Here is a 55806-nt window from a genome sequence, read left to right as displayed (position 1 = left end):
GGGTGCTTGTTCACTCCTGGTGCAGCGGCACGCTGACCAGGGTTTCGAACCATTGCTGGCGGAGACCTCGGTGTGAGCCGAGTAGGATTGCCAGGTAGGGCTGCAGCGGGTGGGCGGCGGGGAGTGCGTTGCGGTGGCGCTCCAGCGCGGGGTGGTATTTTAGTTGCTTTGGCGGGTCGTGGAAGCCGGTGGCGTGGTGCTGCAGCCATTGTAGCGGTGGCACCAAAAGCGCGGTGGCGTTGCTGGAAAGCGCGATGCTGACGCCTTTTACGTCAAAATCTCCGACGTAGTAATGTGCCTTACGGGTTTTCCGCCAGGCTTCAGCCAGGGGCCGGAAGGCCCCGCCGTACTGGCTGTCGCCTCGGTAAACTATCAAGGGTTTATGGCAATGCTCCAGCGTCAGCCGCGTGGGGTCGAAATGGTAGAAGCAGTCGAGGTTTTCCACCTGAATCAGCGTATCGCAGGCGTCCAGCCGGATGCCGCGCCAATCCACATCGTGAATTGCTCGCGATGCCTTACCCAGCCATTCAGGCTGGTCAGCAGGTGCGTTGACCAGCACCCGTTGGGCTCTCGGGCCTTCACGGTTGCCCTTGTCTTCGTCAAACCCTTCCTTGGCCTGTTCCAGGCTGGTCAGGCCACTAAGTGAGCGCCCAACCGGCGGCTGCCCCTGGCTGAGCAGGGTGGTGTTGATCTGCTTGATCAGCTCGCGGTCAAAATGCAGCTCCCGGCCATTCAGACGCAGGCCGGGGTCGATATGGTTTTCATGGCACCAGGCCACCACATCATCCACCCACTGGCGGCGCGGTTTGACCACTTCTGGATGACGGCGCAGTAGATGATCCACTTCATTCAGGTTCTTGCGCGCCCGACCGGACAGTTTCATACCCTTTCCTTTCCTTATGCAATTCCTGCAAAGCGCAGCGCCACATCATGAATCAGGCGCACATCGTTAAAGGGGCTGGCTTTGCTCTCTTTCGGCTGCCAATCAAACGCCTGCTGCTCGTGCTGCCCCAACCCCTGAAACTCGGCAATCACCTGATACAGCCAGATTTCCTCGGGCCAGGTCAGCTCGCTTGCCTGCAGGTAGGCCAGGGCGCTGAGGGGTTCATCGGCACTGCTATCGACCACATGCAGGTAGAAATTTTCAACATCCTGCTTCAGGGCCTGCTGCCGAGCAGCCACCATGGCACTTTCTGCCATCACCGTGGGGCCAGCGGCGGCTGTTACCTCAGGAGAGTGCGTTACGCTGGGCAGGTTTTTCAACAGACTGCCCAGCAGGGCCATATCGTGATGGTGATCCAGCGCCGCAGACCCAGCCGCTGACAGCGGTGCCGCACGGTTGCAAAGCTCTGGCACCTCGCTGCGGCGGGCGTAGTTGCCCGGCGTGAAGCCGGGATGTTCGCGCAGAAAGGCGGCCATACCCGACACCAGACGGCTACGTGCCTGCATGCGCCGAAAGCGCGCCATCAGCTCGGTCAATCGGCTTTGCACTTCGCGCAGGCTGGTGAAGTGCTGGCTAAGCTGCTGCTGAAGCTGGCTGATCAGCAGCTTGCGCAGGGTGCCATCGCTACCCACCAGATCAATCAGCTCGTCGAAATCGATCAGCGCCAGGCCATCCAGCAGGCGCACTACCTGCTTCTGGGCGCGTTCGTTCTCGCGCACCTTGTCATTCAAGCGGCTGACAAAGCCGAAATCGCTGTTAAGCCGCTGCCACAGGCTGTCGATGGCATCGGCAAAGCGGCCGTTCAGGTCATCCACCGTCTGGCGCAGGCGCAACAGCTGCTGTTCCTGCTGCCAGTAATCGCCCAACTGGCTGGATTCACGGTAACTGGCGACCTGGGTGCGAATCTGCTCCAGGGTGTCAGCCACATCGGCGTTCACCTGACGACGCGATTCATCCGCCACCATATCGGCAATCAGTTCGCGCATCTTGGGCGTCAGCTTGACGCCGCTATGCTCGTCCGGGCGCCACAGGAGTCGCGCGGCAAGCAACTTGCGCAGGGCGTTACTGCTCAGCCCTTCCAGGGGCACTTCATCCTGAGTGTAGCCTTGCATCAGAACGTCGGCATGGCGCCCAATCAGCGCCAGCCGTTCAACGCCGGTGGTCAGCAAACGGCTTTCCAGCGGCGCATTCTGGGCATCGTTGAGCTGGCTCACAGCAGCGTCTCCTGGCTGGCCTCGCCCTGTGTATCAATCGGCAGTTGCTCTTCATCGCGAATAAAGCGCACCCAGTCAATCAGGTAGTCGATCTTGCCGGTGACCCGATAGACCTGGCGGTCGCTGTGGGGCTGCAACAAGTAGCCGTGCTCTTTCAGGCGCTTGAACACCTGCTTGACCTGGGCATCAAGCTGTTCGCTCTGGGAGCCAAAAAAGCTGTCGGTGGCCAGCCGTTCGATGCGCTCACGCAGGCTGGGGTTGTCTTCGCTTCTGGCCTGCAGTTCGCCGGGTTTGAGCACATCTCCTGGCGCCAGCACCGCATCACGCCCCAGCGCTTCCTGCACCAGCTGCAGCCATTCCAGCAGCGGCAGCAGATGATTGACCGTGTCATTAAGCTGGCGGGAAAGCTGTTCGCGGGCGGCATCATCCACCTGCCGCCAGGCCAGGAAATACACGCTGCCTTCGTCGTTGCTGGCCAGCCGCCGGTTGAGCGGGCGCAGATAAGCATCCAGCGCTTCACGCAGGCTGTCGTCCTGAAGCTGGCGAAACGCGCTTTCATCGCTTACCGCGCAGACAAATTCGCCGGCCAGCAGGCGTTCCAGCAGAGGCCCATGGCTGAGCATCCTGGCAAGGTTGATCTCGCTCATGCGGTTACCTCCTCGCTGCGCGCCTTGATGCGGGCGGCCAACGGGCTCAGGCGCGGCTCAATGCGTTTCAGGCGGCGGATATCCTTATCATCGGCGTCGCGCTCAATCAGGTAGCGGTGGTGGAACAGCATCAGCACGTCCGACTCCGGGTTGGGGAAGGCACCGACAATATGGATGCGGTTGCTGTCGCAGGCCTCAAACAGTTTCTCGACGTTGTGGTAGGCCAGGGTGCCAATTTCATCAATCGGCCAGTGGATGGCGATCTCGGCCTTGCCGCGCAGCAGCCGGGTGAAGGCCAGCAGAAACTTGCACAGAATCAGGTAGGCCATGCCGTGGCTGGAGGATTCCAGCAGCTGGCGATCATTACGGATAATCAGATCCGCACCGCCTTCGTTGAGGTGCAGTTCCAGGCGCAGCAGGCTTTCAAAGCTGTATTGCTGATCATGGCGCAGCAGATCGACCACATCCGCCAGGGCATCCAGATAGTCATCGCTGGGCAGGGTATAGCCCGCCTGCATCCAGTGCTGATAGCGCTGGGCGAAGTCCTTGAGTGGTTCCCAAAATCCCAGCTCGTCGATGGTTGACTGGATCTGCACTTCGGCCTTGGTGATGCCTTCCAGGCGCAGATCGTCCGCCACTTCGTCGGAAAGCCGACGGCTCTGGGCGCTGATGCGGCGGTTAAGATCACGGAAGACGGTAAAGAACTTGACCAGATCATCGCCGATATTGCGCCCCTGCTGCACCAGCTGCTGTTGCTGGTCTTCAAGCAGTTTGAGCATATCAGCGAGCAGGGGCAGCACCCGGCGTGGGTCTTCGCGATCAGGCAGTTTTTCGCGTTCGCCTTCCAGCATTTCGACAAACCCGCTGCTGGCGCCCTTGATCAGTTGGCTTTCCACCTCCTGACAGCCCTTGCGCAGTGTATCGCGGGCCTCGGCGCGCTGTTTGAGGGCTTGGCGCGCGCGTGCCAGGCGTTCACTGACATCTCCCGGCGCGCCCTGTTGGGGCGTGGCATCCGCGCTCAAGGCCAGCTCATCCAACTGTTTTAGCAGCGGTTTAAGCTCTTCGAGCAGCGCTTCGGCCTGCTGGTAGGTTTCCTGCAATTGGTTGAGGGTTTGGCGATAACTCACCTGGGCCGCCTTGAAGGCCAGCTGCTGGTTTTTCTGCTCGCGCTTGAGTTCATCGCAGCTGCGGGTCAGTTCACTCAGCTGCTCAATCAGTTCCGGTTTTTGCTGCCCCCACTCCACCCGCATAAAGCGTTGATAGTTTTCCAGTTCCTCCTGACGAGCCGCCGTTTCACGAATATGCGTTTCCAGCTGCTGCAGCCGCTGACGGGTATCGCGCAGGGTGACCGGGTCGACGCCACTGGCCTGAAGCTCCTGATCAAAGGCCTGCTCCAGCTCCTTGCACTGGCGCTGGTGTTCACTTTTAAGTTCGTTCAGCTGCTGTTTATGCTGCTGCAAACGCGCGGCCAGACTGTCCTGCTGGCTTTGGGCATCGGCCTTGAGCTCGATAAGCTCGGCTTGATGAGTGGCCTCCAGCTGCGCCTGGGCTTCCTGCTGTTCTTCTTGCAGGGCCTGTTGCACCGCTTCTTGCTCGGCCAGGGCTGTTTCCTGTTCGCCACGACGCTGCTTCTGGGCGTTGGCGTGGCGTTCCTGTAGCTGGTGGCGGGCTTGCTGGGCGTACTCAAGCTCTTCTTCAGCGCTGGTCACCGCCAGGCGAGCCTTACTTAGCGCCTGCTCGGCCAGGGTGACCTGCTCGCTGTGGCGACGCAGAGTTTTCTGCTTGGCTTCAACGTCTGCTTCTGCCTGCAGAACATCGGCCTCGGCGGCCTCGATGGCGGCTAGCAGGCTGGCTTCATCCTGGGCGTAATCCGGCAGTGCAATGGCATTGAGATTGACCTGCAGGCCATACAGGCTGTCGCTCTCAGGCGTGCGGATGGAGGCGTTTTCCTCCTCCAACATGGCGGGTGCCAAATCGCGGCGCTCCAGCAGTTCCGGTGCCAGCACTTTACCCAGAGACTGCTCCCAACCGGGGCGATGAAAGCGCAGGAAGTGGCGCAGGCTGCCCTGTTCCGGATCTTTCTGGCGATGCAGTTCGCGGCTGTGCTGCTGGGCAAGCGCCAGCTGCTGGCGGGCGGCATTGAAGGCGCTGTCGGCCTGTTCACGCTGGCGTTTGTGGGTATCCAGTTCAAGGCGCAAGCTGTTGTGATGCTCACGCGCCGCATTGAGCGCACCTTGCGCCTGATCCAGCCGCGCCTGGGCCAGTTCGGCCTCGGCGCTTTCTTCGCGGCTGGGGCCTTGATGCTCCAATGCCGCCTTGAGCATGGCCAGACGCTGCACGCCTTCCGACAAACGCCCCTGAAAACTGGCATCCAGCGTCTGGCGCTGGTGCTGATAGCGTTCGGTCAGGCGCTGCTGGTCATTCCAGTGGGCTTCACGGCGTTGCGCCTGCTCTTCACCAACGGCGTCCATCTGGGCCTGAATTTCTTCGCTCTGGCGGGCCAGGGTTTCCCCAGCTCGCGCAGGCGTTCTTCCTTGCGCGCCTGGCTGGCCTCGGCGGCTTCCTGCATCAACGCCAGATGTTCTTTCAGCTGCTGGTGCTTTTCGCGCTGTTGCGGCAGCGCCTGCAGGTCGCGCTCAAGCGCAGGCATGTCGGCGTCTGCATAGGCTTCATAGCGTTGTTGAAGGTCTTCCAGGCTGCGCTCGGCCTGCTTACGCTCACTTTCACGGGCGCTGAGCTGGTCGTTTAACGCATCGCGTGCGGTTTCGTAGTCTTCCTGCTGGGCCTTGAAGGCCGCCTTGTGTTCCTTGATCGCGGCGTCGGTATCTGCGGCATCGCCTTCGGTGCGGTGGCGGTCGGCGTCCAACTGGGGCTTGAGCTGCCACAGCAGGGCCTCGAGTCGGGCCAGTTCCGCATCGGTATCGCGCAGCTCGGCCAGTGCCTGCTGCAAGGGCGCCAGACGCATCGACTGGCGCATCTGGCCGATCCAGTCCCGCGCCTTGTTGCTACGAATCCGGGTGACCGGCAGCTCCACGCCGTCTTCCTCGAAAATCGCCGCCAGCATGGTTTTGAGGGTATCCATTTTGCCCTCTTTGGCATGCACCGCCGAGACCAGCTTTTCCATATGGCGGATGCGGTGTTCCGGCTTGACCAGGCTGAACTGGGCAGCCATCTGGCGCAGCCTGAGCGCTTCTTTACGGTTGCCATGAGAGGCCATACCGGGGATCGGAGTGAAGTCGTTCTGAATCACCGCGCGGTATTCCGAGGTGGCCGTGAGCTTGCTGGAGGTAGCAATGCCGTTATGGCGCAGGCCATTCAGCCATTGCGGATAATCGCGGGCGACCACCCTGCCCTGGCTTTCCAGCAGGTAATCTTGAGGTTGGTAAGGGGCCGCCACAAAACGGTATTCCACGCCGCCATTCGTCCCACGGGTCAATACCACCTGACACAGGCTACCCGCTTCACGGCGATATTCGTAGACAAGGTAACTGTTGCTGTTGGGCAGATAGAACGCATCGAATTTCATGCGCGTTTTGGGCACCACCCGATTAGGCAGTTCGCCATAGAACACCGGCACCAGACGCTGCAGGGTCGTCTTGCCGGAGGCGTTGGTGCCGCAGATATTGGTGTGACCATCCAGACTTAACTCGACCACGCCGTCGAGGTGGCCGTGAATCATCACGATACGCAGTAAGTGAGCCATGCCGCATCCCTGGTCATGTCGTTATCTGATAAATCGATTTATTGGCCCGACAGTTTACGTCATCACACAAGGGAGCAACATGCCCTGCCTGGATTGAACCGTTCAGGGCATCTTGCTATCAGGTCATGCGGGCATCAACCAATGCTTGAACGCGGGCAGTTCGCCGCGGACGGCGTGCTGGTAGGTTTGCTGTAGCCGGGCGGTGACGCTGTCGTCAGGGATAGGGGCATCTACGGCGGGGGCGCCTGCCCTGAAGCCGATTTTGCGTCCGTCCAGTTCACGCAACGGGAGGATTTCTGCGGCGGTGCCGGTCAGGAAGGCTTCATCGGCGGTGTAGAGTTCGTCGCGGGTGATGCGTCGCTCGCGCACCTCGATGCCCAGTGCGTCGCGGGCAAGCTGAATCACGCTGTCGCGGGTGATGCCCTGCAGGCAGGAGGTGACTTCCGGGGTGTGCAGCACGCCATCGCGCAGCAGGAAGACATTGGCCGCCGAGGCTTCGGCTACGTAGCCTTCCGGGTCGAGCATGATGGTTTCATCAAACCCAGCCTTGACGGCGGTATTCAGCGCCAGCATGGAGTTGACGTAGTGGCCGCTGGTCTTGGCCCGGCACAGGCTGATATTGACGTGGTGGCGCGCCCAGGAGGAGGTCAGCGCGCGCAGCCCGCAACGCTTGGCCTCCGGCGATAGATAAGGCCCCAGATCCCAGGCGGCAATCATCACATGGGTGCTTAACCCTTTGGCGCGCAGGCCCAGGCCTTCTGCACCGAGAAACACCGTTGGCTTGAGGTAGGCGTTGGTGAGCTTGTTTTTCGCAGGCATTCCTGCTGGGCATCAATCAGCGCGGCTTCGCTGAAATCCATCGGGATATCCAGCGCATGGGCGCTTTCTGCCAGTCGGCGGGTGTGTTCAGCGACCCGAAAAAGCGCCGTGCCCTGCTCGCCTGCATAGGCGCGCACACCTTCAAAACAGCCCATGCCGTAATGCAGGGTGTGGGTGAATACGTGCACCTTGGCTTCTCGCCATTCCAGCCATTCGCCGTCCTGCCAGATCCAGCCATCGCGATCATAAAGCGGTGTCATGCATTGTGCTCCCACTGTTGGCGCCAGCCATCGATCAGGCCGCTAACTTCAAGAATATTCTTCAGCCGCCGCTTGCTCTCGGGGCTTTCCGAGGCAGCCTGCGGTTGCAGAAACTCCCCTGGCGCGGAAAACACCCCAATAGCGCCCTGATCATGCCAGAAGCAGCGTTCATGCCAGTAAAAGCCTGTCTTTATCAACCCTGCCTCACTCATTCAGCCTCGCAGATAACCGCGCATAAAGGCGGTCAGGTTAGCGCTTAGATGCTCGGTCGGATAGCCACCTTCCTGAATCACCACGGTAGGCGGTGAAAGTGCGCTCAGCTGCTCGCCCAGGGCCACAAACTCCTCGGTTTCCACGCTTAACCCGGCCAGCGGGTCGTCCTTGTGGATATCCAACCCCAACGACACCACCACAGCCTCTGGCTGGAAGTGGTTGAGCTGCTCAATCAGGGTCGCCACCGCATCCAGATAGGTCTCGCCATCGCTGCCCAACGGCAGTGGCAGATTAACGTTGGCCCCTTTCCCTTCGCCAGTGCCGGTTTCATCGGCGCCTCCCCAGAAGAAGGGATAGAAATCCGTGGGATCAACGTGCACCGAGCCCGTCCAGATATCACCCCGTGTGTAGAAGATATCCTGGGTGCCGTTGCCGTGGTGCAGGTCAACATCAATGATAGCGACTTTAGAGACTTTCTCACGCAGCACGCTGGCGGCCAGCGCTGCATTGTTGATCAGACAAAAGCCACCGGCGTTATCCGGCCCGGCGTGATGGCCAGGGGGCGGCACAAGGCATAGGAACGGGCAGCCCCACGCAGCACATCTTCGACAGCAGCGACCGCCGTTGATGCCGACGCGAGCGCCCCCTGAAAGCTGGTGGCACTCAGCGGGCAGGCCATATCATGCAGATGCAAGCCTGCCTGCCCGATGGGGTGGCGCGGATAATGGCGCGCACCGCCACAGGGGTGAACGTTGGGCGCGACTAGCTCAGACGCCCCCGGCATGGCATGCCAGCGCTCATGAATGGTTTCCAGAAACTGCAAATAGCGCGGGGTGTGAATCTGCTCCAGACGCTTACGCAGCGTCGGTGAATCCGTTTCCATCGGGGCCGTCAGGCTCAAGCCCGCTGCCGCCAGACCTTCGCTGAGCAATTCAGCGCGCACCGGCCCTTCCGGGGAGGGCGCCGGCTGGCCACGTAATAGAAAGGTAGGCGGCGCATGCCGTGCCTGATCTGGATGGTAAAAACATTTCATCAATCGTTCACCCTGTCAGGCGTTAGCCATGTTTTCCCAGGTTTCAATAGCAGCGGCCAGGTCTTCAAGCGAGGCGCCGACTGACTTGAATAACGTTATCGCTTCATCGTCAGTGCGCCCCGGCTTGTCGCCTTTAAGCACTTCGGCCAGGTCGCCTTTGATATCATCAAACGCGAAACAGCCTTCCTCGATTGCCTGGTGAATATCCCCGGCTTCGCCTTTGGCGCCTGCGTAAGTATCGACGAAGACATCGGCACGCCGCAGGCATTCGCCATCGGTTTCGCGCATGGTCGGGCGGAAGGCGCCAATCAGATCCAGATGGGTGCCTGGGGTCAGCCACTCGCCCTTGATCAGTGGCTCAGTAGAGAGCGTGACGCAGCTGACGATATCGGCCTCACCCACCGCTGAGGCCAGATCGGTGACGCCTTCGGTGATGAAACGGTCGGCATACTCGGCGGCCACTGCATTCGCCTTGGCCTGGCTGCGCCCCCACACCAGCACCCGCTTGATCGGGCGTACGCTGGCGTAAGCCTCAATCACCATAGGGGCTAGCTTGCCGGTGCCGACGACCAGCAGCGTGTCAGCATCTTCTTTGGCCAGCACATCCCCTGCCAGCGCAGAGGCTGCCGCCGTGCGGCGACGGGTCAGCTCGCTGCCATCAATACAGGCCAGCGGTTGGCCGTGTTTGCCTTCGCTTAACAGGTAAAGGCCGGAAATCGCCGGGATACCGTGATCAGCATTCTGCGGAAAGGCATTGACGATCTTGACGCCAATGTAGCCGGCTTCTTCCCAGGCGGGCATTAGCAGCATGGTGGCTTCACCATCCGGGCGATGCATGGCGTGGTGATGGCGCGGTGGCGATTCCACCCCATCCACAAAAGTGGATTTCAGGCGCTGGATCAGCCCTTCCCAACCCAGATGACGTTCGACATCGGCAGCAGAGATGACCTGCATATCACGCCTCCGGCAACGCGGCCACGACCATGATTTCCACTTTCCATTCCGGCTTGGCGAGCTTGGCTTCCACTGCCGCACGCACGGGCGGGCGCCCCGGCACGACCCAGGCATCCCAGGCGGCGTTCATCTGAGTAAACTCATCCATGCTGGTGACCCAGATCTGCGCGGAGACGAGGTGCTCTTTGGAGGTACCGGCCTGGGCCAGCAGGTGATCAATACGTGCCAGTACCTGCTCGGTCTGGCCCTGCATATCCGCTGAAGCGTCCGTGGGCACTTGGCCTGCCAGGTAAACCGTGCCGTTGTGAACGGCAATCTGGCTCATGCGGGCGTTGCTGTCGTGGTAAGTCACACTCATGGCGTCTTCTCTCAAAATAGGGTGAATAGCAATAACACTTTGAGAGTACGAAGTTGCTGGCCATAGCGCTTGCCCCAGACTCAGAATATTTTGCCCGCAAATCCGCTGATACCTGCCAACGGGCCAAAGCGGCAAGCACTGAACCATCAGCGATCCGAGGAAGGCGCAATCTCATAATAGCGGCGATAGGCCCGCGAGAAACTGCCCTGATCGCGAAAGCCCACCAGCATGGCAATATGTCCGAGACTCAGGGCGCTGTGGCGCACCAGGGTGCGCGCATGTTCCAGGCGGCGGCGCTGCACATAGGCCAACGGCGTGACGCCGGTCAGCTCACGAAAACAGGCATGAAAATGTCCAGGGCTAAGGGCACACAGGGCCGCCAGCTGCTCGACGCGAATATCATCGGCCAGGTGCTGGTCGATCCAGTCATCCAGGCGCTTAAGATCCAGGCGCTCGCTGATGCAGTGTTTTCCACTCAGCTTGAGCCTGCTCGGCGCACCTAATTGGCTGACAGACGCTTGCGGCACATCCTGTAAATACATGGTCAGGGCGCGCAGCAGCAGAACGGCAATCTCGTTTTGCAGACCGGGGCACTGCTCCAGCTGCTGTGCCAGCGCATGGGTGAGCTGGTTAAGCCTGGTCGGGACGTTGAAAAAGCGCGGTTTATCGAACAGCCGGGCAATCTCGTCGCCTTTTTCCAGTGTCGCCAGATAGGTAATGGGAATATCCAGCACCAAGGTACGGTTGCAGCCATCGCCCTGGAATTCATGATGTCGGGTACACGGAATCAGACATCCCCGCCGGGCGGTCACCCGCTCTTCTCGGCCTTCCATGGCAAGCTCGGTGGTACCGCTGGTGGCCAGTATCAGCTGATGGAATTCATGGCTGTGAGCCACATACTCAGGCGTCAGGTTACGGCTATGGAGTTCAAAGTGCTGCGTTTTGATCGCGTCCTCGTCAGTCATGGCCGTTACTCAGCGCAATTGATGCACTTGAGCACCAGCGGGTCCCACTCAAGCCGTTTAGCCCCAATCCACTCGCCACATTCGATGCATTCGCCGAACTCTTCGTTATCGATACGCACCAGGGCTCCACCAATCAGCTTGAGGCGCCGCTGGCGACGCTCTTCTTCTGCCTTGGCCATGGCTTGCCCTTGCATGGCATCCATACGTGACAAACGCCCCACCGAGGTCTGATCCAGCACCACCGTATCGCGGGAGGATTCGCTGCTCGCACTCTCGGCCTGCAGCTCTTCGCGCAGCGCCAGCAGTTTGCGCTGGATCGCCGCCATATCCAGTTCCGGATGGTTCATTGGAGCCTCCTTTTATGTTGTATCTATCTGCCACAGCCCAGCCTGCTACACTAACGGCTTTTCGCGCGTTTGTTGAGATTGTGTCATGGGATATCGAACGCTATTACGCGAGCACCGAACGCTACTGAGCATCGCTTTTCTAGCCATGTTCACCTCCAGCCTGGGGCAAAGCTTTTTTATCGGCCTGTTCCAGGCACCGATTTCCAACCACTTGAACCTGAGCATTAGCCAGTTCGGTACCGGTTATGCGCTGATCACCCTGAGCGCTGGTTTTATCATGCTGCACTTTGGCCCCAGCATTGACTGGGTGGCTCCGCGCCGCTTTGCCACTATCGTACTCCTGCTGCTAGTAGCTGGCATCATGCTGCTGACATTTTCTCCCTGGTGGGGCCTTGGCCTCTTGGGCCTAGGCCTGGTGCGCCTATGCGGCCAGGGGCTGCTGACCCACTTGGGCAACACCTTGGCCGCTCGCGAGTTTACCCACCTGCGCGGGCGTGCCATGGGGCTGGTCGGTCTTGGCATTCCCCTCGGCGAAGCCCTGCTGCCTCCTCTGGTGGCCGCCGGATTGATATGGCTTACCTGGCAAGGTTTCTGGTGGCTACTCGCCGCTGCCATTGCCCTGCCCTGGCTGTGGTTACTCATTAAGGGCACTTGGCCACCAGCACCAGGCAAGAAGCCTTCACAGCGTGATACCCGTGGGCCAAAACCCTTCCGCGAGCGTTCCTTCTGGCTATTGCTACCGCTGCTGATGGCACTGCCAATCACCATGACAGGCCTGTTTATCTATCAGGCTCAGCTTACCGAAGCGTTAGACAGCTCACTGGCCGTTTATGCCCTTGCCCTGACCGGCATGGGGCTGGCCAAACTGCCGGGTTCCCTGCTAGGAGGACGCTGGGTAGATAAAATCGGGCCGGTAAAACTGGCCCGCTACTATCTGCTGCCTTACGCTCTGGCCATGCTCGTCGCCATGCTGATCGGTGGCAATATCAGCGTCTGGGCCTTGATGATTGGCGGCGGGCTAGCCACCGGCGCACAGGAAATGGTCGCCTCGGGTTTGTTGATCAAGCTATGGGGCGCTGAGCACCTTGGTCAGGCACGCTCAGCGCTGAGTGCTTCCATGGTATTTTCCACCGGCATCGCCCCGGCGATTCTCGGCTGGATACTGGGTGCGGGCATCACCTTCGAGATGATTATTGCGGGTATGCTGGCGTTTATCATCGCCGGCTGGCTGCTTGCCCAGCCGGTATTGAAAGCCGTGCAAAAGGGGTGAAGCTTGCTATAAAAACTGACGCTGCGGTTGTTCATCAACGCAGAAATCCTCTTCAGCGCAAGGTCTCTTGCAGCGGCGCTGTGAGGATCAGACCCTGACCAAATACAAAGTCATTATCGACCTTTACATGACGTGATGGGGAGTCAAGCCCTACCGGAGTGAGTGTGTAATCACCCGGTGGCACACCATCGATACGGTAGTAGCCAAACTGGTTTGTCCAGGCAGATCGGTAAAAATCAGACTGAGTTGATGCCAGTTCGACCTGTATTGCCTGAGCATCTTGACCACCTGACAGGCTGACCTGCCCTGCCACTCCATATTCAATCGCGACATCGAAATTCAGCGCAGTGGTGGCGCCCTGTTCCACTTCAACCCAATAAGCACCGCCTTTTGGTGAGTATTCAATAGGTAGTGATGAAGGGTCCAAGCGCACCTTGTAGGTGCCGGGAGTGATATTGTCCATGGCGAAGCGGCCAGGCGCACCGCCTGCTCTGCGAGGCTGTTCATCCAGCAGAAGCCGTAAGTTATCCAGCGGTGCAAGGCTTCCATCCGGCAGCCGCACAGTGCCATAAAGACTGCCGCGCAGGTTCTGGCTACCGCTTAGCGCCCTGGCGGGATACAAACGACCACCGCTAACACCAAAATCTGCGCTGAGTTCCAGAAACACCAAGGTATCCGAGTTTTCAACCTGCTCGAAACCGGGTAACTCGGGTAAAGCACGCTGTGTGACGTTCAGGTTTGCATAAAGACCAGGCAGCAGGCGATGGCGCAGATTAACCCGATAGCCGAATCCATCTTGTTCATCAATCAGGGCGCCTTGCACATAGAGCCCTTCACGCTGGGGAGAGAACCAGCCAAAGCCGGCTTCATCGCGCGTCTGTGTTTCGCGCCATTGACGTGACACATAGACCTGCCAGGCCTGAGAAACGTTGTAGTCCACACGCACTGTGTCGTCAGATGCTTCATTCAGGTATTGGAAGTGCCAGGGCCGCGATGGCCGATAATGAACTTCGCTGCGATAGTCTCCGTTGAAATTCGGTTTTGAACTCAGACGTAAAGAAGCCGTTGGGGAAGAATGGAAATAAGGCAGTGCAAAGGACGCTTCTTCAGTGTCATTAACTCGCCGACGCGCCAGCCACCCCAGACGCGTTGAGCCAAGTGTAAACTGCCGTGACGCATCCAGTTGCCCACTGACTCGGCGCTGATCATCGACAAAACCATGCTTACGTTCGTTCCAGTAGCCCTGCAACTGGTGGCGGCCCCACTGCCCCTGCAGGGAAAGATTACCTGCCGTATTGCCGGATTCATTCTGGTAGAGCCCTAGATGACCTTGTAGACCATCAAAGGGAAAAAAGCTGGCGCCGGTGCCAAAATATTGGCGCCCCTGCTGATCACGCAGCGTGGTGCCTTCAAGGGTAAGCCGGTTAGTAATGCCGTACCGTGCATTTGTAAAGATAGCCCCGCCGCTGCCGTCGGATTGCGTATCAAACACATTCCCACTGGCTCCACCCCCACCCTGAACGGTCCATTGCCCCTGGTTAAGAAGCTGGCTATTGGACAAGTAATTAACATCTTCCCGGCGAATTGGCTCACCGCTTGGATCAAACTCATAGATCCATACTTCCAGAGAGCCAAACCGCCCCACTTCGGTAGGCACTTCCAGGCGGTAGCGGCCTTCAAAGTCGATACGGCTGCGTACAATAGGGCGTCCATCCAGGCGTAGTTCAGCAGTGCCACCCAAGGGGCCAACGCCTTCAATAATGCGCTGATCAGGGCCGAAGCTGGGTTGCAGCGATGCATTAGAAAGGCTGCTGATGTCAGGTAGCGCAAAGTTGGCATACTGTAGCTGTAAGCCGGTGAACTCTGTCACAGGCAGCACCGAGCCATACTGAACGGACTGAATGCCGAACAGGCTCCGGTAATTGTCTTGGTCATTTAACCAGAATAATTCACTAAGCCCTTCACGGCCGGCGCTGGTACGGTAAGCACTGGCCCTCCATGGCCCTCGCTTGAAACGTCCTTTAAGGGTAACTTCATGCTCCTGGCCTATCTCACCATTGGCACCATCCGCACCACTGATGCGGTAGTCATAGCGCAAGCCGTTCAAGCTGTAAGACGGTGACCGAAAATCGGGTTCTGGCAAATCCCCCGCCGAGCCGGTGTTGTTCATACTGACAGGCCAGGGAGGGCTGACTTCCAGGGCAACGGTTTGCGGGTTCCAGCTGCCTCTTAGTCCCAGGTATGTTTTCAGCGCGCTGAGCGCTATATACCCCTGCGGGCCCTTGGCCTGAGTCAGACGAGCCAGGGGAGTTCGCCCCAGCGGTGTGATGAGTTCCCGGCTGGATTGATCCAGGCTAATCCCTGGCACCAGTAAAAGATCATCTTCAGAAATCCATACTTCATCATCACCTATCAGGGGCATGATGGCAGCAATTTCATCACCGCGAACAATCAGGGCGCCCAGCACAGGAGGCCCGGGGTGGCTGCCAGTGCACTGTTTGCCATCACGCCAAGCAATAACAGCCACTTTCCAACCATCCTTAGCAACCTGCACATTAGGGAACCCTGAACTCCATCTGCTGCTGGAAGACGCGTTGACGGTCATAGAAGTGACCTTCCAACGTCAGCATGTAGGTACCCGTTGGCAGCGTGGGCAGCAAGACGTATTGCGACGCCTTCTTGCCAGGCAATATCGGGCGCTTGGGCAATGATAGGCTAATGGGCGCTTGCTGTTGGTTGTTACGGTTTTCCAGCGTCACAGTTCCAGAGGGTCGGTCATGGGCATTACCCTGGTTGGAGAACTCCAGCCTCAGCCGATTTTTATCTGGCTCAATATGGGCGGCGATAAACTGCCCTGCCCGCTCCACCGGATTTTTATCTGCATAAATAGCCACGCCAATACGAAAACGTGCCTTCACCATTGGCGAGGGGGTCGCAGCATGCTTTTCCTGTATCCATAGCATGGCGCTATGCTCACTGAGGTGGACCCAATCAGTTGGACAACCTGATGGTATCCCTAAGCTATAATCCGGTTGTTTCCCTGACTCAGGCTGCCAGAGATATGGGTTGCCCGTAGTACACCTCATCGGGCGTTTGGTAATCAAGGGTTTGGTGGTACCGGGTCTGATTGTAATGCCAGAAGTACCGGTGGAGCGCCTGCTTCAAGTGTTGTCCATCCTCGAAAGCGGCAAGGTAAACACACTCGTATTTGACGCTGCGCCAGAGCCGTTCCACGAATATATTGTCATGGTAGCAGCCCTTGCCGTCCATGCTGATCCGGATGCCATGATCTTTGAGAACGTTTGTGAAGGCCTCACTGGTGAACTGGACACCCTGATCGGTATTGAAGATCTCCGGCGCTCCATGGCGCTGTAGAGCCTCCTCCAGGACATCGACACAAAAGTCTGTGTCCATGGTGTTGGAGACCCGCCAGGACAGCACCTTGCGGCTGTACCAGTCGATGATGGCGACCAGATACATGAAGCCCCGGGCCAGCGGAATATAGCTGATATCTGTTGCCCACACCTGGTTGGGGCGGTCGATTTTCAGCCCTTTGAGCAGGTACGGATAAACCTTGTGCCCGTCGCCCGGAATGCTGGTTCTGGGGCGTGGATACACCGCCTGAATGCCCATGGTGCGCATCAGCCTCTGCACCCGCTTCCGATTGACCCGATAGCCCTGGTGCTGCAAATGGGCACGCATCTTGCGAGAGCCATAGTACGGCGTTTCCAGGTGTTGCTGATCAATCAGATACATCAGGTCCAGATCCTCCTGACATGGCTCACGAGGGACGTAGTACACCGATGAGCGGCTCAGCTTGAGCAGCTCGCACTGGCGTGAAAGACTGATTTGGGGATGACCACGCTCGATCATTGCCAACCGCTGTTGGCGGCTTACTGATCGAGCTTGCGCGACAAAAATCGCGTTCCACCGTCAGTCGACCAATCTCACGGTACAGCTCGTCTGTGCTGGGCTCATCGGATTGCTTGCCGACCTTCTTCTTGCCTTCGAAGAGGTCGGTAGCGTTCTCCAGCAAGTCGCGCTTCCAGGTGCTGACCATGGTGGGGTGGATCTGAAAACGAGCAGCAATTTCGGATGTGGTCTGGTCGCCCTTGATGGCGGCCAGAGCGACTTTGGACTTGAATGATGCGCTGTATTGTTTGCGTTTCTTGCTCATGATTCTCCTCCTTGTGGAGATGATGAATCATAGCTTAGGCACCTGTCCAAATTTTGGGGTCCACTTCACACCCCTTTTAGGCTCGGAAGAAGGACGGATAGCAAAGCGCACGACCTGACTTTCGCCCGGGGCAATTTTCATATCAACCGGATTGAGTATGATCCATTGATCCAGGCTTGCGGGCGTGGGCGGCGTCGGAACCACCCGATCATTTTCCAGCGTCCAGCCTGATACGCTGGTGGTGGCCTCAATAGTTCTGTCCGACAGATTCATCACCGTCAGAGAATGGGGCTGGTTGTCATCTATATCGATCCGGAAAACATCTGGGGAAACTGAAATCTGAGCGGGCGCTTGGGCCATCGCCTGGCCAGCTAAGCAGGCGAGCAGGATACCCAGGAAGATAAGAAGCTTCATTGTTCGTAGACCTCAATCTGTAGCGTTCCTTGTGCATCACCGGCCACAGTCAGATCTGATAGATCCGGATAAGCGCGAATGCGTCCTATCACCTCAACAAATTGAGGATTAAATGGAGTAACAGAAATATCTGTTTCCAGAGTCACTGGTATAAATTGCCCACCAATACTTAAACCACCACTTTGCCCGGATGCCGCGTTCAGTTGGTAATTCACCACTATATTGTTGCCATTGACCGGTCTTCTCATACGGCAGCGCCAGTCCCAGTCATTGATAGATACAAGTTCTGGCGTCAGCCATACAGGCATGCCTGAATAGGCTGCCCCATACAGCAATATCTCGATTTGCCTGGGGCCACTGACCTGAGTGGGCCCTGTTGGTGATGCACCCAGCGCCATATCATAGGAAGAAAGCCCAAGCTGCCCAGGGGATATTTGTCCGAAATCCAGGCCATTGCCATTGATGTTGAGTTTCTTTCCTTGGCAATCCTGTGCCGCTGAGGCACTGGATGACCACAAGCTGAGCACCACACCACAAAAAAGCCACGCTGCGCTAAGGCACAGGTGGCTTGGTTTTCTGGCGCTTTTTGTCAGTGACAGAAGAGGCATTGCCCGCTCATCAATCAGATATTGGTGGCTTCGATGGTGTACTGAGCGCCCGTATACTCACCTGCGGAGGTCGCGCTGCTCATATCAAGTTCGAGGCTGACATCACCATACTCAGCGTTAATTCTGCTCATACCAGGAGAATCAAAAGTCGTTGTAGCACCAAAGGCGGTACCGTCCGCACTGACCTGAGCGTTGCTAAGCCCGATACTACCTGCCGAAGCATGAGTTGCCGTGGCTGTATCAAGAGTAATTCCAATCTGAGACTCACCAGTGGCGGAAATTGAGCGTACCGCCCAGGCATTGCGAATGTAGGCGGTAACTGCGTCAATGCTGGCATCTAACGGGCCACCTGATATATCTACGCTAGCATCGTCATCAAAACCGGATAGAGTCTTGGCTACGCTGTCATCAAAAGCCTGATCAGCACCACCAAAGTAGCTGGCGGGCACATCAAAGGTCACGTCGCTGACATAATGAAGAATGATGATACCCGGAAGATTGAAAGAAACACTGGTTTGACCGGTTGCCGCCTGGCCAGCCAGGGGAGCACTTAGAAGCGCCGCAGCAATAGCAGAAGCCGTATAGAGTTTTTTCATGGATTTCTCCTTGCTGGTTAGCCGACTGATTGCTTTTCACCAGCTTTTTATGACATTAGACACGTTTGATTAAAGTGTTCTAGTGCATTTTATGTCGTTTAATTAGAAAAAACTGAATACAATTATTAATAAGAGGGATTTGAGGTGAGAGATAACAGTGCCGCCTAGAGGCACCATTGAATGGAAAGCAGTCCAGCAAGGGCAAAGCAGGAAAGGAACAAGCAAAAATTCACCAGCCCTTAATCATAGGACTGGTGAACACAGGAAATTTCCCAGGTGAATCCATTAATATCAGCGCAGAATCAGCACCGGGATATGGCTGTTGCGCAGCATTTCAGTGGTGGTGCTGCCGATCAGCAGGTGGCGGATGCGTGAATGTCCGTAGGCGCCCATCACCATCATGTCGATGGCGTTTTCCTGCTCGTAGGCGTGCAGGGTGGCTTCGACATCACCGGCGCGGATGGCGCCTTCGGCGTCATGCCCAGCGTCGCGCAAGGTGCTCAGCGCCCATTCCAGCTGGGAGCGGTTTTCAGCGGTATCCGCGCCGATAATCACCACATGGCAAACGGCTTTATTGAACAGCGGGCTTTTGGCCAGCATCTCAACGCCTTTGCGGGCGGTCTTGCTGCCATCAAAGGCCATCATCACGCTTTCTGGCATTTTGAACTTGGCACTCGGCACCATCAGGATGGGGCGGTGCATTTCACGCACCACGCGTTCCAGGTTGGAGCCCAGGTGGCCGGTGGCCTGATCCGCCTTTTCACCACGCTTGCCGACGACTAAAAGGCGCACGTCCTTTTCCAGCTCGACCAGGGTTTCCACCAGGGTGCCGTTACGCTGACGGGTCTGGGGGTCGCTGACGCCATCCTCAATCGCCCGCTCGCGGGCGGCATCCAGCATCAGCTTGCCCTGCTCACGGTTGATCTTGGCGCGCTTTTCGTCAAGATCGGAAAGCTCTTTCATCAGGCGTTCACGGGCGCCAAAGCGCAGGTTACCGGAAAGATTCGCGTCATCCGGCACGTCCGAGTGGTTATCCACCACGTGTACAAACACCAGGGGGCATCCAGCGCCAGGCTGGCCCAGGCGGCGTAATCACAGACGTTTTCTGAAAAACTGGAACCGTCAATGGCGGCCATTACATGATCTGACATCTCACACTCCTCGGCTGCAGGATGGCTTAGTGGCCACCCATCAGTTTTTCGACGGCTTCAGGATCATCGTGCACCGCGTAGCGGTCAACAATGGTGGCACTGGCTTCGTTCAGGCCGATCATCTCAACTTCGGTACCTTCACGGCGGAACTTGATCACCACCCTGTCCAGCGCTTGCACGGCGGTAATATCCCAGAAGTGGGCGCGGGTCAGGTTAATGGTGACCTTATCAATGCTCTCTTTGAAATCAAAGGCGCCAATAAAGGTTTCAGAGGATGCAAAGAATACCTGGCCAACGATCTCGTATTCACGCTCAACGCCCGGCTGGATTTCTTTCGAGCCGATGTAGAGAATGTTACCTACCTTGTTGGCAAAGTTCATCGCTGCCAGCAGCACACCCACAAAGACACCAATCGCCAGGTTATGAGTACCCACGGTGACTAGTACCGTCGCTACCATCACCATGTTAGTGCTCATTGGATGCTTTTTCAGATCGCGGATTGATTCCCAGCTGAAAGTACCGATTGCCACCATGATCATCACCGCTACCAGAGCGGCCATAGGAATCTGCGAGACCCAGTCTGCCAAAAACACCACCATCATCAGCAGGGCAATACCGGCAATCAGAGTGGACGTACGCCGACGACCGCCGGATTTGATATTGATCACCGACTGGCCAATCATCGCGCAACCAGCCATACCGCCGATCAGGCCGGAACCGATATTGGCAATCCCCTGGCCTTTACACTCGCGGTTCTTATCGCTTTTAGTGTCAGTCAGGTCATCAATAATGGTGGCTGTCATCATCGATTCAAGCAGACCCACCACGGCCAACATGACCGAATAAGGCAAGATGATCATCAGGGTTTCAAGGTTCAGCGGCACGTCTGGCCACAGGAAGACCGGCAGCGTATCCGGCAGATCGCCCATATCGCCCACGCTACGGATTTCCATGCCGGTGAGCATATAAACCGCTGTCAACACAACGATGCACACTAAAGGGGAAGGAATCGCCTTGCCCACCACCGGCACATAGGGAAAGCCGTAGATAATCGCCAAGCCAGCCAGCGTCATGGCATAGACATGCCAGGTGACGCCGGTCAATTCAGGCAGCTGGGCCATAAAGATCAGGATCGCCAGAGCGTTGACAAAACCGGTGACCACCGAGCGGGAGACAAAGCGCATGACATCAGCCAACTTCAGGTAGCCAGCGATAATCTGTAGCACACCCGTCAGCAAAGTGGCCGCCAGCAGGTATTCAAGCCCGTGCTCCTTAACCAGGGTGATCATCAACAGCGCCATGGCACCGGTGGCTGCAGAGATCATGCCTGAGCGGCCACCCGTGAAGGCGATAATCACACAGATGGCAAAAGAGGCATAAAGGCCGACCTTGGGGTCAACGCCAGCAATAATTGAGAAGGCAATCGCCTCCGGAATCAGCGCTAGCGCAACGACGATGCCCGCCAGGGCGTCGCCCTTGAGATTGGAGAGCCAAGAAAGTTTGAATTTTTCGTACATCAGGGGGTCCAGGGTTATCGAACGGTGATTGAGTCGACCGATGACACTGCCTTGGCAAAGACGTATCAAGGCCGCATTAAACGGCTTAACAAAAAGCACACAGGATGAAGACAAGCCAACGGATTGGGCGAATGCCAGACGTTCGGGCAGAAGCCAATTTTTTGGCGCAAGCCTGGCATACCGCCGTGACAGCGCAGTGAACGCCAGGCAGAAATTGCTTGCAAAGGAAGGAAAGCGCTAGGGTGGAGTCATCAACCCTGAAAGCGCTGTCTTGAAAAAAGCTGTCTTAAAAAAAAACAGTATCGCGAAAAGCAGGTGCCATCATGGATGCCATTTGTGCCGAATGAAGCCAACGCTGAGCAAGGGTTACCAACAGCGCCGACGAAAGGCGCAAGAGTTTAGCAGCAAATAGCCGTCACTGCACCCTGCTGCGCTGCCGCATCTCAATTCGGCGTTCCATCAGCCCCTTAGCCACCAAAGTGCCAATCACGATAGCACCGCCCACCAGGGCCACGGGCGCCGGGCGTTCGTTGAGAATCAACCACACCCAGATCGTGCCCACGACCACCTCAGAGAGCATCAAGAGCCCAACGTCAGCGGCAGGCAAATACAGCGGCCCACGCTGTATCAGAGTAAACCCCAACGGCAAAAGGATCAGACAAAGCACCACCAGCCAGACAACGCTCATGGCGGGCACAGCCGAAAGCCCTGCTCCAAAGCCACTGGCCACAAAAGCCACCAGAGCGACGATCAGACCTGCCAGGGTCAGCATGGGGCTCATATCCACACCGGGGCGTGCTCGGCACAGAGTAAAATTGGCCGCCAGGGCGGTGGCGGCCAACAGGGCAAAGGCATTGCCCTTCCAGGAGCCTGCGCCTGCATCATCCAGCACAATCAAGGAGGTGCCCAACAGGCACAGGCCAATCGCGACCCAGGTGCGTAGCGGCAGGCGCTCATGCAGAAAGACGCGCGATAGCGCGGCAGCAATCAAGGGCGCACCGGCCAGTATCATCAGCACATTACCACCCTTGGTGTACTGGTTACCCAGCACAAAGCCAAAGGTCGACAGGCTGAACAGCACCGCCACGCCTACCCCCACCCCGCCGCAGCGGTAGTACGCATTAACAAAGCCACGCCCCTGGCGCAGCGCGACAATCAAGGCAAAGCCCAGCGCCGTCAAAAGCCCCCGCCACAGCAGTATGTCGCTGTCCGGCAGGTTGATCAGTTTGATCAGCAGTGCATCAGGGGAAATGATCAGGGCGCCGCCAGCGGTCATCAAAAGACCTTGCTGGCGGCGCGATAGGCTAGAATGAGCGGTCATTGATTACCGCTATCAGATTGGGATGCCTCGGGTGCATGCTTTGCTTTCATCTGTTTGAACGCCTCCATGATGTCCATCGGCAAGGGGAAAACGATGGTTGATGCGTTCTTGTTACTCATATCGCTCATGGTTTGCAAGTAGCGCAGCTGCAAGGCGGCAGAATTTTCCTGCATGACGTTAGCGGCTTCCACCAGTTTGCGCGAGGCCTGCAGTTCACCTTCCGCGTGAATCACCTTGGCGCGCCGTTCACGCTCGGCCTCGGCCTGGCGGGCAATGGCGCGGATCATGCTCTCATCCAGGTCAACGTGTTTGATCTCGACATTAGCTACCTTGATGCCCCATTCCTCGGTCTGGGAATCAATGATTTCCTGGATATCATCGTTGAGTTTGTCACGCTCGGACAGCATCTCGTCCAGGTCATGCTTACCCAGCACCGAACGTAGCGTGGTCTGCGCCAGCTGGCTGGTTGCCTGGGTAAAATTCTCCACCTGGATGATGGCCTTTTCCGGATCAACTACTCGAAAGTAGAGCACGGCATTGACCTTCACCGTGACGTTATCCTGGGAAATCACATCCTGCTCAGGAACGTCCATGGTGATCACACGCAGATCGACCACTTCCATTTTCTGGATGCCGGGAATAATGATGATCAGGCCCGGCCCCTTGACCTTCTGATAACGCCCCAGGAAGAACACCACCCCGCGTTTGTATTCAGGCAGAATGCGAATGGACGCTGCCAGCAGCATCACCAGCAGCACAACAGGAACAAGATAGGAAAGAATCATCGGGCACCTCGTCTGTGTTTTGCGTTTTCTATCAGTAAAAGCTTAGCTCAGGGCATCACTTTACAGGCAACGGCGCTGGCGATACCTGTACGGTCAACCCTTCAAAGCGAATGACCTTTAATCGCTGCCCTGCTACCACAGGCACCTCGGTGACCGCATTCCAACGCTCACCGTGCAGGCGCACATGGCCTTTATGTTCAAAGTCTTCCAGCGCCACGGCTTCTTCATACAGCATTTCCTCTTCACCCCCAGCGCTGGTTTGCGACGCAGACGCATCAGGTTAAGCAGTGTCCACAGCATAAATCCAGCCGCCAGGGCGGCGATACCGCCAATCAGGGGCAGCGATACGGCCAGATATTCAGCGTCCATCAGCATTACTGAGCCAAACACAAAAGCGGCTATACCGCCCACGCCCAGCACGCCAAAGCTGGGAACTAACGCTTCACCCACCATCAGGGCAATACCCACCAGAATCAGCGCCAGCCCCGCGTAGTTGATCGGCAGCACCTGAAAGGCAAACAGGGCCAACAGAAGGGAAATGACGCCAATGGTACCGGGGAAGAGGCTACCGGGGCTTGAGAGCTCAAAGATAATGCCGTAGAAACCGATCAGCATCAGAAAGTAGGCCACGTTAGGGTTGGTAATCACTGACAGCAGCTGGGTACGCCAGTCAGGATCAAAGCGTTCAACCTGAAGGTCAGCGGTCTCCAACACCTGTTCGCCACTTTCCATAACCACGCTGCGCCCATCAATCTGCGCCAGCAGATCGTCAATATCCGAGGCCACCACGTCGATGACGTTCTTTTCCAGCGCTTCAGGAGCGGTCAGATTAACCGCGTCACGCACCGCCTCTTCCGCCCAGTCGGCATTGCGGCCATGGCGCTCAGCCAGGCCACGGATAAAGCTCACCGCATCTTCCAGCACCTTGCGCTCCATGGCATTTTCCCCACGGCGCACCTCGTCTTCAGACCCAGACTGGTCGTCGGACGCCGCTTCGCCCTGCGCGGCGTCATCACCTGCGGACTCCTCACTGGTATCAGAGTCAGAAGGCGGCTCATCTTCGGGCGCCATACCCGGCAAACCGCCGCCGCCCATCTGCACCGGGGTGGCTGACCCCAGATGGGTGGCCGAGGCCATCGCCGCCACATGGCTACCGTAGAGCAGGTAGGTACCGGCACTGGCCGCCCGCGCGCCGCTGGGTGACACATACATCACGACTGGGATATCCGCGTTGAGCATTTCGCTGATCATATCCCGGGTGGTTTCCACCAACCCGCCAGGGGTATCCAGCTGGACGATCACTACGGCATGATTTTCGTCACTTGCCTGGCGCAGGCCGCGCTCTCAAAATAATCCTTGGTGGCCGGGCCAATGGCGCCCTCAATGGTCATCACCAGGGCGCTGTCTTGACTGGTTTGAGATTGACTGTTCTGGGCAAGCGCCTGCCACCCCAGCATCAGCAACCCCAGTAACATACATAAAACAAAAGCCATTTTTCGGTATGGACGTGCAGGAAGTGTCGGCATGCTTGCCTCCCGAATAACCCTCAGCGAATCGCGTAACGCATGATTTTATGACTTCAATTCACGCTATCAGGTTCAACGCTTATGACACAATGTATAACTATTGAAAAACTTTTGAATAACTCTCGAAGCCTCCCAAACCCTCTTCCCAAGAACTCTGCCTACGGCTTTTGCAGGATGACGTTTTGCCTCACTTTGGCGTACCATTGCCTCGCCTATCAACTGCACCGTCAACCCACGGCGAAAACATCTATCCGCGTTTCATTCAATCTAGTTCGCATAGCTGTCGCTCGCCGTCATCAACAGGAGAATGAAATGAGCCAGTCTATTGCAGTCATCAAGGGCGACGGCATCGGCCCAGAGATCATGGAGGCAACTCTGCGCGTTCTGGACGCGCTGGACTGCGGTCTGGACTACCACTTTATTGATGCTGGCCTGAGCGCGCTGGAAAATCACGGCACCCTGATCCCCAAGGAATCCCTGGAGACCATCGAGCGTTTCGGCATTGCCCTGAAAGGTCCGCTGACCACACCAATCGGTAAGGGTTTTTCATCAATCAACGTGCAGATGCGTCGCCATTTCGACCTCTACGCTAACGTACGCCCGGCCGTCAGCTTCCCCGGTACCCGTTCACGCTACGATGATATTGATATGATCACAGTGCGCGAGAATACCGAAGGCGCCTACCTGTCCGATGGCCAGGAATTTATTGATGACGGCAATACCGGCATTTCAGTGATCAAGGTCACCCGCAAGGGCTCCGAGCGTATTGTCCGCTATGCCTTTGAACTGGCCAAGAACAATGGCCGCAAGAAAGTCACCGCTGTGCACAAGGCCAACATCATCAAGACCAGTTCCGGCCTGTTTCTGGATGTTGCCCGGGAAGTGGCCAAGGAATATCCCGAGATTGAATTTCAGGAAATGATCGTTGATAACGCCTGCATGCAGCTGGTGATGAACCCGCACCAGTTTGATGTGGTGGTCACTACCAACCTGTTCGGCGATATCCTGTCGGATCTGTGTGCGGGTCTGGTCGGCGGCCTTGGCCTGGCCCCGGGTGCCAACATTGGCGAAAGCGCGGCTATTTTCGAAGCGGTTCACGGCTCAGCGCCAGATATCGCCGGTAAGAAGCTCGCCAACCCCTGCGCCCTGCTGCTGGCAGCCGCGCAGATGCTTGATCACTTGGGTATGGTCGAGAAAGGCACTGCCATTCGTCAAGGCATCCGCACCGTACTGGAAACCCGCCGTGACATGGTCACCCCGGATATGGGCGGCACCGGCAACACGGACACCTTTGCCGATGCATTGGTCGAGCTGTTCAACGCCTGATCAGCGCAAGCCTCTAAGCATGTAGGCCACCACTTCTTCAGCCTCAGCCTGGCGGATGCCGCTTTTCAGCAGCATCCGCAAGCCCGCAATTGACTGCGCTAAAAACGCGCGGCGCTTTGCGGGCTATGCTCAGCCGGAAGCGCTCCTTCGTGCTGAGCCTGCTCCATCACCTGGGTAAAAAAGCCGGTAATCGCCTCAAGGCTTGCCTGCGCGGCCTGGGCGGGTAGTGTCTGTTCGCTGCCCAGCTCAGTGGCGGAATTGAAGATCAGGCAGCCAAGATGTGCCCGATCGCTTTCCGCGTCCCGCGCGGTGTCATAGAGCAGTTGCTCGATAAAAGCCCAGGCGCTGGGGGCTTCGGCCAGTCGGTCAGCCAAGTGGGCCAACTGGCGCTCACGGTAATGATCAAGGGCGGCCAGGAACAGGGCCTCCTTGTTACCAAAGGAATGGTAGAGGGTACTACGCGATACCTGCATGGCAGCAAGTAGATCACGCAATGAGGCATGGTGATAGCCCAGCTGCCAAAAGGTCTGCATGGCGGCTGCCAAGGCAGCCTCGGGATGATGGGAAAGCGGGCGTCCGGAAGTCATTCCGGCATTCTAGGTATCTGCGCGTCCCTGCGCAATTGTGGCTGAATTAATTAACCTGTTCGCCTACCGTGGTCACGCTACCACCCGCTACCTGCAACGGCAGCTCGTTCTGACGTGTCCACTCAGCCATGGAACCATCGTACATGGAGGTATTTTCGAACCCGGCGACCTCCTGAAGCATGAACCAGCCAATCGCCGCCCAATGACCGGTATTGCAGAAAGCGATGGTGGGCGTTTCTGCGTCCAACCCCAGTTCATCGATCCGCGACATCAGCGGCGCTTCGTCCAGGTAATAGGCACCATCACGCTCAGTGATATATTTCTGGTGTTCAAGATTCACAGAGGTAGGAATGGTACCCGCGGCCAGCGTGGCTGATGATTGCGTATCCGCGGTATAAAAGCCTGCTGGGCGCGCATCGACTAGCTGGGCTGAGGAATCAATCGCTGCCGTTGTCTCCTCGGTGGTTGCCAACAAAGCATCCTGCAGGGAGGCGCTGAAATCCACTTCCTCAGGTGCAGCTACTCGGCCACTTGCCACTTCAAAGCCCTGCTGCTGCCAACCAGCAAAGCCGCCGTCCAGAATGGCGACGTCGTCATGGCCCAACACCTTGAAGGTCCAGTACACGCGAGCTGCACTGCCAAAGTCGGTTGCTCCAGTACCGGCAGGCACAATCACCACTTGGCTGTCGTTACCAATACCCAGGCCACCAATCAGGCTTTCCAGCTCATCTACCGAGGGCATGACGCCGGGAACGTCATTCCGAGTTTCCCGCCAGCCTGCATCGGTATAGCTGGAATAGCGGCTACCGGGAATGCGCGCTTGGCTGAAGCTTCTGGCATCGCCACCGTTGTCGATGGATGAACGCACATCCAGCACCACCAGGTTGTCGGATTCCAGGTGCTGATCCAGCCAGTTGGCGTCAACCAGGGGCATCATCTCAAGGGCATGGGCCTGGGTGGCAAAACCAAACAGAACGGCCAAACTGATAACAGTACGCGACATATGTCCTCCGGACACCCACAAGGCGTGGCTTGTGGGGTAGATGGCGAGTTAACGATTGCTTTATATTTGATAGAATATTGTGGTATATAAAAACAATGTTAAAGTTATTTTTTGGAATATAAATATAGCCATCCTATGCTGACTGCTCTCAATGCCTTCGAGCATGGGAGCCTTGCTGTGCAATAGAAAGGTGGTTGTGAAATAGAAAGGTGATCGTGAAAAAAACTGTAAGGAATCACCCGCACTGACCACTCAACCATTACCCAGCCGCTTTCAGGAGTTATACGATGACCTTTTCACGCACCCCCAAAAAGTTCTGGTTGAGCGGGCAGTGCCACGCGGAGCAGGATCATTTTTTTTCGCAAAACGCTTGAAGCTAGCGGCTGGCAGCAAGGCGATGACAGCGACTGGCAAGCGGCCTGGGTTACCGGCATGCCACCCAAGGCGGCGTTTCAGGCCACCTCGCCCCAGCATAAAATGAACCATATTCCCGGCAATGCAGCGCTGACCATCAAAAGCCGCCTGCATGACAGCCTCAAGCGGATGCGTGAACGCATCCTCGCCCAGTACGGGGAAGCCCATCCTTATACTCAGCGGCTGGCGTTTTTCCCGCGCGCCTATGAAATGCCCCGCGACTACCCGGCCCTGGTGGAAGACGCGGCGGCCAACCCGCACAAGGGCTGGATTCTCAAGCCGACCAATGCGTCCAAAGGCCAAGGGGTCAGGGTGATTGGCGACCCTAGCGAGGCACCGCTGGCGCCGAACTGGCTGGTACAGGAATATATCGGCAACCCCCACACCATCCGCGGCCACAAATATGTGCTGCGCCTTTATATGCTGATCGCCGGTATCGAGCCCGTACGGATCTATCTCTACCGCCAGGGCTTTGCCAAGCTGGCCTCCGCCCCCTGGGATCCGGATGATATTGATAACGTCTACAGCCAGTTAACCAACCCGGATATCAACGCCCTGAATGAAGACGCTGACGTTCCGGTTGAGTTCATCGACCTTGAGCGCTACCGCCAGTGGTTAAGGGAGCAGGGCCATGACGATGCGGCACTGTTTGCGCAGATCCACGATCTGGCCACCCTGACCGCCCTGAGCGGTATTGACGCCATGCGTACGCGCAGCCGTGAAAGCGGCGCCGACCCCTTGGGCTGCTATGAGCTGATCGGCCTGGATTGTCTGGTGGATGATCAGCTCAAGCCGTGGATTCTGGAATGCAACCTCAGCCCCTCGCTGGGCATCTGCGCTCGCCCTGAACACGGCGGAATAGTGGAAGAAGAGGTCAAGGCCAGCCTGGTCAGCGATATGATCAGCCTGACCGGGCTGGATCGCCCCGAGCAGGCGCCTCGCCAGCTTGATGCCGCCGCGCTTACCGCCGAACATCAGCGTGCGGGGAATTTCGCCACGCTTTACCCGAACGCGGCCATTGACTATACCCCTTTTGCCGGGCTGCCCAGCCTGGCCGATAGTCGGCTCACCCCCGAGCGCCCTCTGGCGCTGCGCGCCCATAAGGTCAGCGAACTGTTCGATAACGACCAACTGGCGCTTTACCAGCATGACAGCGGCCAGTTTATCCAGCTCAACGACAGCGCAGCGCTGATCTGGCTGCTGCTGGGCGAAGGCCAAGCTGTCAATGAGATTGTGGAGCAGCTGCAGGCCATGAGCGACGCCACCCGCCAACAGATTGAACAGGATCTATGGGCCACGCTGGAAACCTGGCAGCAATATGGCCTGCTGGCACCCGCCGATAGTACATCGCCGGCCATGCAGCGCACGGGGAGCCAGCGCCTAGTATCAAGCCAGGCAATGACGCTAACCTTTGCCGGGCAACGGTGGCGGCTGAGCGCGCCGGAAGAGCCAGTGGCAGATTGCCTGCAAGCCCATTTCCGGCCCTTGCTGGCAGGCCATGCCGCGCAGGATGCCGACACCTCCTTATGCTTGGCCGTGCTGGAAAGTACCAACGGCTACTGCCTGACCGATGGCGCCAGGATTCTGCGCTCACGCCTGCACCTGAATGAGATTTCCCCTGCGATTGAACACGCCCTGCTCAATCATGCGGCAGGAGAAAATACCTGCGTGATAGATCTGGTGCTGCTGAATACCGATCAACAACAGCTTGCTTTGCTAGCCCCCTTGAATGACACCGATTGTCTGGCATCACTGGGTACAGTTGCTGACCAACTGAGCGCCACCCTGACCCATGGCGCGCGCCTTGCATCATCCGCCACAGCGGCGCTGACCCCACTGAATCTGCCAGTGGCAGGCATGCCTTTCGCCGCTGAAAACCATTGCCAGCCGCTGGCCCTGCTGGCGCTGATACCTAAAGAAGCCGCAGCAGAAAAAGGGCCACTGGCGGCCATGAGCCTACTGCTACCCTATGCCTTTCAGGGTCAGCGCAGCACCCTGGACGAACAGACACTCAGCACGTTGTACACCTTCTGCCAGCAAGTGCCTTTACATCTCAGCCCCCGCGACCCGGCCAGCCTTGAAAAAGCCTGCCGGGAAGCCCTGGCGATAGCACCGACTTTCCCCACCACGCCAGCGTGGAAGGAAATGACGCCCACGGGCGTTTAACCGTGCCATGACGTCTTGTGGCACAGCACGACCCTGATCGACATCTGATCCGACAATAAAGAGGAAAAGTTATGCCTAACAAAACCATGTCTCAACAAGAAAGCAAACGTCGCCTGCTCAGCCGTCTTGGCCGCCAGTTCGCCTACACCGCTCCGGCACTGGCACTGGCTGCCAGCGGTCTGGCCATGCAGGCGCAGGCTGACGACACCCAAGGTGGCTACAGCCAGTTCGAGGATGCCCCTCATATGTTGGCCGAAGCCCATAGCGCCGAAGGCGGTGCGGAAGGCGAGGGTGAACATGAAGGAGAAGGTGAAGGCGAGGGAGAAGGCGAAGGCAGCGCAGAAGGCAGCCCAGAAGCAGGTTAAACCCCTCCTTTCATCACCCAAACCACATTGTGCCAGCCCTGGCGCTGGCACAGTGATTTCAGGACGAGGTTGAACGTCATGATGGCAGCAAGATTACTCTCATACACGGGCGCGCTGGCCGAGGAAAACCGCCAGGCCCTCAATCAGTTGGCCGCGCTGCTTGAGCATATTTCGCCTGCCAGCTACCAGCACCTGCAAGCGCCACAGGCCACCCAGTCGGTAGGCAAGCATGTGCGGCATATTCTTGAACATTATCAGACACTGCTTGATCACCTGAACGCCATCGCCAGCCTGGATTACGAAGGACGCAAGCGTGACACCTGGCTTGAAACCTGCCCTCAGACAGCATTGCAACATCTGCACGCCATCGATAACGCCCTGACCAGAGTGGCCACACTGCCAGCCGATACGGCGCTGACACTTGGCTATCCGCTTGACGCCAATGAGATGCACACAACAGCCTACCTACCCAGCAGCCTGGGGCGCGAACTGGCCTTTCTGACCAGCCACAGCATTCATCATATGGCGCTGATCAGCCTGCTCTGCGCCGAGCAGGACATTGCCCTACCCGAACACTTTGGCGTTCACCCCTCAACGCTACGCCATTGGAAAGCCCAGCTAGCCTCATAAATATGCCTTATGCGCGCTCTACCGGCAGGCCAGCCGCTTTCCATTCGGGAAAGCCCTCTTCAAATCGGCGCACCCGGTAACCACGTTCGCGCAGGCATTGCACTGCTTCATGAGAAAGCGCGCAGTAAGGGCCTCGGCAGTAGGCAACAATTTCCCGATCCTGTGGCAGGGTCTCCAGCAATAATTCCAGCGTATCCAGCGGGATGTTGATCGCTTCCGGCAAGTGCCCAACCGCAAACTCTTCCTGCGGACGCACATCCAACAGCAATACCTCACCCCGAGTAAGGCTTGCCAGCAATTCCTGGTGCGAAACAGCCTGCAGTTCGCCATCGCGTCTTGATCCGTAAATAGCTGCCCCACCAAGCGCTCCATTTCTGCCAGATTGGTTTCTGCCACCTCTCGTAACAGGTTCATTAGCAAAGGTATCCGCTCATCGGTGAGCTGGTAGATCATCTGCTTGCCACAACGCCGGGCAGTCACCAGACCTGCCCGGCGTAGATGCTGTAAATGCTGGGACGTGTTGGCAACTGCAAGATCTGCCTTACCTGCCAGAGTTTCAACCGAGGCTGGCGCCTGAGCCAGGTGCTCCAGCAAGGCCAGGCGATGACCATTCCCCAGTGCCCGGGCGACCTGTGCCAGGGTATTCAGCACATCCTGTTGCGAAGACATAACGGTTTTCCTCATTGATGAGACGCTTGACAACGGTGGCGTCTTCTACTCAAACTAATAATATTCTATTGATTAATTGAATGAAATCCAAGTGCCTGTTAGATAGAAGTACACACTAAAGCACCCGCAAAAAGAGGCAAACAACTATGCATACTTTGATCATCGTTAATGATCCTCCCTATGGAACCGAGCGCTTATATAACGGCTTACGTCTTGCCCATGCACTGATCAAACAGGAAACAGACGTAACGGTTTTCCTGATGGGGGATGCTGTATCAGGTGCTAAAAGTGGCCAGAAAACGCCTGATGGCTACTACAATGCCGAAAGAATGCTGAAACGTGTCACCAACAAGGGGCAAGTGCTACTTTGCGGCACTTGTCTGGATGCTCGTGGTATCAGCGACGAAGAGGTTGTCAAAGGCGCGCAACGCAGCACTATGGATGAATTGGCTGAGACCACTGTCCGAGCAGACAAAGTGCTGATTTTCTAACTTTTAACCTCTTCAGGAAAACATCCGAATGGTTGTAGATAAACAATCCCGCAACAATCAACAGGCCAACAGCGCGGATAGCGCCAAGCCCCGTGAGAAGCTCAACGTGGCCATTCTGGTGGTCAGTCAGATGCTGTTCATGGTCGCGACCATCACCGTTATGACGCTCAGCGGCGTGGTTGGCCAGCAGCTCAGCCCCAATCCGGCCTATGCGACTCTGCCGATTGCCATCATGATGATTGGCACTGTGACTTCTACCCTGCCCGCGTCACTGTTCATGAAACGCGTGGGCCGCCGTATGGGGTTTATCCTCGGCGCTGGCCTAGGCGGTGTTGGCGGTGGCCTGGTAAGCCTTGGCGGTATTGCGGCAGGTTCCTTCTGGCTGTTCTGCGCCGGTAACCTGCTGATTGGCCTGTATCAGGGCTTTGCCATGTATTACCGTTTCGCAGCCGTTGACGTGGCAAGCCCTGGGTTTCGCAGCAAGGCTATTTCGCTGGTCATGGCGGGCGGCGTCGTAGCCGCTTTCCTTGGCCCCTGGAATGCCAGCGCTACCCTGGATTGGGTGCCGGGCGTTCCTTCGGGCGGCCCCTATCTGATCATTGCACTGCTGGCGCTTTTCGCCATCGGCCTGCTCAGCCAGCTCAAGGTGCCCGCCAGCGGCGAACCTCAACCCGGTGAAGTCACTCGCCCCATGGCGAGCATTGCCCGCCAGCCACGCTTCAGGGTCGCCGTGATTGCCGGGGCGATCGGCTACGGGGTGATGGTGCTGGTCATGACCGCCACACCGCTGGCCATGCGCGGCCAGGGGTTCGAGATGTCTCAGGTGGTCTTCATCATGCAATGGCATGTGCTGGGCATGTATGCGCCGTCGTTTTTTACCGGCAGCCTGATCAGCCGGTTTGGCGTTGAACGCATTCTGACCGCCGGGGTGGTGATTCTGCTCGGTACCGTGCTGTTCAGCAATCTTGGCACCTCCATGGCGCATTTCTGGGTTGCCCTGGTGCTGCTGGGCATCGGCTGGAACTTCCTGTTTATCGGCGGCAGCGCCCTTCTGGCCGCGACCCACAGCGAGGCAGAACGCGGCAAGGTACAGGGCGTCAATGATCTGATCATCTTCTCCCTGGTGGCGGTTGGCTCGCTGATGTCCGGTCAACTCTTGCACCATCTCGGCTGGGAAACCCTTAACCTTGCCATGCTGTTGCCCATTCTGATCATCGCCATAGCGCTGATCGGGTGGCAGCAAAATAACCACCAGAAAGCCAGCGCCAGCACTTGAAAAGCCCGAAAAATTAGCCGCATGGAGAGCGTAAAGATGAAACTAAACATCACAATGCAACTGATCCAACGCCTCACCCGCAACCTGCTGGTGGCCATTCCTGTCACCATGCTGCTCGGCCTGGTAGCAGGCGCCCTGCTGCCGGTGAGCGGGCTGAGTGTCCTGGTGATTCCGCTGACGCTATTGATGATCTATCCCATGATGGTCAATCTGCGTCTGCATGAGTTATTCAACGGCGGCGACCTGCGCGCCCAGGGGCTGGCCCAGCTGCTCAACTTTGCGGTCATCCCTTTTATTGCCTTTGGCATCGGGCTGTGGTGGTTTGCCGACCAGCCCTATCTGGCGCTTGGCCTGCTGCTTTCCGCCTTGCTGCCCACCAGCGGGATGACCATTTCCTGGACGGGCTTTGCCAAGGGTAACCTGCCTGCCGCGGTCAAGATGACCGTGATTGGCCTCTTGCTGGGGTCACTGGCAACGCCTTTTTACGTGCAGTGGTTGATGGGCGCCAATATCCCGGTGGATCTGGTGGCGGTCTTCCGGCAGATCCTGCTGGTGATCGGCCTGCCGCTGGTGGCCGGACAGCTGACCCGCAAATGGCTGGTCAAGCGCCATGGCCAACGCCATTACCGCCAGCATATCGGCCCGAAGTTTCCGCCTTTTGCGACGCTGGGGGTACTGGGGATCGTATTTGTTGCCATGGCGCTGAAAGCTGATGATCTGCTGAGCCAGCCCATGCTACTGCTGGATATCCTCTTACCGCTCGCGCTGTTGTATGCCATCAACTATGCACTGAGCACCTGGGTTGCGCGCACCTGGCTTTCCCGTGGCGATGGGATTGCCCTGGTCTACGGCACCGTGATGCGCAACCTATCGATTGCCCTGGCGCTGGCCATGAACGCCTTCGGTGAGGCCGGTGCCGATGCGGCCCTGTTAATCGCCCTGGCCTACATCATCCAGGTGCAATCTGCCGCCTGGTACGTCAAGTTCACCCCGCGCCTGTTCGGCCCTGCGGAGTAAGTTCACCGCGGTTATTTGCCATCATCGGCGACCAGAACCCAGCGGGATAAATGATGTAAGGTATGGCTGATTGCCTGCACCAAGTCTCTTGTTAGCTTTCGGCGGCGCTTTGTCGCCTTCACCACAACAGGAGACATTAGATGTCTTTTTGCATACGCCACGCTTTCATCACACCACGTCTGTTAGCCCCGCTGTTGCTTGGCGCGGGCCTGGCATTATCCACTCAGGCCATGGCCGATAACTGGCCCGATGAGGGCTGGGAAGTGATACCCACCGAACAGGGCTATACCGCCTTGCTGGAAGCCTTGCACAGCGCCATCAGTGAGGCGGACATGTTCGTGGTGACCGAGGCGGGACCGACACAAGCCGCCGCCCAGCGCGGTATTGAGATTCCCGGTAATCGGGTAGTGGGTGTTTTTCGCAATGATTTTGCGGTGCGCATCCTGCGCCAAAGCGTTCCGGCCATGATCGAAGCGCCGCTGCGTTTTTACGTCACCGAAAATGAAGATGGCAGCGCCACTCTGGCATGGAAGGTACCCAGCGCGGTTTTTTCACCTTATAGCGAAGGTAAGGACGACGAGCTTGCCCGGATTGCCGCTGAACTTGACGCCCTATTTGCAGACATTGGCGCAGACACCACCGCGCCATAGCCACCAATAAAGGCCGCCTCTCCGACAACGGTGATGCGGCCTTATCGATAAAAAAAAAAGCGGCATTAATTTTCTTCGTTGTAACGGGCTTGGGCATCCACTACAAAAGCAGATAGAGACGCGATTTCGTCAGAATCCCAGGCTAATGGCTCTGCCGCCATCGGCGCTACCATACAGATCTGCACCATTTCATCGGCGTAAACAGTCTCCATGCCAAACTGCTGCACCCCCATGTTAACGCTATGCGGAAACGCCTGATCAAAGGTTCCCTGATAACCCGATTGCCCATCGCTACCGTGGCAGGTGGCACAGGAAAGCTTATAGCTACTCAGTGAAGGCGTCAGACGATTCCTTACATCCTGCCTCTACTTTCTAAGCATTGGATGACGATTTGCCATTTTTGTACTGATTGTTCCATAATCAATCTTACGCTGACGATGCATCTGTAGAATGCCCATACAGCCTCCAGCCACTGAAGTACGCTTTTGCTATCGGTACACATCGCCCTTTTAAGGGCTTTCCATGCGGCAAGTCAGACAGGGAGTTAAATCACGATGACTGAGGTCACAGGATCACCGATGGATCACCTTGCCGCGATGCGGCCAAGGCTTGTGACCTTTGCCAGGCTGCAACTGCGCGACGCCGCTGCCGCTGAAGATGTGGTGCAGGATACCTATGTCGTGGCGCTCGAAAAGCATGCCAGTTTCGAGGGCCGCTCAGCCTTTGAAACCTGGGTGTTCGGTATCCTCAAAAACAAGATGCTTGAACGCATGCGCCAACAGAAGCGTTTTGCCAGCTGGCAGTTTGATGACAGCCTGAGCCAGGATGACGCCCTCGATGCGCTGTTTCAGGAAGCTCCTTTCCAGGCCAGTGGCCGTTGGCAGGCGGCGTCGCGCCCTCAACCCTGGGGTGAGCCGGATAAGGTGTTGGAGAACCGCCAGTTCTGGCAAGCTCTCGACGCCTGCATGATTGCCCTGCCAGAAAATATTGCCCGCGTGTTCACGCTGCGCGAATTTATGGGCCTTTCTACACAGGCGATCTGTAAGGAAATCGGCGTCACGGAAACCAATTGCTGGGTCATCCTGCATCGTGCGCGCCTGAAACTGCGTCAATGTATTGAAAAAGGTTGGCTTGCCCATTAACTGCCGGTAGATCACCCAAGGGGGCCGATCATGATCATGTGCCGCGAAGCGACCAAGCTGATGTCGCTGAAGCTCGACCGCCCACTAACGCGCCGGGAACAGCTGCAATTGCGCCTGCATACCTTAATGTGCAGCGCCTGCCGACGCTGTGAATCACAGTTTGAGCTACTTCACGGCCTCGGTGATAAACTGCCGGATACCGACGACACCTCATCACGGAGCTAACCATGCCAGCCTCAAGCACGTTAGTGTCTTCCGCGCTACGCTGGTTATTGCTGACCTGGCTGGCAGTGGTGATCACTCCCGCCATCGGCAGCGACGATCAGCGCTTTTCTCCCTACCATATGGAAAACTGGCCGACCCGCAGTTTTGAAGGCGAAACCGATTACCAGATCATCGAGGAAGACGGGCAGGCAGCGCTTCAGGCCAGGGCCAACGGCCAGGCCTCGGCGCTATACCTGGAGCGCGAGATTGATCTTGATAAAACGCCTTACCTGAAATGGTGCTGGCAGGTCGATTCGCTCTACCCTGGCCTGGATGAGACCACCAAGGCGGGCGATGACTACCCCGCGCGGGTCTATGTGGCGCGCAAGACAGGCCTGTTACCCTGGCAAATTGAATCCGTGAATTACGTCTGGTCATCCAACCAACCGGCAGGCAGCGCCTGGCCCAATGCCTTTACCGACCGCGCCCAGCTTCTGGCCCTGCAGAGCGGTGAACAGAAACAGAGCCAATGGGTTGCCGAGGTGCGCAATGTACAAGCCGACTATCAACGTCTGTTTGGTGAACGCCCGGCAAGCATTGATGGCGTTGCGCTGATGACCGATGGTGATAACGCCGGTGGCGATGCCTCCGCCCGTTACAGCACTCTGGTCTTCTCCGCCGACTCAAACCCGCCGGACTGCCCCACTCTGTAAACTTCTCGCCCTATTAACCTTAGTCCTACACACATGCTGCCAAGCAGGTTAAATGCTATGTTAGACACTTAACCTGCTAAAGAAGTATTCACGGGAGCATTGCCATGTCACGCCGAAGGCTGAGGTTTCACCTTCCCGCCGTTACCACCGGGCTGCGTTCCGCCTGGCAGGCGGGCTACGGGCTCGCCGATTTACGTCAGGACGTCATGGCCGGGCTGACCGTTGGCACGGTGGCGGTACCTTTGTCCATGGCGCTGGCAATTGCCACCGGGGTGCCGCCTCAGCATGGCCTGTATACCGCTATTGTTGCCGGGGCGATTATTGCCCTCACCGGTGGCGCCCGCTTCAACGTCTCCGGCCCCACCGCTGCCTTTGTAGTCATCCTGTTTCCTATCGTCCAGCAGTTTGGCCTGGGCGGCCTGCTGATTGCTTCCATGATGGCGGGCGTTATCCTTATTGTGCTGGGCCTCACCCACATGGGGCGGCTGATCCAGTTTGTGCCCTACCCTGTCGTGCTGGGGTTTACCGTCGGTATCGCCGTGGTGATTGCGGTCTTGCAGATTCCCGATTTTCTGGGGCTGCAGACGGGTGAATTGGGTGAACACTTTATCGCCAACCTGGCCATCATCGCTCAATCCCTTCCAAGCCTTGACCCATGGGAGTTGGGCGTGGGCGTCTTCGCGCTGGCCGTCATGCTCTACTGGCCACGGCTTAATCTGCCGATTCCCGCCCCACTGATTGGCCTGGTGGTCGGCGCCCTGGCGGCCTATGGTCTGAACCTGTGGCTGGGCGGCGGCAGCATAGAAACTATTGCCTCGCGTTTTAGCTGGGAAATCAACGGTGAAACCGGCAGCGGCATTCCGCCGGTAGCACCGGTGCTGATGGCTCCCTGGCATCTGCCAGGGCCAGATGGCGTGCCTCTGGAGGTCAATTTCGAGCTGATTCGCGCCTTGATTGGCCCTGCCTTTGCGATTGCCATGTTGGGAGCAATCGAGTCATTACTGTGCGCCGTCGTCGCCGACGGCCTGACCAAGACCCGCCACGACCCGGATGCTGAACTGGTAGGCCAGGGGCTGGGTAACCTTGTCGCGCCGCTATTTGGGGGTATCACCGCCACCGCCGCCATTGCCCGCACCGCCACCAATATCCGCAGCGGCGCCGCTCGCCGCTGGCGGCAGTAGTTCATGCGCTGGTGGTATTGCTCGCCGTGATTGCCCTGGCCGGCGTACTGGGGCTGGTGCCCATGGCCGCACTTGCCGCGCTGTTGTTCATCATCGCCTGGAACATGAGCGAAGCGCGCCATTTCGTGCGTACCCTGCGTTCTGCCCCTTTTGATGACGTGGCTATTCTGGTGACCTGCTTCGGGCTGACCGTTATCTTCGATATGGTATTAGCGGTGGGCGTCGGGATTGCCCTGGCAGCGGCGCTGTTTATCCGCCGAATGGCGCTGCTGACCCAGAGTGACCGAGTCGATACTCGCCGGGATATCAGCCTGGTGACCCTGCCTGACGGGGTGGCGGTGTACAACATTGATGGCCCGCTGTTTTTTGGTGCCGCTGAAAAGGCGCTTGCGTCATTGCGCGTGGCAGACCCGACGATTAAAACGCTGATTCTCGATATGCACGATGTGCCCAGCATGGATGTTACCGGCATCATGGCGCTGGAGGCGCTGCTGGATGATATGGCGCGGGATAACGTCAGGGTGATTCTGGTCGGCCTGAAGGCGCGCATGATCCTCAAGCTGCGCCGCGCAGGTATTCATAAAGTGCCCGGCCAACGCCTGTATTGCCAGCACATGACCCAAGCCATCAAGGTCGCCAGGCGCTGGCAAGGCTGAATACGAAAACCGCCGCTACCTGAGGCAGATAGCAGCGGGAAAGCCTGTGATGGGAGAACAGGCTTTTGGGTTACTCGACCAGTGTCCGAGCCGCTTCCAGATACTCTGCGCCGTTCTCGGCCACGCGCTGCTGATCAAGCGATTCAGAACCGAGATGCACCTCTTCCAGCGTCACGGCCATGGCATCAACCTCAGCATCGATCTTCTGCAGGGCGTTTTCCAGGGTATAGGTGAGCATATGCAGCTCGCCCATCTGCTGGTTACTTAATTCATCAGAGGCCAACAGCTCAGCCAGCTGCTGATTGCCTTCAGAGAAGTTGGTGACCGCTTCCTGTAAGGTTTCCGACGACTTGCCTTCAAAATGATCGGCACGCTCATGATCATCGTGGTTGTCGGCCATTGCCATACCACCTGTCATCAGGGCAGCGAGCAGGAAACCGTTAATGAAAAACGCAATTGTACGCTTCATGACATGCTTCTCCTTTGGTTTGCGGGCAGGCCAACCGCTGACCTGCTTTTGATAACGATTATCGTTAGCAAACCATAGCACCTATTTATTTAAATGAGAAGCATTACTGAATGCGACTGCGTCAATTTGTCATTTGCCTATTAGCACTCACGCCTTTGCTGTAGAGGCGAAGCCGCAATGAAAAAGCTGTCGATGTACTTAGCCTTGTTAGGGTGATCACGCAACAATCGTACGGTATTTCCGTACATAAAGGGGAGTTATGGATATCATCAGCGTAAACAAGTTCAGAGACAACCTGAAAAGCGTTGTAGAGCAGGTGATCAGTAGGCACGACCCCCTCAAGGTGACGCGTCGTGCCGGAGAAGCTTTCGTGATTATAAGCGCTGAGGACTGGGAAAGAGAGCAAGAAACCCTTCACGTTCTCCAGAACCGAGACCTGATGCAACAGATTGCGACTTCCCTCGATACTCACAACCGTGGCCAAGGATATACACCTGATGATGAGCAGATGAATGAGACCACTGGTCTTTGAGGGCAACACCCGGGAAGCCTATGAGAGGATGCGCGAGAAAGACAAAAAGCTGCACAAGGCTCTGTGTAAACTGTTGAAAGAAATGCTCCGGTCTCAAGATCCATCCACTGGCACCGGCAAACCTGAACCGCTTAAACACAACTTATCAGACTTGTGGTCAAGACGAATCTCACAAAAGGACAGGCTGATCTACCGGTTCGATGACCAGCTCATTTATATTTTCGCCCTTGGAGGACACTACGATCAGCAGTGACTGCTCACCGCCTTGGCGGAGCGCCAGCGCAGGCACCTCCGACGACAGCCATTGGTAAATGCTTTCATGCGCACAGCCATGCACATAAGGTTAAACTGTATATTCAAGATCTTTTCGGAGACCCGCATGGCCGAACTCTATAATTCAGCCGCCCCCAAAAAAACAGCGAACCTCTCAATCAACAGCGATCTGCTGCGTAAAACCCGGGAACTGAACATTAATTTGTCTGCCACCCTGGAGCAAGCTCTAAAAGAAGAACTTTCAAAACGCGAAGCCACACAATGGGTTGAAGAAAATCGCGCTGCGATAAAAGTTACAACGATTTCGTCGAACAACATGGATGCTTCGGCGACGAATTCAGAGAGTTCTGATGGCACAGTTCGATGTATACCCAACCCGAGCAAAGCCAGTAAGGCTCACTACCCTTATCTGGTGGATATTCAGAGCAGTCTCCTGAGCGATTTGGCAACTCGCATTGTTATCCCCTTGGGTAAAGGTTCTGCCTTCGGTGGCGAAACCATGCAGGGGCTGACTCCAGAAATCAGCTTTGCCGATCAGAAGCTGTTGCTGTTAACGCCGCAAATTTCCGCTGTGCCCAAAAAACACCTCAAGAGCCCCATTGGATCCCTGTCACACTTCAGAAACCAGGTTATTGGGGCTCTGGACCTGGCTATCACCGGCATTTAACAGTGATTGAACCGCACGTCCTGATATTGGATGAACACTCTGCGCGTTCAACAATATTAGCCGACGCGACGCCACCCAGCTGCGCAATGTTCCAGGAGTGCTGGGTGGCCAAGGCCAACGCTGCCATCAGTCCCCTGGGCCACATTCCATGCAGCGCTCCGTTACGGCCGGGCCTAGCTGAAGATTGGCATTCAGATCACGCAGGCCGGAGCGCAGGCCTTCTTCCAATACCGGGTGATAAAACGGCATTGCCAGCATGTCGCTGACGGTCATTTTCTGCTCCAGCGCCCAGGCCAATAAATGCGCCATATGCTCAACCCTTGGCCCGAGCATCTCAGCGCCCAGAAACTGCCCGCTGCCGTGTTCGGCGTAGAGTGCCAGATAGCCGTGGTTCTCCCCCATCACCACGGCTCGGCCCTGGTCATCAAAAGATACGCCGCCTTCGGCAATACAATCGCAGCCGCCGAAACGTGCTTCCAGGCTTGCGCGGCTATCCCCGACGCTGGCCATTTGCGGTTCAGTAAACACAATTGCCAGGGGGACATTGCGCCGCCCTGCCTTGATGTCATTCAAGTTGGCGGCATTGCGTGCGGCTATCTGGCCTTCGGTTATCGCTTCGTGCAGCAGCGGCACGGCCTGGTTGGCATCACCGGCAATAAAGATATGGCTGGCGCTGCCATCTGTGTTGGCACACTGCATGGTAAAGCGGTTAAAGCTCGGCACGCCGCGCTCACTCAGTTCAATCCCAGCATTTTCCAGCGCCAGCTTATCCACATTGGGCTGCCGCCCAGTGGCTGCCAGCAGGTAATCAAAGGTTTCGGTCAACACCTTGCCGGTGGTGCGCTCAACGAACGTCAAGGTGACGCCCTCGGTGCTGCGCTCGATCTTCTGTACGTCAGCATCCGGGTCCAGGTAGAACTCGGCGTTAAACAGCTCATCGGCTATCTCGCGCACCTTGTCTGACTGCAAGGGCCCAATCGCCCCGCCTACCCCAAACGTGCGGGTGCGCACGCCCAAACGGCTCAGTGCCTGCCCCAGTTCCAGGCCAATCACCCCTGGGCCGAAAACGGCCACCGATTCAGGCAGGGTCTCCCACTCAAAGACGTCATCATTGATAATCAGGCGATCTTCCGCCGCTTCAAAAAAGCCCGGCCAGGTGGCGCGCGAGCCGGTGGCAATCACGATGGCATTGGCAGTGACCTGGGTGTGGTCACCTACCTGCAGGGTGTGGGGCTGAATAAAGCGGGCATGGCCACGCAGGCGCTGATCTTCTGGAATGCGCTTCATTGACTTGAGAACGTTACCGACAAAGCGGTCGCGTTCGCCTTTGACCCGCGCCATCACCGCCTCACCGTCAATGTCGACCTCGGCCACCTTGACGCCGAAGGTGCCCGCCTGGCGCGCGCGATGGGCCGCATCAGCGGCGGCAATCAATAGCTTGGAAGGCATACAGCCGACCCGTGCGCAGGTAGTACCGTACTCACCGGCTTCGATCAACAGCACATCATCGGCGCTCTTGCGTGCCATATGCCAGGCGCTCAGCCCGGCACTGCCCGCCCCGATCACCGCAACATCAACATGACGCTTCTGCATGGCAAACCTCCTTTCAGGAAACCCTTGGCAACATTAAGCTAGCCCAAGGATGACATACATACTCATAACCTTATACCTGAAAAGCTGCAGGGTGGTCATGCTGCATTTGTCGTTGCTTTGGGCAATCGCACCGGACAGGGTCACTATATTGGCTGCTGCACACTGCATTGCTCAAGCGCATCGGCCAACTGGCGCAGCAACTGATCGTACAACGTTGGCCCAAGCGGCAGCTCAACGCCCAGAGGGTCGATCACGCCCATCACGGCGGGGGTATCAGCGAAGACATTTTCCACCATGGCGGCGTTGAACTGCGGCTCACTGAACACGCACTGAATAGCATTTTCGCGCACATGTTGCTGAAGCGCTTCAATGCGTGCGGGGCTTGGATCAGAAGCATCCCCCAGGGAAATGGCGCCTTCCGAGGGCACCTCAAAACGCTGCTCAAAATACTGATAGGCATCATGGAAAACCACAAAGCGCGGCGTGGGCTGTTCAGCAAACTGCTCTTCCAGCGCCATCTGCAAGCCTAGCAGGTCAGCTTTTGCCTGAGTGGCGTTGGTTTGATAGGTCTCAGCATTTTCCGGGTCCAGCGTGCTTAGACGGCGGGCAATGGCATTCAGCCAGAGGCGGGCATTTTCTGGGTCAAGCCAGCCATGAGGATCCTGACCTTCGCGGCTGTGGCCGTGATGGTCGTGGCCGTGGTTCTCATGATCGTGTTCTTCATGACCGTGATGGTCGTGGTCGTCCTGCGCTGCCATAAGCGCTACTGACCGGTCGCGGTAGTTCAGCACCTGGGTCTCGTCCAGAGCCATCAGTTCCAGATGCGCAGCTTCAGAGGCCAAGGATGCCAGCGGGCTTGTAAGCCAGGGTGTCAGATCATTGCTGACCCAGACCACAAGTTCAGCGTTATCCAGCGTTTGTGCTTCCGAAGGGCGCAGCGAATAGCCATGCGGCGACGCCCCCTGCTGCATGAATAGCTCAGGCTCGCCCAGCTCCCCCATCACCTTGCTGACCAGCGAATGTACCGGCGGAATATCTACGGCAACGTTTGGCACATCGGCCAACGCCGTCAATGGAAGCCCCAACACCAGCGGCAATGCCACACGGGCAAACGGTTTATTCATTCAAAGCACTCCTTTCAGGTTGATTCGTTTAGCTGTTTTATTTAGCTGCATCGGTTAACGCTTGGCACCTACATAACATATGTTATAACATAACAATAAATCAACTCGGAGTCTGTTATGTTTTCGCGTCCATCCGCAACAGGTGATGCCCTGCTGACAACCGAGCAGCTAACCGTTCGGTTTGGCCAACAGCCTGTTCTGGATAATATCAACCTGGTGCTGCGGCCTGGGCGGATTTTGACCCTGATTGGCCCCAACGGCTCCGGTAAGTCCACCTTGGTCAAGACGCTGATAGGTGCCATCAAACCGTCTGCTGGTCGCATTATCCGCTCACCCGACCTGAGCGTTGGCTATGTGCCCCAACGCCTGCACCTGGACCCCACCTTCCCGATGACGGTGCGCCGCTTCATCAACCTGCCTAAGCGGCATGCCAGCCATGAGATTGGCGAGGCGCTGGAACAGGCGGGGGCCGAACATCTGCTCAATGCGGCCATGAATCATCTTTCCGGCGGCCAGCTGCAGCGGGTGTTACTGGCGCGTGCCCTGCTGTCACGCCCATCGCTTTTATTGCTGGATGAAGCCACTCAGGGGCTGGATCACAGAGGCGTTGCCGAGTTCTATCAGCGTATTGAGCAGATCCGCCAGCGCTCCCAATGCGCAGTCTTGATGGTCAGTCATGATCTGCATGTGGTGATGCGCACGGCGGACCACGTGATCTGCCTGAACGGGCATATCTGCTGTGAGGGTCAGCCGGAAAGAGTGGCCTCGTCACCCCAATACCAGGCGCTTTTCGGCGACCAAACGGCCAGCACTCTGGCCTTCTATCGTCATCAACACACGAGCCATCACGATGAGGAGACACTGCGCCATGCTGGATGATTTTATGTGGCGTGCGGCCCTGGCAGGGCTTGGCGTCGGGTTAGCCGCCGCGCCGCTAGGGTGTTTTGTGGTCTGGCGGCGGATGGCCTATTTCGGCGATGCCACCGCCCATGCCGCCATTCTGGGGGTCGCCCTGGCCCTGCTGTGGAATATCTCCATTTTTGTCGGTGTGATTGGCATTGCCCTGCTCATGGCATTCTGTGTCTCCACCTTAAGCGGCAAAGGCTATGCCATGGATACCCTGCTGGGGGTAATGGCGCATTCCGCCCTGGCCATCGGGCTGGTCGCCGTCTCCTTTGTTTCCGGCGTGCGCATTGACCTGCACGCCTATCTGTTTGGCGACATTCTCGCGGTGGGGAAAAGCGATCTTGCGATTATCTGGTCCGGAGCCGTTCTGGTCATCGGCCTGATGCTATGGCGCTGGCAGGCGCTGTTAACCGCCACGTTGAATGAAGAACTTGCCCATGCCAGCCATATCAACCCGCGCCGCGAGCAGCTGGTGCTGACCGTGGCGCTGGCCATCGTGGTGGCCGTTGCCCTCAAGGTTGTCGGGGCGCTGTTAATAGCCGCCCTGCTGATTATTCCCGCGGCAACAGCGCGGCCTTTCAGCCGCACCCCGGAACAGATGGCGCTGCTTGCCGCCCTGGTGGCCATGGCCGCGACCACTGGCGGGCTAGGCGCGGCCTATACCTTTGATACCCCGACAGGGCCGACCATAGTGTCGCTGGCCGCCGCGTTTTTTGTGATCAGTACCCTGGCATCCCAAGGCTGGCAGCGCTTGGCTCGCCGCTGAACACGCTCAGCACCTTCATCTTACTAACGTCATATCACGCTGATTATTATAAGGTTCCAATACCATGACTGATATCATTAACCCGCTCCCCGTGACTGTCCTTTCCGGCTTTCTGGGAGCCGGTAAAACCACGGTTCTCAACCATATTCTCGCCAACCGCGAAGGTCTCCGGGTAGCGGTGATCGTCAATGATATGAGCGAGGTCAATATCGACGCCGCTCTGGTACGTGGCAACGCCGGAAGCGAGCAGGACGTCACCCTGAACCGGCGCGAAGAACAGCTGGTGGAAATGAGCAACGGCTGCATCTGCTGCACCCTGCGCGAAGATTTGCTGATTGAGGTTAACCAGCTGGCCAGGGAGGGCCGCTTTGATTACCTGGTGATCGAATCCACCGGCATCTCTGAGCCACTGCCCGTCGCGGAAACCTTCACCTTTGAAGGCGAAGATGGCCAAAGCCTTTCCCAGGTGGCGCGCCTGGATACTATGGTCACCGTGGTGGATGGAGCCAATTTCCTGAACCTGTACCGTGAAGCTCAAAGCCTGGCGGAAGCTGGCGAAAGCCTGGGGGAAGACGACGAACGTAACGTCGCTGACCTCCTGGTTGACCAGATCGAATTCTGTGATGTGCTGCTGGTCAGCAAGACTGACCTGATCAGTGACAGTGAGCTTTCTACCCTCAAGGCCATCCTGAATTCGCTCAACCCGGATGCCGAGATTGTGCCTATTACCCAAGGCCAGGTGCCGCTGGATAAAGTGCTGGATACCGGCCGTTTCAGCTTTGAAAAGGCACAGCTGGCGCCGGGCTGGCTCAAGGAGATGCGCGGCGAACATGTACCGGAAACCGAGGAGTACGGTATATCCAGCTTTGCCTTTCACGCCCGCCGCCCTTTTCACCCGCAGAAGTTCCACGACCTGCTGCATCAGGACTGGTTCGGAGAAGGTTTGTTGCGCTCCAAAGGCTTTTTCTGGCTGGCCACCCGCCCGCAGGTTGCCGGGCAGTGGAGCCAGGCCGGCGGTATCGCCCACTACGCTCCGGCAGGGGTGTTCTGGAAGGCGGTGCCTGAAAGCAATTGGCCGGATGACCCCGAGTATCGCGGCTACATCATGGAAAAATGGCAGGAGCCCTTTGGCGATATGCGCCAGGAACTGGTGTTTATCGGCCAGGACATGGATAAGCAAAGAATGCAGCAGGCGCTTAACGACTGCCTGCTCAGCGAGGCAGAATTGCTGGAAGGCATGAAAAGCTGGCGCGAACTGGCTGACCCCTTCCCCGCCTGGGAGTAAGCTCTGCGGAACATAAAGGGCTGTTGGCGATCTCTATCTTTGCAAGGGCGTTGTGCCAATCACGAGGCGGTCTGTTAAACTCGAAAGTGATCACAAGGTGCGGCACATTCAGCCGCATTCACTCCCTGAACAGCAGGAGTTACTATGCCTCTTCTCGACAGCTTTACAGTAGACCACACCATTATGGAAGCCCCGGCGGTTCGCGTGGCAAAGACCATGCAATCGCCCTCCGGCGACACCATCACGGTCTTTGATCTGCGTTTCAACAAGCCGAACAAGGACATCATGGGCGAAAAGGGTATTCATACGCTGGAGCACCTGTTCGCTGGTTTCATGCGCGAGCACCTCAACGGTGACGGCATCGAGATCATTGATATCTCGCCAATGGGCTGCCGCACCGGCTTCTATATGAGCCTGCTGGGCACTCCGAGCGAACAAGACGTTGCCGACGCCTGGATCGCTTCCATGCAGGATGTTCTGAACGTCAAGCGTATGGAAGATATTCCTGAGCTCAACGAGTACCAGTGCGGCACCTATACCATGCACTCACTGGACGAAGCCCAGCAGATTGCCCAGAGCATCATTGACCATGGCATTGGCGTTAACCACAACGAAGACCTGGCCATGAGCCCTGAACAGCTCAAGGCGCTGGGCAACCACGCCTGACCCCTGCTCTTTTTTATTGAAGCGTCATCTTCTCGTTGCCGCAGCCCTCTCAGGGCTCGGCAATTTTATGCCACCGGCCTGAACCACGCCGATAGCGAAAAGTACCTGCTGATGACGATTGATCCCGCCTGAGTTTTGTTGTCAGCCAGCGCCAGACTGACGCCAAATATCAGCTACTGGCATCTACCGCCAGTGCAGCGGCCCGTTCTGCCTGGGCGCCTTGCTGGGCTTGTTGGGTGAGTCGTTGGGTATGAACCGCCTCATCTTCACAGGTATCGCGGCGCTCTGAGTGCAGACCCAGTTTGGCAAATAGCGCGCGGTCGCGGTCGGCTTGGGGGTTGCCGGTAGTCAGGAGTTTATCGCCGTAGAAGATCGAGTTAGCCCCAGCCAGAAAGGCCAGCGCTTGCGTTGATTCACTCATCTGCTCGCGGCCAGCGGAGAGACGTACGTGGCTTTGCGGCATCATGATGCGTGCCACCGCGATGGCGCGAATAAACTCAAGGGGGTCAAGATCTTCAACGTTTTCCAGCGGTGTGCCCGGCACTTTTACCAACATATTGATCGGCACGGATTCCGGATGCGGTGACAGCTTCGCCAACTGCTGTAACAAGGCGCTGCGGTCCTGGGCACTTTCCCCCATGCCGAGAATACCGCCGGAGCATACTTTCATGCCCGCTTCGCGCACAGTGGCCAGAGTATCCAGGCGATCGCTGAAGGTACGGGTAGTGATGATCTCGCCGTAAAAGTCGGGGGAGGTATCCAGGTTATGGTTGTAGTAATCCAGCCCCGCCGCCGCCAAGCGGCTAGCCTGATCACCGTTGACCATGCCCAGTGTCATGCAGGTTTCCAGCCCCAGTGCTTTCACCTGACGCACCATCTCTTCGACCAGCAGTAAATCCTTGTCCCGAGGGCTGCGCCATGCTGCCCCCATACAGAAACGGCTGGCACCGGCTTCCTTGGCCGCCTTGGCCTGGGCCACGACTTTTTCTATTTCCAGCAGCTTTTCTTTTTCGAGCTGGGTGTTGTAGTGGCCGGACTGGGGGCAGTATTTACAGTCTTCCGGACAGGCCCCGGTCTTGATTGACAGCAGGGTAGACACTTGCACCGCGTTGGCATCAAAGTGCGCGCGATGCACTTGCTGCGCCTTGAACAGCAGATCGTTAAAGGGCAGCGCAAATAGCGCTCTGATCTCGTCCAGCGACCAGTCATGGCGCGGAGCAGTGTTATTGAAAGCAACGTCGGTCACAAGTAAACCTTTTTAATTTTAAAAGTTAACCAACTCTAGCGATGGAGCGCCAGCAGTGTCAACTTTCTAAAAATTTAAGGTTTACTAAAAATGGACGTACTACCCAAAAGATTCTCACCTACTCTGCTATTCATCCCCTCGGGCATGTTTGATGCGCTTGAGCCACTGCTGCTTGGCATAGCTACGCAGGTTATCCACATGGTCGGTTTCATCGACGATATCCTGGCCGAGAATGGTCTCGATAATATCTTCCAGCGTAATCAGGCCGACAAAGGTACCGTGCTCATCATAGATGACCCGCATATGCAGGCGGTCACGCAGCATGGCGGTGAACACCTGCTCGACGTTATGGGAAACGTCTACACTGGCAATCGGATGCATAAGCACCTTCATGATCTGGTCATCTTCCGCCTGATACATATCTGCCTTGTGGATATAGCCAAAGGCCTGCTCGCCGTTATCCATCACCGGAAAACGGGTGAACGGCGACTTGCCATAGGTGGCATCAAACTCGGCTACCGTCATGTGCGGCGGCACGGTTTCACATACGGTACGTGGGGTCATCGCCTTGCTGACCGGGATATCATGCAGGTTGAGCATATTAGTAATGGTGCGCGACTCATCAGCGTCGAGTACTTTCTCTTCGAGCCCGACCCGGGCCAGCACCTTGATTTCATCGCGCAGGTCTACGTCATGCTCGGATTTTCCCAGCCGACGAGTGATCTGTTCTGACATCCAGATAAACGGCAATAGCATCACAATCATCGGCTTGAGTATCTTGGGCAGCCAGGGTGCCAAGCCGCGCCAATAGGTGGCACCAATGGTTTTGGGGATAATTTCCGACACAATCAGAATCAGCATGGTCATCACCGCCGAAACAATCCCGATGGATGCCTCACCAAACACCACCGCCGCCTGGGCACCTACTGCGGTGGCGCCCACCGTATGGGCGATGGTATTCAGGGTAAGAATCGCCGCCAGCGGACGGTCAATATTGGCTTTCAGCTCAACCAAGGCGGCATGCACGCGAGGGTGCTCTTCCTTGAGTTTGGCAATGTAGCTGGGGGTAATCGATAGCAGCGCCGCTTCAAGAATCGAACATAAAAAGGAGAAGCCAATCGACAGGGTCGCGGTCAAGACAAGCAGGAACATAAGCGTCCATAAGTGAAGGATGAAGGAAAGCGTCTGAAGTGTTTATAGGGCCAGGCAGCGACAAAATCAATCGTTCGCAGCTAACACCATGGCTTTTCATCCACTTAAACCATACCATAATCTTACTGAATGGAATTTATGTATAGATATTGTATACTTTATTCCTTTTACACCGTCAGGAGCAATGCATGCTGAGCCTGCGTCAGGTACACAAAGCCTTTAGTACACCACAGGGCGAGTTGCCAGTGCTTAACGGCATTGATCTAAGCCTGGATGAAGGTGAAAGCCTGGCGCTGATGGGAGAATCCGGGAGCGGTAAATCCACGCTGTTACATCTGGCCGCCGGGCTGGACGTTCCTGATCAGGGCAGCATCAAGATCGATGGCCAGAACCTGGCGCAGCTGGATGACGCTGCCCGGGCGCAGCTGCGCTGCCACCAGCTGGGCCTGGTGTTTCAGCAGTTTCATCTGGTTCCCAGTCTGAAAGTGATTGATAACCTGCGCCTGCAGGCACGGCTGGCGCAACGTGAAGACCCTGAATGGACAAACCACTTAATCCATCGATTGGGGCTGAGTGGCAGGGAAAGCGTTTACCCTGAGCAGCTTTCCGGTGGCCAGCAACAGCGTCTGGCCATCGGTCGCGCCCTGGCCGTTCGCCCACGTTTGCTATTGGCCGATGAACCCACCGGCAACCTGGATGAGCAAAGCGCCGACACAGTGCTTGGCTTGCTGCTGGAACTGGTGGCCGAAACCCGCTGTGCACTTTTGATGGTTACCCATAGCGCCCGCGTTGCCGCCCCGCTGGATAGGCTGGTTCGCCTGAAACGTGGCCACCTGCAGGATGAACCGGCATGATCTGGCGCGTCCTGCTCACCCTGCTCGGCCATTACCGCCGCCACCCTGGCCAGCTGGCGATGTTGCTGCTGGGCCTATGGGTGGCGAGCGCCCTGTGGAGCAGCGTACAGGCGGTCAACGCCACCGCTAAAGACAGTTACGCCCGGGCCAATGCACTGTTCAGCTCGGAGGTTGACCAGCTGACCCGCCGCGATGGTGCGCCACTGACCCGAGACGATTACCTCACCCTGCGCCGCGCCGGATGGCCAGTATCGCCGCTGCTGGAAGGCAGTATCCAGATTGGCGAGCAACGCCTGACGGTGATCGGCATGGATATCTTCAGTCTGCCTGCCAATAATGCGTTAGGCAGTGACGCAGGCGCCTCGTTAACAGCATTCTTCACGCCGCCCTGGCAAACCCAGCTGGCCCCGGAAACGCTCAGTGCCATAGGTATTTCCGCAGATACAGCACAAGACGCCAGACCAGTCACCACCAACGGCCAAACGCTCCCCCTCTGGCGTTACGCCCGGATCTGCCGCCCAACACCCTGGTGATGGATATTGCCGCTGCCGCTCAACTGCTGGACAGCGGCGCAGCTCTGAGCCAACTTGTCACCCCGCCTGGTGCGCTGGCAAGCCCGCCCGAGGGCTACCGTTTGACTCGGGCGGCTTCAATTGCCTCCCCGGCCAACTGACAGACAGCTTCCACCTTAACCTGATGGCCCTGGCGCTGCTTTCCCTGGTGGTGGGCCTGTTTATTGTTCAGGCCGCATTGGGGCTGGCCATGGAACAGCGCATGGCCACGCTGCGAACGCTCCGGGCGCTGGGAGTTCCAGCGCTTACTCTGGTCTTGGCCATTGCCCTGGAGCTTTTGCTGCTCGGCCTGCTGGGGGCTGGCCTGGGTCTGGTCAGCGGTTTATGGCTGGCTGGCACCCTGCTACCGGATGTGGCCACCACCCTGTCCTCCCTGTATCAGGCAGATGTCAGCCGCCGCCTGGCGCTGCCCTGGCATTACTGGCTGGGCAGTATCGGCGTCACCCTGGGCGGTTTGCTGCTGGCCGGTAGCAGCATGCTATGGCGGGCCGCGCGCCTGAATATTCTGGCCCTGGGGCAGGCTCAGGCCTGGCGTCAGGGGTATCAGCGCCAGCTTAAACGTATGCTGCAAGGTGCCATGGTGTCGACTGTTTTAGCCGTTGGAATACTGGTGTGGATCAGATCCCAGCCGCCCGGCGAGGGGCTATTGGGCAGCTTTGCGCTGGTGGCAACACTCTTGCTGTTCAGTGCCCTGGCTCTACCGCCCTTGCTGAATGGCCTGCTGCAACAACTGCAAACATATCTCCGCCACCGCCCTTTGGCTCACTGGGCAGTGGCAGACTGCCAGCTACAGCTGCCGCGTCTCTCCCTTGCTATGATGGCCCTGTTGATTGCCCTGGCCACCAACCTCGGCGTCAGCAGCATGGTTGGCGGGTTTCGGCTGACCTTTCTGGAATGGCTGGATCAGCGCCTGGCGGCGCCTTTATATGTTAACGCAGCCCCCTCGACGCTCTCGCCCATGCTGGAATGGCTGGATGCTCAACCTGAGGTAACGGGCACCCTGCCCACTGCCCAGGGCAGCAGCCAGCTGACGCCTGCTTCCAGTAACGCCCAGGCCGAGCAGCGTGAAATAGCCCTGTTTGGTATTGCGCCGGTGCCTACTCTTACCGATCAGTGGCCGCTTTTGGAGACCATCAGCGGGTCAGCTGAAGCCTGGTCGACTTTCAGCACAGGCCAGAGCGTGTTTATCAACGAGCAGTTGGCGGTGGCCGCGCAGCTGACGCCGGGCGATAGTCATACTGGAATCCCAGGATGGCCCGATCAACGTCAGCATTGCCGCCATCTATCCGGATTACGGCAACCCTCGCGGCCAGCTGCTGATGCCGATCCAGACGCTGCTTGAAGACTTCAGCGGCGAGCTGGCCTCACTGGGGCTGGTGCTGGATAACACAGCTGATACAGCCGCTTTTCGCCAAGCCTTGACGGAACGTTACGACCTGAGCGATGAAGCCCTGATCAACCAGCAGGAGGTCAAGGAGCTGGCCACCCAGATTTTCGAGCGCACCTTTGCCATCACCCGCGCCTTGAATGTCTTGACCCTGGGCGTGGCCGCTCTGGCGCTGTTGGCGACCCTGTTAGCCCAGGCCCGAGAGCGTCAGCGCCAGGTAGCGCCGCTCTGGGCCATGGGGGTTTCCCGGCGTAAGCTGGCGTTGTTGCCGCTTTATCAGCTGGGCGGCCTGGCGCTGCTGACTGCGGTGGCCGCCATTCCGCTGGGAATCGCGATTACCTGGTGCTGGTCGCCATTATCAATGTGGCAGCCTTTGGCTGGCGGCTGCCCTTGATAGTGTTCCCATGGAGCATTGCCGCTACCCTGGCCACGGCGGTGGCTGTGGCCTTGCTGGCGGCGGCTCTACCCGCGCTCAAACTGTGGCGTACTTCGCCCCGTGCCATGCTCAATGAGGGAAGCGCATGAAGCCTGTTTACCTATTTGTACTGAGTGTGGCAGCCCTGACAGGAATACTTGCTGGCTGTCAGGACGCCCCCACTGATAGCGCCGCTACGCAAGGCTTTGCTGGCCTGGGCGCGGATGCTGCCGCCTATGCTCAGGCCAGCGCGGACACGCCGCTGACATTTCCGGCTGATCACGGCCCACATCCGGATTACCGCATCGAATGGTGGTACCTCACCGCCAATCTGGAAAATGCCCAGGGCCAGCCACTAGGCTTACAGTGGACACTGTTTCGCCAGGCCCTGATGCCGCCTGACGAGCGCCCCGAGACTTCCGAATGGGCCGCTGATCAGGTGTGGATGGCGCATATGGGGATTTCACGCGGGGAAGCGCATATCGCTGCTGAGCGCTTTGCCCGCAGCCACAGTGCCCATGACGATGGTCAGGCCGGGGTGATCGCCGCGCCTTTCCAGGCCTGGCTGGATGATTGGACCTTTAAAAGCCCGCCTCAGGCCAACTTTAAGCGCTTTGAATTGAGCGCCTACAGCGGTGAAGGTGAAGAACGCTCAGGGTATGACCTGACCCTGACAGCGCAAGGCCCGCTGGTGCTGCACGGCCAGAATGGCTTCAACGCCAAAACGGTAGAAGGCCAGGGCACCCACTACTACAGCCAACCGTTCTTGCAGATCACAGGGCAGGTCACGCTCAACGGTGAAACCCAGCAGGTAAGCGGCCAGGGCTGGCTGGACAGAGAATGGGGTAGCCAACTTATCTCCGGCCAGCAAAGCGGCTGGGACTGGTTTTCGTTGCATCTGGACGATGGCCGAAAGCTGATGGCCTATCGATTGCGAGGAGGCGGCAAAGACGGCGGCGACTACCAGTTTGCCCACCTGATAGGCGCTGATGGCCACACACAGCAGCAAGGCCCTGACAGTGTCACTTTGACCCCCTTGGAAAGCCAGCCGGTTGCCGGGCGCGACGTTCCAACCCGCTGGGCGCTGACGCTTCCTGAAAGCGACCTGCAGCTGGAGGTAAAAGCCCGCCACCCCAACCGCTGGATGGACACCTCGGTTCCTTACTGGGAAGGAGAGGTCGTCGTGCGTGATGCTAATTCCCAGGCGGCCAGGGGCGTAGGTTACCTGGAAATGACGGGGTATTAGGAGCTAGCCAGTTGCCTATAAAAAGCCACCAGCTCGGCGGTTTTAATGTCTTCATGCCATTGCGCCGCATACGCCTGTCCACGTACCCCCAAGGCGATACGCTGGGGCGCATGACTCAAAAGCTGGTTCACCTTGCAGGCAAAATCCTGCTGATTGTCGTCGGCTATCAGGCAGCCCTCGCCGTCCACTAACACCTCACTAGTTCCCATCACGGCGGTGGAAACTACGGGTGTGGCCATCGCCATGGCTTCCAGCAGCACCAAGCCCTGGGTTTCGGTACGTGAGGCAAAGACAAACACATCCGCCGCACGATAGGCATCCTGCAGCGACCCAGAGCGTTCCAGATAGCCAATAAATACCACCGCTTCAGCAACACCTGTGTGATGAGCATGGCGCTTTAATGCTTCCAGCGCCGGCCCTTCACCGGTAATCACCAGGCGTGCCTGGGGATGCTTTGCCAATACGCCAGGCAGCATATCAATCAGAAAGTGGATGTTTTTCTCAAACGCCGCCCGCCCGACGAACAGCAGCAAAGGCGCCTTCGCGGGCAAGCCGTAGCGCTGACGAAAATCGTCCTCGCCGGTGGGCTTGGCAAACAGTTCCGGCGCCAGGCCGGTTGAAATCACCCGCTGTGCCGTCCTGACGCCATAGCGTTGCAGGGTATCGGCAATGATCCGCGACGGCACGATCAAGGCATCAAGCTGGTGGCACTGGTGAACAGACAGGCGGCGCGCTGCAAAACGCAGCCAGCGTTGAGGCAACCAGCGCACATAATGGTGCAGGTATTCTTCAAACAGGGTGTGATAAGTGGCGACTACGGGAATACCAAACCGCTTTCCCAGTGCAATACCGGCATAGTGGGCGATAAAGGGCGTATGCACATGAATGATATCGAAGTGGCGGGGATTGAGCCCACAGACCAGTGCCATTACATGCCGGTAGCGCATGATGCGATCTTCCGGGTCGTGCGGCACCGAACGTGACGCCACTCGCCAGATGCCCGGCTCATCTTTCTCATCGCCGCGATACTCGGGGCAAACCAGTACTACCTCATGCCCTTGGCGTATCAGCGCTGCACGAAAGCTGGCAATCGATGTTGCCACACCATTGACCCGGGGAAAGTAAACGTCTGACAGCATCAGGATTTTCATAGCGCAGTGAACCCGCAAACTCATGGAAGGTTTCACTGTGCCTGCACTGCATGACGCTGGAATGACGAAAGGTAGTAACGTCTAGGGTAAGCGCCCCTCACGCTTCAGCCGCCTTCTGACCCAGTGGTCATAGAGGTAGCGCAGCCCCTGATTGATACCCGGCAGGCCGATCAGCCAGGCCAGCGGTTTCA

The 55806-nt window shown here is 57.6% G+C and carries 56 protein-coding genes and 7 pseudogenes (1 of these 63 cut by a window edge); 28 read left to right on the top strand and 35 right to left on the bottom strand.

Features of this window, described 5'->3' with window-relative positions; all coding sequences use genetic code 11:
• Positions 1 to 10: 10 nt before the first annotated feature.
• The 12 genes and pseudogenes from HLB35_RS06460 to HLB35_RS06410 all read right to left on the bottom strand — a co-directional run bounded on the left by HLB35_RS06460 (position 11) and on the right by HLB35_RS06410 (position 11456).
• On the bottom strand, positions 11 to 883 hold the full coding sequence (locus tag HLB35_RS06460) for a DUF7281 domain-containing protein (protein ID WP_171701950.1): 873 nt from the start codon (positions 881 to 883) through the stop codon (positions 11 to 13).
• A gap of 14 nt (positions 884 to 897) precedes the next feature.
• Positions 898 to 2157, bottom strand: a complete 1260-nt coding sequence (locus HLB35_RS06455) for a hypothetical protein (protein ID WP_171701949.1) — start codon at positions 2155 to 2157, stop codon at positions 898 to 900.
• On the bottom strand, positions 2154 to 2780 hold the full coding sequence (locus HLB35_RS06450; protein ID WP_171702173.1) for a condensin complex protein MksE: 627 nt from the start codon (positions 2778 to 2780) through the stop codon (positions 2154 to 2156). The genes HLB35_RS06455 and HLB35_RS06450 overlap by 4 nt, the downstream gene beginning before the upstream one ends.
• 20 nt (positions 2781 to 2800) lie before the next feature.
• Positions 2801 to 5275: an ATP-binding protein gene (locus HLB35_RS06445; RefSeq protein ID WP_268895888.1), complete on the bottom strand. Its 2475-nt coding sequence runs from the start codon at positions 5273 to 5275 to the stop codon at positions 2801 to 2803.
• Positions 5209 to 6507: an ATP-binding protein gene (locus HLB35_RS17830; protein WP_268895887.1), complete on the bottom strand. Its 1299-nt coding sequence runs from the start codon at positions 6505 to 6507 to the stop codon at positions 5209 to 5211. The genes HLB35_RS06445 and HLB35_RS17830 overlap by 67 nt, the downstream gene beginning before the upstream one ends.
• A gap of 123 nt (positions 6508 to 6630) precedes the next feature.
• A pseudogene (locus HLB35_RS06440) lies at positions 6631 to 7586 on the bottom strand (branched-chain amino acid transaminase).
• 29 nt (positions 7587 to 7615) lie between these two features.
• Positions 7616 to 7783, bottom strand: a pseudogene (locus tag HLB35_RS06435) (class II histone deacetylase); the annotation flags it as partial.
• Positions 7784 to 7798: 15 nt separating this feature from the next.
• A pseudogene (locus HLB35_RS06430) lies at positions 7799 to 8832 on the bottom strand (histone deacetylase family protein).
• Between the two features lie 15 nt (positions 8833 to 8847).
• Complete coding sequence (gene lhpI, locus HLB35_RS06425) at positions 8848 to 9786, bottom strand: bifunctional Delta(1)-pyrroline-2-carboxylate/Delta(1)-piperideine-2-carboxylate reductase (RefSeq protein WP_171701948.1); 939 nt, start codon at positions 9784 to 9786, stop codon at positions 8848 to 8850.
• A 1-nt stretch (position 9787) separates the two neighbouring features.
• Positions 9788 to 10144 (bottom strand): RidA family protein, encoded by a 357-nt coding sequence (locus tag HLB35_RS06420; RefSeq protein ID WP_171701947.1) that lies wholly within the window; start codon positions 10142 to 10144, stop codon positions 9788 to 9790.
• Between the two features lie 146 nt (positions 10145 to 10290).
• On the bottom strand, positions 10291 to 11109 hold the full coding sequence (locus HLB35_RS06415) for a helix-turn-helix transcriptional regulator (RefSeq protein WP_171701946.1): 819 nt from the start codon (positions 11107 to 11109) through the stop codon (positions 10291 to 10293).
• 5 nt (positions 11110 to 11114) lie between these two features.
• A complete protein-coding gene (locus tag HLB35_RS06410) occupies positions 11115 to 11456 on the bottom strand; it encodes a TraR/DksA family transcriptional regulator (RefSeq protein WP_171701945.1) in 342 nt (113 codons plus the stop codon).
• 85 nt (positions 11457 to 11541) lie between these two features.
• Here HLB35_RS06410 and HLB35_RS06405 point away from each other — a divergent pair, with 85 nt between their 5' ends.
• Positions 11542 to 12726, top strand: a complete 1185-nt coding sequence (locus tag HLB35_RS06405) for an MFS transporter (RefSeq protein WP_171701944.1) — start codon at positions 11542 to 11544, stop codon at positions 12724 to 12726.
• A gap of 52 nt (positions 12727 to 12778) precedes the next feature.
• Here HLB35_RS06405 and HLB35_RS06400 read toward each other — a convergent pair whose 3' ends face one another.
• From HLB35_RS06400 to HLB35_RS18805, 11 genes and pseudogenes are all read right to left on the bottom strand, one after another.
• Positions 12779 to 15253: an MSCRAMM family protein gene (locus tag HLB35_RS06400; protein ID WP_171701943.1), complete on the bottom strand. Its 2475-nt coding sequence runs from the start codon at positions 15251 to 15253 to the stop codon at positions 12779 to 12781.
• 28 nt (positions 15254 to 15281) lie between these two features.
• The gene (locus HLB35_RS06395; RefSeq protein WP_171701942.1) at positions 15282 to 15689 is read right to left on the bottom strand and encodes a hypothetical protein; all 408 of its coding nucleotides are present in this window, start codon (positions 15687 to 15689) and stop codon (positions 15282 to 15284) included.
• 82 nt (positions 15690 to 15771) lie between these two features.
• Positions 15772 to 16903, bottom strand: a protein-coding gene (locus tag HLB35_RS06390; RefSeq protein ID WP_422822424.1) for an IS3 family transposase whose coding sequence is annotated in 2 segments (ribosomal slippage) — positions 15772 to 16645 and positions 16644 to 16903 — 1134 coding nt in all. Because the reading frame shifts where the segments join, the coding sequence is not laid out codon by codon here.
• Between the two features lie 27 nt (positions 16904 to 16930).
• On the bottom strand, positions 16931 to 17317 hold the full coding sequence (locus tag HLB35_RS06385) for a fimbrial biogenesis chaperone (protein WP_171701940.1): 387 nt from the start codon (positions 17315 to 17317) through the stop codon (positions 16931 to 16933).
• A complete protein-coding gene (locus HLB35_RS06380) occupies positions 17314 to 17835 on the bottom strand; it encodes a hypothetical protein (protein WP_171701939.1) in 522 nt (173 codons plus the stop codon). The genes HLB35_RS06385 and HLB35_RS06380 overlap by 4 nt, the downstream gene beginning before the upstream one ends.
• 104 nt (positions 17836 to 17939) lie before the next feature.
• Complete coding sequence (locus HLB35_RS06375) at positions 17940 to 18521, bottom strand: hypothetical protein (RefSeq protein WP_171701938.1); 582 nt, start codon at positions 18519 to 18521, stop codon at positions 17940 to 17942.
• Between the two features lie 291 nt (positions 18522 to 18812).
• Positions 18813 to 19672, bottom strand: a pseudogene (locus tag HLB35_RS06370) (universal stress protein).
• Positions 19673 to 19698: 26 nt separating this feature from the next.
• Positions 19699 to 21189 carry a SulP family inorganic anion transporter gene (locus HLB35_RS06365; protein ID WP_171701937.1) on the bottom strand — a complete coding sequence of 497 codons (1491 nt, stop codon included), beginning with the start codon at positions 21187 to 21189 and terminating at the stop codon, positions 19699 to 19701.
• A 415-nt stretch (positions 21190 to 21604) separates the two neighbouring features.
• Complete coding sequence (locus HLB35_RS06360) at positions 21605 to 22510, bottom strand: DMT family transporter (RefSeq protein ID WP_171701936.1); 906 nt, start codon at positions 22508 to 22510, stop codon at positions 21605 to 21607.
• Positions 22507 to 23295, bottom strand: coding sequence for a slipin family protein (locus HLB35_RS06355; RefSeq protein WP_171701935.1), 789 nt, complete (start codon positions 23293 to 23295; stop codon positions 22507 to 22509). Before HLB35_RS06355 ends, HLB35_RS06360 begins: the two co-directional genes overlap by 4 nt.
• A 55-nt stretch (positions 23296 to 23350) precedes the next feature.
• Positions 23351 to 24821, bottom strand: a pseudogene (locus tag HLB35_RS18805) (NfeD family protein).
• Between the two features lie 312 nt (positions 24822 to 25133).
• Here HLB35_RS18805 and HLB35_RS06345 point away from each other — a divergent pair.
• Entirely contained in the window at positions 25134 to 26147 is a 1014-nt protein-coding gene (locus HLB35_RS06345; RefSeq protein WP_171701934.1) for an isocitrate dehydrogenase, read from the top strand.
• A gap of 98 nt (positions 26148 to 26245) precedes the next feature.
• Here the strand turns inward: HLB35_RS06345 and HLB35_RS06340 are convergent, their stop codons facing one another.
• Together HLB35_RS06340 and HLB35_RS06335 are read right to left on the bottom strand one after the other, a co-directional pair.
• Positions 26246 to 26734 (bottom strand): TetR/AcrR family transcriptional regulator, encoded by a 489-nt coding sequence (locus HLB35_RS06340; protein WP_171701933.1) that lies wholly within the window; start codon positions 26732 to 26734, stop codon positions 26246 to 26248.
• A 46-nt stretch (positions 26735 to 26780) separates the two neighbouring features.
• Positions 26781 to 27737, bottom strand: a complete 957-nt coding sequence (locus tag HLB35_RS06335; protein ID WP_171701932.1) for a sulfurtransferase — start codon at positions 27735 to 27737, stop codon at positions 26781 to 26783.
• A gap of 432 nt (positions 27738 to 28169) precedes the next feature.
• Between HLB35_RS06335 and HLB35_RS06330 the strand changes: the two genes are divergently transcribed.
• From HLB35_RS06330 to HLB35_RS06320, 3 genes are all read left to right on the top strand, one after another.
• On the top strand, positions 28170 to 30317 hold the full coding sequence (locus HLB35_RS06330; protein WP_171701931.1) for a PqqD family peptide modification chaperone: 2148 nt from the start codon (positions 28170 to 28172) through the stop codon (positions 30315 to 30317).
• Positions 30318 to 30388: 71 nt separating this feature from the next.
• A complete protein-coding gene (locus HLB35_RS06325; RefSeq protein ID WP_171701930.1) occupies positions 30389 to 30682 on the top strand; it encodes a hypothetical protein in 294 nt (97 codons plus the stop codon).
• Positions 30683 to 30760: 78 nt separating this feature from the next.
• Positions 30761 to 31312, top strand: coding sequence for a DinB family protein (locus tag HLB35_RS06320; protein ID WP_171701929.1), 552 nt, complete (start codon positions 30761 to 30763; stop codon positions 31310 to 31312).
• A gap of 7 nt (positions 31313 to 31319) precedes the next feature.
• On the opposite strand, the gene HLB35_RS16455 is transcribed toward HLB35_RS06320, so the two are convergent.
• Complete coding sequence (locus tag HLB35_RS16455; RefSeq protein ID WP_216601427.1) at positions 31320 to 31610, bottom strand: rhodanese-like domain-containing protein; 291 nt, start codon at positions 31608 to 31610, stop codon at positions 31320 to 31322.
• 182 nt (positions 31611 to 31792) lie between these two features.
• Positions 31793 to 31981, bottom strand: a pseudogene (locus tag HLB35_RS18800) (ArsR/SmtB family transcription factor); the annotation flags it as partial.
• A 146-nt stretch (positions 31982 to 32127) separates the two neighbouring features.
• Here HLB35_RS18800 and HLB35_RS06310 point away from each other — a divergent pair.
• The 4 genes from HLB35_RS06310 to HLB35_RS06295 all read left to right on the top strand — a co-directional run bounded on the left by HLB35_RS06310 (position 32128) and on the right by HLB35_RS06295 (position 35415).
• On the top strand, positions 32128 to 32472 hold the full coding sequence (locus tag HLB35_RS06310; RefSeq protein WP_171701928.1) for a DsrE/DsrF/TusD sulfur relay family protein: 345 nt from the start codon (positions 32128 to 32130) through the stop codon (positions 32470 to 32472).
• Positions 32473 to 32500: 28 nt separating this feature from the next.
• Positions 32501 to 33748 (top strand): MFS transporter, encoded by a 1248-nt coding sequence (locus HLB35_RS06305; protein WP_171701927.1) that lies wholly within the window; start codon positions 32501 to 32503, stop codon positions 33746 to 33748.
• Positions 33749 to 33784: 36 nt separating this feature from the next.
• Entirely contained in the window at positions 33785 to 34765 is a 981-nt protein-coding gene (locus HLB35_RS06300; RefSeq protein ID WP_216601426.1) for an arsenic resistance protein, read from the top strand.
• A gap of 140 nt (positions 34766 to 34905) precedes the next feature.
• Positions 34906 to 35415 carry a DUF302 domain-containing protein gene (locus HLB35_RS06295; RefSeq protein WP_171701926.1) on the top strand — a complete coding sequence of 170 codons (510 nt, stop codon included), beginning with the start codon at positions 34906 to 34908 and terminating at the stop codon, positions 35413 to 35415.
• Between the two features lie 65 nt (positions 35416 to 35480).
• On the opposite strand, the gene HLB35_RS06290 is transcribed toward HLB35_RS06295, so the two are convergent.
• Complete coding sequence (locus HLB35_RS06290; RefSeq protein ID WP_171701925.1) at positions 35481 to 35627, bottom strand: hypothetical protein; 147 nt, start codon at positions 35625 to 35627, stop codon at positions 35481 to 35483.
• A gap of 366 nt (positions 35628 to 35993) precedes the next feature.
• On the opposite strand from HLB35_RS06290, the gene HLB35_RS06285 reads away from it, so the two are divergent.
• The 5 genes and pseudogenes from HLB35_RS06285 to HLB35_RS17025 all read left to right on the top strand — a co-directional run bounded on the left by HLB35_RS06285 (position 35994) and on the right by HLB35_RS17025 (position 39311).
• The gene (locus tag HLB35_RS06285; protein WP_235937013.1) at positions 35994 to 36557 is read left to right on the top strand and encodes a sigma-70 family RNA polymerase sigma factor; all 564 of its coding nucleotides are present in this window, start codon (positions 35994 to 35996) and stop codon (positions 36555 to 36557) included.
• Positions 36558 to 36587: 30 nt separating this feature from the next.
• Entirely contained in the window at positions 36588 to 36782 is a 195-nt protein-coding gene (locus HLB35_RS06280; RefSeq protein ID WP_171701923.1) for a zf-HC2 domain-containing protein, read from the top strand.
• 2 nt (positions 36783 to 36784) lie between these two features.
• Positions 36785 to 37474, top strand: a complete 690-nt coding sequence (locus HLB35_RS06275; protein WP_171701922.1) for a DUF3047 domain-containing protein — start codon at positions 36785 to 36787, stop codon at positions 37472 to 37474.
• A 104-nt stretch (positions 37475 to 37578) separates the two neighbouring features.
• Positions 37579 to 38771 (top strand): annotated as a pseudogene (locus tag HLB35_RS17030) (SulP family inorganic anion transporter); the annotation flags it as partial.
• A complete protein-coding gene (locus tag HLB35_RS17025; RefSeq protein WP_328731340.1) occupies positions 38760 to 39311 on the top strand; it encodes an STAS domain-containing protein in 552 nt (183 codons plus the stop codon). The pseudogene HLB35_RS17030 and the gene HLB35_RS17025, both read left to right, overlap by 12 nt.
• A gap of 70 nt (positions 39312 to 39381) precedes the next feature.
• Here the strand turns inward: HLB35_RS17025 and HLB35_RS06265 are convergent, their stop codons facing one another.
• Entirely contained in the window at positions 39382 to 39780 is a 399-nt protein-coding gene (locus tag HLB35_RS06265; protein ID WP_171701921.1) for a DUF6746 family protein, read from the bottom strand.
• Between the two features lie 259 nt (positions 39781 to 40039).
• On the opposite strand from HLB35_RS06265, the gene HLB35_RS06260 reads away from it, so the two are divergent.
• The 3 genes from HLB35_RS06260 (at position 40040) to HLB35_RS18795 (ending at position 41252) form a co-directional block, all read left to right on the top strand.
• Positions 40040 to 40312 (top strand): type II toxin-antitoxin system Phd/YefM family antitoxin, encoded by a 273-nt coding sequence (locus HLB35_RS06260; RefSeq protein WP_171701920.1) that lies wholly within the window; start codon positions 40040 to 40042, stop codon positions 40310 to 40312.
• On the top strand, positions 40293 to 40565 hold the full coding sequence (locus HLB35_RS06255) for a Txe/YoeB family addiction module toxin (RefSeq protein WP_171701919.1): 273 nt from the start codon (positions 40293 to 40295) through the stop codon (positions 40563 to 40565). The genes HLB35_RS06260 and HLB35_RS06255 overlap by 20 nt, the downstream gene beginning before the upstream one ends.
• 126 nt (positions 40566 to 40691) lie before the next feature.
• Complete coding sequence (locus HLB35_RS18795) at positions 40692 to 41252, top strand: CcdB family protein (RefSeq protein WP_422822423.1); 561 nt, start codon at positions 40692 to 40694, stop codon at positions 41250 to 41252.
• A 126-nt stretch (positions 41253 to 41378) separates the two neighbouring features.
• Here the strand turns inward: HLB35_RS18795 and HLB35_RS06240 are convergent, their stop codons facing one another.
• Both HLB35_RS06240 and HLB35_RS06235 read right to left on the bottom strand, forming a co-directional pair.
• The gene (locus tag HLB35_RS06240) at positions 41379 to 42845 is read right to left on the bottom strand and encodes a dihydrolipoyl dehydrogenase (protein ID WP_171701918.1); all 1467 of its coding nucleotides are present in this window, start codon (positions 42843 to 42845) and stop codon (positions 41379 to 41381) included.
• A gap of 143 nt (positions 42846 to 42988) precedes the next feature.
• Positions 42989 to 43969, bottom strand: coding sequence for a zinc ABC transporter substrate-binding protein (locus HLB35_RS06235; protein WP_171701917.1), 981 nt, complete (start codon positions 43967 to 43969; stop codon positions 42989 to 42991).
• A gap of 117 nt (positions 43970 to 44086) precedes the next feature.
• Here HLB35_RS06235 and HLB35_RS06230 point away from each other — a divergent pair, with 117 nt between their 5' ends.
• The 4 genes from HLB35_RS06230 to luxS all read left to right on the top strand — a co-directional run bounded on the left by HLB35_RS06230 (position 44087) and on the right by luxS (position 47592).
• Positions 44087 to 44848, top strand: coding sequence for an ATP-binding cassette domain-containing protein (locus HLB35_RS06230; RefSeq protein ID WP_171701916.1), 762 nt, complete (start codon positions 44087 to 44089; stop codon positions 44846 to 44848).
• Positions 44838 to 45641, top strand: coding sequence for a metal ABC transporter permease (locus HLB35_RS06225; protein ID WP_171701915.1), 804 nt, complete (start codon positions 44838 to 44840; stop codon positions 45639 to 45641). The genes HLB35_RS06230 and HLB35_RS06225 overlap by 11 nt, the downstream gene beginning before the upstream one ends.
• Before the next feature lie 64 nt (positions 45642 to 45705).
• Positions 45706 to 46926 carry a zinc metallochaperone GTPase ZigA gene (zigA, locus tag HLB35_RS06220; RefSeq protein WP_216601425.1) on the top strand — a complete coding sequence of 407 codons (1221 nt, stop codon included), beginning with the start codon at positions 45706 to 45708 and terminating at the stop codon, positions 46924 to 46926.
• 144 nt (positions 46927 to 47070) lie between these two features.
• A complete protein-coding gene (gene luxS / locus HLB35_RS06215; protein ID WP_171701914.1) occupies positions 47071 to 47592 on the top strand; it encodes an S-ribosylhomocysteine lyase in 522 nt (173 codons plus the stop codon).
• A gap of 169 nt (positions 47593 to 47761) precedes the next feature.
• Here luxS and bioB read toward each other — a convergent pair whose 3' ends face one another.
• Both bioB and HLB35_RS06205 read right to left on the bottom strand, forming a co-directional pair.
• Positions 47762 to 48838 carry a biotin synthase BioB gene (bioB, locus tag HLB35_RS06210; protein ID WP_171701913.1) on the bottom strand — a complete coding sequence of 359 codons (1077 nt, stop codon included), beginning with the start codon at positions 48836 to 48838 and terminating at the stop codon, positions 47762 to 47764.
• 126 nt (positions 48839 to 48964) lie between these two features.
• Positions 48965 to 49990 carry a CNNM domain-containing protein gene (locus HLB35_RS06205; RefSeq protein ID WP_171701912.1) on the bottom strand — a complete coding sequence of 342 codons (1026 nt, stop codon included), beginning with the start codon at positions 49988 to 49990 and terminating at the stop codon, positions 48965 to 48967.
• A 188-nt stretch (positions 49991 to 50178) separates the two neighbouring features.
• Between HLB35_RS06205 and HLB35_RS06200 the strand changes: the two genes are divergently transcribed.
• The 7 genes from HLB35_RS06200 to HLB35_RS06190 are packed head-to-tail and all read left to right on the top strand — an operon-like array spanning position 50179 to position 54464.
• Positions 50179 to 50844, top strand: coding sequence for an ABC transporter ATP-binding protein (locus tag HLB35_RS06200; RefSeq protein ID WP_171701911.1), 666 nt, complete (start codon positions 50179 to 50181; stop codon positions 50842 to 50844).
• Positions 50841 to 51377 (top strand): hypothetical protein, encoded by a 537-nt coding sequence (locus HLB35_RS17010; protein WP_235937011.1) that lies wholly within the window; start codon positions 50841 to 50843, stop codon positions 51375 to 51377. The genes HLB35_RS06200 and HLB35_RS17010 overlap by 4 nt, the downstream gene beginning before the upstream one ends.
• Positions 51377 to 51517 carry a hypothetical protein gene (locus HLB35_RS17005; RefSeq protein ID WP_235937010.1) on the top strand — a complete coding sequence of 47 codons (141 nt, stop codon included), beginning with the start codon at positions 51377 to 51379 and terminating at the stop codon, positions 51515 to 51517. The genes HLB35_RS17010 and HLB35_RS17005 overlap by 1 nt, the downstream gene beginning before the upstream one ends.
• 23 nt (positions 51518 to 51540) lie before the next feature.
• Entirely contained in the window at positions 51541 to 52758 is a 1218-nt protein-coding gene (locus HLB35_RS17000; protein ID WP_235937009.1) for an FtsX-like permease family protein, read from the top strand.
• Positions 52736 to 53197 carry an FtsX-like permease family protein gene (locus tag HLB35_RS16995; RefSeq protein ID WP_235937008.1) on the top strand — a complete coding sequence of 154 codons (462 nt, stop codon included), beginning with the start codon at positions 52736 to 52738 and terminating at the stop codon, positions 53195 to 53197. Before HLB35_RS17000 ends, HLB35_RS16995 begins: the two co-directional genes overlap by 23 nt.
• A complete protein-coding gene (locus HLB35_RS17825; protein ID WP_268895886.1) occupies positions 53194 to 53328 on the top strand; it encodes a hypothetical protein in 135 nt (44 codons plus the stop codon). Before HLB35_RS16995 ends, HLB35_RS17825 begins: the two co-directional genes overlap by 4 nt.
• Positions 53325 to 54464: a lipocalin-like domain-containing protein gene (locus tag HLB35_RS06190; protein ID WP_171701910.1), complete on the top strand. Its 1140-nt coding sequence runs from the start codon at positions 53325 to 53327 to the stop codon at positions 54462 to 54464. The genes HLB35_RS17825 and HLB35_RS06190 overlap by 4 nt, the downstream gene beginning before the upstream one ends.
• On the opposite strand, the gene HLB35_RS06185 is transcribed toward HLB35_RS06190, so the two are convergent.
• Both HLB35_RS06185 and HLB35_RS06180 read right to left on the bottom strand, forming a co-directional pair.
• Positions 54461 to 55603 carry a glycosyltransferase gene (locus tag HLB35_RS06185; protein ID WP_235937007.1) on the bottom strand — a complete coding sequence of 381 codons (1143 nt, stop codon included), beginning with the start codon at positions 55601 to 55603 and terminating at the stop codon, positions 54461 to 54463. The two genes, HLB35_RS06190 and HLB35_RS06185, sit on opposite strands and share 4 nt — an antisense overlap.
• A 93-nt stretch (positions 55604 to 55696) precedes the next feature.
• Positions 55697 to 55806, bottom strand: partial view of a thiol-disulfide oxidoreductase DCC family protein gene (locus HLB35_RS06180; protein ID WP_171701908.1) — the 3' end only. Its footprint extends 262 nt past the window's final position; 110 of the gene's 372 nt are visible here — the last part of the coding sequence; its start codon lies off the right edge, out of view; it ends in the stop codon at positions 55697 to 55699.

It is taken from the genome of Vreelandella azerica (assembly GCF_013112225.1).
Taxonomy (GTDB): domain Bacteria; phylum Pseudomonadota; class Gammaproteobacteria; order Pseudomonadales; family Halomonadaceae; genus Vreelandella; species Vreelandella azerica.
This window is presented reverse-complemented; position numbering and strand designations above follow the sequence as displayed.

Coding starts and splice junctions, on each gene's coding strand:
- HLB35_RS06205 (WP_171701912.1), bottom strand. CDS start 49,990: ATGTTCCTGCTTGTCTTGACCGCGACCCTGTCGATTGGCTTCTCCTTT.
- HLB35_RS06280 (WP_171701923.1), top strand. CDS start 36,588: ATGATCATGTGCCGCGAAGCGACCAAGCTGATGTCGCTGAAGCTCGAC.
- HLB35_RS06305 (WP_171701927.1), top strand. CDS start 32,501: ATGGTTGTAGATAAACAATCCCGCAACAATCAACAGGCCAACAGCGCG.
- HLB35_RS06395 (WP_171701942.1), bottom strand. CDS start 15,689: ATGCTATGGATACAGGAAAAGCATGCTGCGACCCCCTCGCCAATGGTG.
- HLB35_RS06235 (WP_171701917.1), bottom strand. CDS start 43,969: ATGAATAAACCGTTTGCCCGTGTGGCATTGCCGCTGGTGTTGGGGCTT.
- HLB35_RS06460 (WP_171701950.1), bottom strand. CDS start 883: ATGAAACTGTCCGGTCGGGCGCGCAAGAACCTGAATGAAGTGGATCAT.
- HLB35_RS06240 (WP_171701918.1), bottom strand. CDS start 42,845: ATGCAGAAGCGTCATGTTGATGTTGCGGTGATCGGGGCGGGCAGTGCC.
- HLB35_RS06360 (WP_171701936.1), bottom strand. CDS start 22,510: ATGACCGCTCATTCTAGCCTATCGCGCCGCCAGCAAGGTCTTTTGATG.
- HLB35_RS18795 (WP_422822423.1), top strand. CDS start 40,692: ATGGCCGAACTCTATAATTCAGCCGCCCCCAAAAAAACAGCGAACCTC.
- HLB35_RS17000 (WP_235937009.1), top strand. CDS start 51,541: ATGGCCCTGGCGCTGCTTTCCCTGGTGGTGGGCCTGTTTATTGTTCAG.
- HLB35_RS17005 (WP_235937010.1), top strand. CDS start 51,377: ATGGATATTGCCGCTGCCGCTCAACTGCTGGACAGCGGCGCAGCTCTG.
- HLB35_RS06375 (WP_171701938.1), bottom strand. CDS start 18,521: ATGAAAAAACTCTATACGGCTTCTGCTATTGCTGCGGCGCTTCTAAGT.
- HLB35_RS06365 (WP_171701937.1), bottom strand. CDS start 21,189: ATGTACGAAAAATTCAAACTTTCTTGGCTCTCCAATCTCAAGGGCGAC.
- HLB35_RS06385 (WP_171701940.1), bottom strand. CDS start 17,317: ATGAAGCTTCTTATCTTCCTGGGTATCCTGCTCGCCTGCTTAGCTGGC.
- HLB35_RS06415 (WP_171701946.1), bottom strand. CDS start 11,109: ATGACTGACGAGGACGCGATCAAAACGCAGCACTTTGAACTCCATAGC.
- HLB35_RS06310 (WP_171701928.1), top strand. CDS start 32,128: ATGCATACTTTGATCATCGTTAATGATCCTCCCTATGGAACCGAGCGC.
- lhpI (WP_171701948.1), bottom strand. CDS start 9,786: ATGCAGGTCATCTCTGCTGCCGATGTCGAACGTCATCTGGGTTGGGAA.
- HLB35_RS06225 (WP_171701915.1), top strand. CDS start 44,838: ATGCTGGATGATTTTATGTGGCGTGCGGCCCTGGCAGGGCTTGGCGTC.
- HLB35_RS06405 (WP_171701944.1), top strand. CDS start 11,542: ATGGGATATCGAACGCTATTACGCGAGCACCGAACGCTACTGAGCATC.
- HLB35_RS06410 (WP_171701945.1), bottom strand. CDS start 11,456: ATGAACCATCCGGAACTGGATATGGCGGCGATCCAGCGCAAACTGCTG.
- HLB35_RS06320 (WP_171701929.1), top strand. CDS start 30,761: ATGATGGCAGCAAGATTACTCTCATACACGGGCGCGCTGGCCGAGGAA.
- HLB35_RS06355 (WP_171701935.1), bottom strand. CDS start 23,295: ATGATTCTTTCCTATCTTGTTCCTGTTGTGCTGCTGGTGATGCTGCTG.
- zigA (WP_216601425.1), top strand. CDS start 45,706: ATGACTGATATCATTAACCCGCTCCCCGTGACTGTCCTTTCCGGCTTT.
- HLB35_RS06200 (WP_171701911.1), top strand. CDS start 50,179: ATGCTGAGCCTGCGTCAGGTACACAAAGCCTTTAGTACACCACAGGGC.
- HLB35_RS06330 (WP_171701931.1), top strand. CDS start 28,170: ATGCCACCCAAGGCGGCGTTTCAGGCCACCTCGCCCCAGCATAAAATG.
- HLB35_RS06255 (WP_171701919.1), top strand. CDS start 40,293: ATGAGACCACTGGTCTTTGAGGGCAACACCCGGGAAGCCTATGAGAGG.
- HLB35_RS06345 (WP_171701934.1), top strand. CDS start 25,134: ATGAGCCAGTCTATTGCAGTCATCAAGGGCGACGGCATCGGCCCAGAG.
- HLB35_RS06265 (WP_171701921.1), bottom strand. CDS start 39,780: ATGAAGCGTACAATTGCGTTTTTCATTAACGGTTTCCTGCTCGCTGCC.
- HLB35_RS06230 (WP_171701916.1), top strand. CDS start 44,087: ATGTTTTCGCGTCCATCCGCAACAGGTGATGCCCTGCTGACAACCGAG.
- HLB35_RS06285 (WP_235937013.1), top strand. CDS start 35,994: ATGGATCACCTTGCCGCGATGCGGCCAAGGCTTGTGACCTTTGCCAGG.
- HLB35_RS06450 (WP_171702173.1), bottom strand. CDS start 2,780: ATGCTCAGCCATGGGCCTCTGCTGGAACGCCTGCTGGCCGGCGAATTT.
- luxS (WP_171701914.1), top strand. CDS start 47,071: ATGCCTCTTCTCGACAGCTTTACAGTAGACCACACCATTATGGAAGCC.
- HLB35_RS17830 (WP_268895887.1), bottom strand. CDS start 6,507: ATGGCTCACTTACTGCGTATCGTGATGATTCACGGCCACCTCGACGGC.
- HLB35_RS06190 (WP_171701910.1), top strand. CDS start 53,325: ATGAAGCCTGTTTACCTATTTGTACTGAGTGTGGCAGCCCTGACAGGA.
- HLB35_RS06275 (WP_171701922.1), top strand. CDS start 36,785: ATGCCAGCCTCAAGCACGTTAGTGTCTTCCGCGCTACGCTGGTTATTG.
- HLB35_RS06295 (WP_171701926.1), top strand. CDS start 34,906: ATGTCTTTTTGCATACGCCACGCTTTCATCACACCACGTCTGTTAGCC.
- HLB35_RS17010 (WP_235937011.1), top strand. CDS start 50,841: ATGATCTGGCGCGTCCTGCTCACCCTGCTCGGCCATTACCGCCGCCAC.
- HLB35_RS16995 (WP_235937008.1), top strand. CDS start 52,736: ATGCCGATCCAGACGCTGCTTGAAGACTTCAGCGGCGAGCTGGCCTCA.
- HLB35_RS06445 (WP_268895888.1), bottom strand. CDS start 5,275: ATGGACGCCGTTGGTGAAGAGCAGGCGCAACGCCGTGAAGCCCACTGG.
- HLB35_RS06325 (WP_171701930.1), top strand. CDS start 30,389: ATGCCTAACAAAACCATGTCTCAACAAGAAAGCAAACGTCGCCTGCTC.
- HLB35_RS06420 (WP_171701947.1), bottom strand. CDS start 10,144: ATGAGTGTGACTTACCACGACAGCAACGCCCGCATGAGCCAGATTGCC.
- HLB35_RS06185 (WP_235937007.1), bottom strand. CDS start 55,603: ATGCTGTCAGACGTTTACTTTCCCCGGGTCAATGGTGTGGCAACATCG.
- HLB35_RS17025 (WP_328731340.1), top strand. CDS start 38,760: ATGAGCGAAGCGCGCCATTTCGTGCGTACCCTGCGTTCTGCCCCTTTT.
- HLB35_RS06260 (WP_171701920.1), top strand. CDS start 40,040: ATGGATATCATCAGCGTAAACAAGTTCAGAGACAACCTGAAAAGCGTT.
- HLB35_RS06340 (WP_171701933.1), bottom strand. CDS start 26,734: ATGACTTCCGGACGCCCGCTTTCCCATCATCCCGAGGCTGCCTTGGCA.
- HLB35_RS06335 (WP_171701932.1), bottom strand. CDS start 27,737: ATGTCGCGTACTGTTATCAGTTTGGCCGTTCTGTTTGGTTTTGCCACC.
- HLB35_RS06290 (WP_171701925.1), bottom strand. CDS start 35,627: ATGGAGACTGTTTACGCCGATGAAATGGTGCAGATCTGTATGGTAGCG.
- HLB35_RS06300 (WP_216601426.1), top strand. CDS start 33,785: ATGAAACTAAACATCACAATGCAACTGATCCAACGCCTCACCCGCAAC.